This is a genomic window from Hyphomonas sp. (assembly GCF_046313975.1).
Lineage (GTDB): Bacteria > Pseudomonadota > Alphaproteobacteria > Caulobacterales > Hyphomonadaceae > Hyphomonas.
In genome coordinates, this window is the sequence record NZ_JBKBXB010000003.1 from 1 (window position 1) to 57,671 (window position 57,671).

The 57,671-nt window shown below is 63.8% G+C and carries 47 protein-coding genes (1 of these 47 running past the window's edge); 23 read left to right on the forward strand and 24 right to left on the reverse strand.

What is annotated here, in order from left to right; translation table 11 throughout:
* Positions 1–125: 125 nt before the first annotated feature.
* Positions 126–1,190 carry a mannose-1-phosphate guanylyltransferase gene (locus ACK4TE_RS01670; protein ID WP_409909733.1) on the reverse strand — a complete coding sequence of 355 codons (1,065 nt, stop codon included), beginning with the start codon at positions 1,188–1,190 and terminating at the stop codon, positions 126–128.
* A 132-nt stretch (positions 1,191–1,322) separates the two neighbouring features.
* Here ACK4TE_RS01670 and ACK4TE_RS01675 point away from each other — a divergent pair, with 132 nt between their 5' ends.
* Positions 1,323–1,982 carry a glutathione S-transferase family protein gene (locus tag ACK4TE_RS01675; protein ID WP_409909734.1) on the forward strand — a complete coding sequence of 220 codons (660 nt, stop codon included), beginning with the start codon at positions 1,323–1,325 and terminating at the stop codon, positions 1,980–1,982.
* Between the two features lie 36 nt (positions 1,983–2,018).
* The gene (locus ACK4TE_RS01680) at positions 2,019–2,585 is read left to right on the forward strand and encodes a DUF1993 family protein (protein ID WP_409909735.1); all 567 of its coding nucleotides are present in this window, start codon (positions 2,019–2,021) and stop codon (positions 2,583–2,585) included.
* Here the strand turns inward: ACK4TE_RS01680 and cysN are convergent.
* Positions 2,582–4,489: a sulfate adenylyltransferase subunit CysN gene (cysN, locus tag ACK4TE_RS01685; RefSeq protein ID WP_409909736.1), complete on the reverse strand. Its 1,908-nt coding sequence runs from the start codon at positions 4,487–4,489 to the stop codon at positions 2,582–2,584. The two genes, ACK4TE_RS01680 and cysN, sit on opposite strands and share 4 nt — an antisense overlap.
* Complete coding sequence (gene cysD, locus ACK4TE_RS01690) at positions 4,489–5,391, reverse strand: sulfate adenylyltransferase subunit CysD (protein WP_409909737.1); 903 nt, start codon at positions 5,389–5,391, stop codon at positions 4,489–4,491. The genes cysN and cysD overlap by 1 nt, the downstream gene beginning before the upstream one ends.
* 231 nt (positions 5,392–5,622) lie before the next feature.
* Here cysD and glmS point away from each other — a divergent pair, with 231 nt between their 5' ends.
* From glmS to ACK4TE_RS01710, 4 genes are read left to right on the forward strand one after another with little or no spacing between them, the layout of a single operon-like run.
* Positions 5,623–7,449: a glutamine--fructose-6-phosphate transaminase (isomerizing) gene (glmS, locus tag ACK4TE_RS01695; protein ID WP_409909738.1), complete on the forward strand. Its 1,827-nt coding sequence runs from the start codon at positions 5,623–5,625 to the stop codon at positions 7,447–7,449.
* Positions 7,450–7,495: 46 nt separating this feature from the next.
* Entirely contained in the window at positions 7,496–8,077 is a 582-nt protein-coding gene (rfbC, locus tag ACK4TE_RS01700) for a dTDP-4-dehydrorhamnose 3,5-epimerase (protein ID WP_409909739.1), read from the forward strand.
* On the forward strand, positions 8,074–8,961 hold the full coding sequence (gene rfbD / locus ACK4TE_RS01705) for a dTDP-4-dehydrorhamnose reductase (protein WP_409909740.1): 888 nt from the start codon (positions 8,074–8,076) through the stop codon (positions 8,959–8,961). Before rfbC ends, rfbD begins: the two co-directional genes overlap by 4 nt.
* Before the next feature lie 5 nt (positions 8,962–8,966).
* Positions 8,967–9,890, forward strand: a complete 924-nt coding sequence (locus ACK4TE_RS01710; protein ID WP_409909741.1) for a hypothetical protein — start codon at positions 8,967–8,969, stop codon at positions 9,888–9,890.
* Positions 9,891–9,914: 24 nt separating this feature from the next.
* Here the strand turns inward: ACK4TE_RS01710 and ACK4TE_RS01715 are convergent, their stop codons facing one another.
* From ACK4TE_RS01715 to ahcY, 4 genes are all read right to left on the reverse strand, one after another.
* Positions 9,915–13,745, reverse strand: coding sequence for a M10 family metallopeptidase C-terminal domain-containing protein (locus ACK4TE_RS01715; RefSeq protein WP_409909742.1), 3,831 nt, complete (start codon positions 13,743–13,745; stop codon positions 9,915–9,917).
* A 251-nt stretch (positions 13,746–13,996) separates the two neighbouring features.
* Entirely contained in the window at positions 13,997–15,178 is a 1,182-nt protein-coding gene (gene metK / locus ACK4TE_RS01720) for a methionine adenosyltransferase (protein ID WP_409909743.1), read from the reverse strand.
* 26 nt (positions 15,179–15,204) lie between these two features.
* Entirely contained in the window at positions 15,205–16,059 is an 855-nt protein-coding gene (gene purU / locus ACK4TE_RS01725; RefSeq protein ID WP_409909744.1) for a formyltetrahydrofolate deformylase, read from the reverse strand.
* A 15-nt stretch (positions 16,060–16,074) separates the two neighbouring features.
* A complete protein-coding gene (ahcY, locus tag ACK4TE_RS01730) occupies positions 16,075–17,484 on the reverse strand; it encodes an adenosylhomocysteinase (protein ID WP_409909745.1) in 1,410 nt (469 codons plus the stop codon).
* A 165-nt stretch (positions 17,485–17,649) separates the two neighbouring features.
* Here ahcY and rfbB point away from each other — a divergent pair, with 165 nt between their 5' ends.
* Together rfbB and rfbA are read left to right on the forward strand one after the other, a co-directional pair.
* Complete coding sequence (gene rfbB, locus ACK4TE_RS01735) at positions 17,650–18,705, forward strand: dTDP-glucose 4,6-dehydratase (RefSeq protein WP_409909746.1); 1,056 nt, start codon at positions 17,650–17,652, stop codon at positions 18,703–18,705.
* Positions 18,706–18,727: 22 nt separating this feature from the next.
* Complete coding sequence (gene rfbA / locus ACK4TE_RS01740) at positions 18,728–19,600, forward strand: glucose-1-phosphate thymidylyltransferase RfbA (RefSeq protein WP_409909747.1); 873 nt, start codon at positions 18,728–18,730, stop codon at positions 19,598–19,600.
* 18 nt (positions 19,601–19,618) lie between these two features.
* Here the strand turns inward: rfbA and ACK4TE_RS01745 are convergent, their stop codons facing one another.
* From ACK4TE_RS01745 to ACK4TE_RS01760, 4 genes are all read right to left on the reverse strand, one after another.
* On the reverse strand, positions 19,619–20,779 hold the full coding sequence (locus ACK4TE_RS01745) for a DegT/DnrJ/EryC1/StrS family aminotransferase (protein ID WP_409909748.1): 1,161 nt from the start codon (positions 20,777–20,779) through the stop codon (positions 19,619–19,621).
* A gap of 72 nt (positions 20,780–20,851) precedes the next feature.
* The gene (locus tag ACK4TE_RS01750; RefSeq protein WP_409909749.1) at positions 20,852–21,964 is read right to left on the reverse strand and encodes a glycosyltransferase; all 1,113 of its coding nucleotides are present in this window, start codon (positions 21,962–21,964) and stop codon (positions 20,852–20,854) included.
* A 7-nt stretch (positions 21,965–21,971) separates the two neighbouring features.
* A complete protein-coding gene (locus tag ACK4TE_RS01755; protein WP_409909750.1) occupies positions 21,972–23,327 on the reverse strand; it encodes a nucleotide sugar dehydrogenase in 1,356 nt (451 codons plus the stop codon).
* A 44-nt stretch (positions 23,328–23,371) separates the two neighbouring features.
* Complete coding sequence (locus tag ACK4TE_RS01760; RefSeq protein WP_409909751.1) at positions 23,372–24,358, reverse strand: Gfo/Idh/MocA family protein; 987 nt, start codon at positions 24,356–24,358, stop codon at positions 23,372–23,374.
* 139 nt (positions 24,359–24,497) lie between these two features.
* Between ACK4TE_RS01760 and ACK4TE_RS01765 the strand changes: the two genes are divergently transcribed.
* On the forward strand, positions 24,498–25,421 hold the full coding sequence (locus ACK4TE_RS01765; RefSeq protein WP_409909752.1) for a sulfotransferase: 924 nt from the start codon (positions 24,498–24,500) through the stop codon (positions 25,419–25,421).
* Here ACK4TE_RS01765 and asnB (ACK4TE_RS01770) read toward each other — a convergent pair.
* Both asnB (ACK4TE_RS01770) and ACK4TE_RS01775 read right to left on the reverse strand, forming a co-directional pair.
* Positions 25,415–27,313 (reverse strand): asparagine synthase (glutamine-hydrolyzing), encoded by a 1,899-nt coding sequence (asnB, locus tag ACK4TE_RS01770; RefSeq protein ID WP_409909753.1) that lies wholly within the window; start codon positions 27,311–27,313, stop codon positions 25,415–25,417. The two genes, ACK4TE_RS01765 and asnB (ACK4TE_RS01770), sit on opposite strands and share 7 nt — an antisense overlap.
* A gap of 4 nt (positions 27,314–27,317) precedes the next feature.
* Positions 27,318–28,688, reverse strand: a complete 1,371-nt coding sequence (locus ACK4TE_RS01775) for a glycosyltransferase (protein WP_409909754.1) — start codon at positions 28,686–28,688, stop codon at positions 27,318–27,320.
* A 123-nt stretch (positions 28,689–28,811) separates the two neighbouring features.
* On the opposite strand from ACK4TE_RS01775, the gene ACK4TE_RS01780 reads away from it, so the two are divergent.
* From ACK4TE_RS01780 to ACK4TE_RS01790, 3 genes are read left to right on the forward strand one after another with little or no spacing between them, the layout of a single operon-like run.
* The gene (locus ACK4TE_RS01780; RefSeq protein WP_409909755.1) at positions 28,812–29,768 is read left to right on the forward strand and encodes an NAD-dependent epimerase/dehydratase family protein; all 957 of its coding nucleotides are present in this window, start codon (positions 28,812–28,814) and stop codon (positions 29,766–29,768) included.
* A gap of 3 nt (positions 29,769–29,771) precedes the next feature.
* Entirely contained in the window at positions 29,772–30,704 is a 933-nt protein-coding gene (locus tag ACK4TE_RS01785) for an NAD-dependent epimerase/dehydratase family protein (protein WP_409909756.1), read from the forward strand.
* Entirely contained in the window at positions 30,701–31,756 is a 1,056-nt protein-coding gene (locus ACK4TE_RS01790; protein ID WP_409909757.1) for an NAD-dependent epimerase/dehydratase family protein, read from the forward strand. The genes ACK4TE_RS01785 and ACK4TE_RS01790 overlap by 4 nt, the downstream gene beginning before the upstream one ends.
* Before the next feature lies 1 nt (position 31,757).
* Here the strand turns inward: ACK4TE_RS01790 and ACK4TE_RS01795 are convergent, their stop codons facing one another.
* Together ACK4TE_RS01795 and ACK4TE_RS01800 are read right to left on the reverse strand one after the other, a co-directional pair.
* Positions 31,758–32,891, reverse strand: a complete 1,134-nt coding sequence (locus ACK4TE_RS01795) for a DUF2793 domain-containing protein (protein ID WP_409909758.1) — start codon at positions 32,889–32,891, stop codon at positions 31,758–31,760.
* A gap of 248 nt (positions 32,892–33,139) precedes the next feature.
* Positions 33,140–33,679, reverse strand: a complete 540-nt coding sequence (locus ACK4TE_RS01800; protein WP_409909759.1) for a hypothetical protein — start codon at positions 33,677–33,679, stop codon at positions 33,140–33,142.
* Between the two features lie 110 nt (positions 33,680–33,789).
* Between ACK4TE_RS01800 and ACK4TE_RS01805 the strand changes: the two genes are divergently transcribed.
* Complete coding sequence (locus ACK4TE_RS01805; protein ID WP_409909760.1) at positions 33,790–34,644, forward strand: class I SAM-dependent methyltransferase; 855 nt, start codon at positions 33,790–33,792, stop codon at positions 34,642–34,644.
* A gap of 9 nt (positions 34,645–34,653) precedes the next feature.
* Here ACK4TE_RS01805 and ACK4TE_RS01810 read toward each other — a convergent pair whose 3' ends face one another.
* From ACK4TE_RS01810 to ACK4TE_RS01825, 4 genes are all read right to left on the reverse strand, one after another.
* Positions 34,654–36,333 carry an ABC transporter ATP-binding protein gene (locus tag ACK4TE_RS01810; RefSeq protein ID WP_409909761.1) on the reverse strand — a complete coding sequence of 560 codons (1,680 nt, stop codon included), beginning with the start codon at positions 36,331–36,333 and terminating at the stop codon, positions 34,654–34,656.
* Entirely contained in the window at positions 36,320–37,129 is an 810-nt protein-coding gene (locus tag ACK4TE_RS01815; protein ID WP_409909762.1) for an ABC transporter permease, read from the reverse strand. The genes ACK4TE_RS01810 and ACK4TE_RS01815 overlap by 14 nt, the downstream gene beginning before the upstream one ends.
* 78 nt (positions 37,130–37,207) lie before the next feature.
* Positions 37,208–38,407, reverse strand: a complete 1,200-nt coding sequence (locus tag ACK4TE_RS01820; RefSeq protein ID WP_409909763.1) for an N-acetyl sugar amidotransferase — start codon at positions 38,405–38,407, stop codon at positions 37,208–37,210.
* 20 nt (positions 38,408–38,427) lie between these two features.
* Positions 38,428–39,726 carry a glycosyltransferase gene (locus ACK4TE_RS01825; protein ID WP_409909764.1) on the reverse strand — a complete coding sequence of 433 codons (1,299 nt, stop codon included), beginning with the start codon at positions 39,724–39,726 and terminating at the stop codon, positions 38,428–38,430.
* A gap of 129 nt (positions 39,727–39,855) precedes the next feature.
* Between ACK4TE_RS01825 and ACK4TE_RS01830 the strand changes: the two genes are divergently transcribed.
* The 9 genes from ACK4TE_RS01830 to wecB all read left to right on the forward strand — a co-directional run bounded on the left by ACK4TE_RS01830 (position 39,856) and on the right by wecB (position 51,425).
* A complete protein-coding gene (locus tag ACK4TE_RS01830) occupies positions 39,856–40,545 on the forward strand; it encodes a hypothetical protein (RefSeq protein WP_409909765.1) in 690 nt (229 codons plus the stop codon).
* A complete protein-coding gene (locus ACK4TE_RS01835; RefSeq protein WP_409909766.1) occupies positions 40,542–41,228 on the forward strand; it encodes an SGNH/GDSL hydrolase family protein in 687 nt (228 codons plus the stop codon). Before ACK4TE_RS01830 ends, ACK4TE_RS01835 begins: the two co-directional genes overlap by 4 nt.
* A complete protein-coding gene (locus ACK4TE_RS01840) occupies positions 41,225–44,263 on the forward strand; it encodes a hypothetical protein (protein WP_409909767.1) in 3,039 nt (1,012 codons plus the stop codon). Before ACK4TE_RS01835 ends, ACK4TE_RS01840 begins: the two co-directional genes overlap by 4 nt.
* Positions 44,264–44,923, forward strand: a complete 660-nt coding sequence (gene hisH, locus ACK4TE_RS01845) for an imidazole glycerol phosphate synthase subunit HisH (protein ID WP_409909768.1) — start codon at positions 44,264–44,266, stop codon at positions 44,921–44,923. It begins immediately after the preceding gene.
* A 55-nt stretch (positions 44,924–44,978) separates the two neighbouring features.
* Positions 44,979–45,728: an AglZ/HisF2 family acetamidino modification protein gene (locus ACK4TE_RS01850; protein WP_409909769.1), complete on the forward strand. Its 750-nt coding sequence runs from the start codon at positions 44,979–44,981 to the stop codon at positions 45,726–45,728.
* Positions 45,729–45,746: 18 nt separating this feature from the next.
* Entirely contained in the window at positions 45,747–47,519 is a 1,773-nt protein-coding gene (locus tag ACK4TE_RS01855) for an N-acetyl sugar amidotransferase (protein WP_409909770.1), read from the forward strand.
* A gap of 12 nt (positions 47,520–47,531) precedes the next feature.
* Positions 47,532–49,061 (forward strand): N-acetyl sugar amidotransferase, encoded by a 1,530-nt coding sequence (locus ACK4TE_RS01860; protein WP_409909771.1) that lies wholly within the window; start codon positions 47,532–47,534, stop codon positions 49,059–49,061.
* Complete coding sequence (locus ACK4TE_RS01865; protein WP_409909772.1) at positions 49,058–50,266, forward strand: glycosyltransferase; 1,209 nt, start codon at positions 49,058–49,060, stop codon at positions 50,264–50,266. Before ACK4TE_RS01860 ends, ACK4TE_RS01865 begins: the two co-directional genes overlap by 4 nt.
* 106 nt (positions 50,267–50,372) lie before the next feature.
* Complete coding sequence (wecB, locus tag ACK4TE_RS01870; protein ID WP_409909773.1) at positions 50,373–51,425, forward strand: non-hydrolyzing UDP-N-acetylglucosamine 2-epimerase; 1,053 nt, start codon at positions 50,373–50,375, stop codon at positions 51,423–51,425.
* A 42-nt stretch (positions 51,426–51,467) separates the two neighbouring features.
* On the opposite strand, the gene asnB (ACK4TE_RS01875) is transcribed toward wecB, so the two are convergent.
* The 3 genes from asnB (ACK4TE_RS01875) to ACK4TE_RS01885 form a co-directional block, all read right to left on the reverse strand.
* Entirely contained in the window at positions 51,468–53,369 is a 1,902-nt protein-coding gene (gene asnB, locus ACK4TE_RS01875; protein ID WP_409909774.1) for an asparagine synthase (glutamine-hydrolyzing), read from the reverse strand.
* Positions 53,370–53,375: 6 nt separating this feature from the next.
* A complete protein-coding gene (locus ACK4TE_RS01880; protein ID WP_409909775.1) occupies positions 53,376–53,957 on the reverse strand; it encodes an acyltransferase in 582 nt (193 codons plus the stop codon).
* 85 nt (positions 53,958–54,042) lie between these two features.
* Positions 54,043–55,062 carry a glycosyltransferase family 2 protein gene (locus tag ACK4TE_RS01885; protein ID WP_409909776.1) on the reverse strand — a complete coding sequence of 340 codons (1,020 nt, stop codon included), beginning with the start codon at positions 55,060–55,062 and terminating at the stop codon, positions 54,043–54,045.
* 222 nt (positions 55,063–55,284) lie between these two features.
* Here ACK4TE_RS01885 and panD point away from each other — a divergent pair, with 222 nt between their 5' ends.
* On the forward strand, positions 55,285–55,641 hold the full coding sequence (gene panD, locus ACK4TE_RS01890; protein ID WP_409909777.1) for an aspartate 1-decarboxylase: 357 nt from the start codon (positions 55,285–55,287) through the stop codon (positions 55,639–55,641).
* Here the strand turns inward: panD and ACK4TE_RS01895 are convergent.
* Both ACK4TE_RS01895 and ACK4TE_RS01900 read right to left on the reverse strand, forming a co-directional pair.
* Entirely contained in the window at positions 55,625–56,629 is a 1,005-nt protein-coding gene (locus tag ACK4TE_RS01895) for an LLM class flavin-dependent oxidoreductase (protein WP_409909778.1), read from the reverse strand. The genes panD and ACK4TE_RS01895 overlap by 17 nt on opposite strands.
* A gap of 62 nt (positions 56,630–56,691) precedes the next feature.
* Positions 56,692–57,671: the 3' portion of a class I SAM-dependent methyltransferase gene (locus tag ACK4TE_RS01900; RefSeq protein ID WP_409909779.1), read on the reverse strand. It continues 67 nt past the right edge of the window; the window shows 980 of its 1,047 coding nt (coding positions 68–1,047); its start codon lies off the right edge, out of view; the stop codon is at positions 56,692–56,694.

The following is a 57,671-nucleotide window of genomic DNA, read 5'->3' on the forward strand; positions in this document are numbered from 1 at the left end:
CATTGCGCGAGGCGCGCAGGGCGGCCGTGAGTTCGCTCGTCTGAGGGGCGGGGCCGGTCATCATGGGTCCGGGTCTAGCAGATTTGCCAGGGGAAGGTCAGCGCGAAAATCCGGCCCCCCCCGGCTCACAGCCAGTCTTTCCGGCCGCTGTCCTTGAGCGCCTTGACCACCGCGCCGACATCCTGGGCGCGGTCCTTGCGGGTAATCAGCAGGCGGTTGCCATCCGCGGCGACGATCAGGTCCTCGACGCCGACGAGGGCGACGAGAAGGCCCTCCGGCACATGCACGAGGCAGCCGGACGAGTCGATCTCAACCGGGGCGGGCGTGGCGGTGCGGGCGGAGACGGCGGCCACCGCCGTCCAGGTGCCGATATCGTTCCAGGCGCAGTCAAGCGGGGCGAGCACGGCGGCATGGGCGGTGTGTTCCATGACCGCATAGTCGATGGAGATCGACGGCGTGGCCGCGAAGGCGGCGGGGTCGAGGAAGATGCGGGCGCCGACGGTGCGCGCCGCCGCGAGGGCGCGGCTGGCACCATCGAGGACGCCGGGGGCGTAATGGCCAAGCTCGGTAAGCATGGTTTCGGGCCGGAACAGGAAGATGCCGGCATTCCAGCTGTAGCGGCCGGAGGCGAGATATCCGGCGGCGGTGGCGGCGTCGGGCTTTTCCTTGAAGGCGGCGACGCGTTGCAGACGACCGGCGAGCCGCTCGCCCGCCTGGATGTAACCGAAGCCTGTTTCAGGGCGGCCGGGGGCAATGCCGAAAGTGGCGATATAGCCATCGGCGGCGGCGCTGGCGGCTTCGCGCACGGCATCAATGAAGGCGTCCGGCCGGCCGATGAAATGGTCGGACGGGACGAGCAGGCCGAGGGCGGTTTCATCCATGGCAGCAAGGTGGCGCGCGGCCACAGCGGCGACCGCGGCGGTGTTGCGGCCTTCCGGCTCGAGCAGGATGGCGCCGGGGGTGACGCCGATGGCGGCCAGCTGGTCTTCGATCAGGCCGGCATAGGCGGCGTTGGAGATGATGACCGGCTGCGGATGGAAGCCCGGCTGGCCGTGGAAGCGCAGCACGGTTTCCTGGAAGACCGACTTGTCCGAAACGAGGCGGTGGAACTGCTTGGGGCAGGCCTGGTTCGAAACGGGCCACAGGCGCGTGCCGGCGCCGCCGCACATGATGACCGGATGGATTGCCATGGGCCCTGGTTAACCTTGTCGTCTGCACTGCCTGCTCGCCTGCCGGCCGGCAGGCACGGAAATTCCCCTCACAGGTTTGCAACATCCGCGCCGGGCTGCAATGTGCAGAACGCTGCGACCGCGAGACACCCCATGCCGCCTGCCCTCTATGGCCACCCCTTTTCCTCCTACACGCAGAAGGTGCTGATCGCGCTGTACGAGACAGCCACGCCGTTCGAGTTCCGGCAGATCGGACCTGAGACGCCGGAGCATGCCGCCGAATGGCAACGTCGCTGGCCGATGGGCAAGTTCCCCCTGCTGGCAGACGGCGCCCGCAACGTGGCCGAAGCGAGCCTGATCATCGAGTACCTGCAGCAGGCCTATCCGGGGCCGGTGCGGATGATCCCGGAGGACCGGGAAGCGGCGCTGGAGGTGCGGTTCATGGACCGTTGCTTCGATCTGTACGTGATGGACCCGGTGCAGCTGGCCGTCTCGAGCAAGCTGGGGCAGATTCCCATGGCACCGGAGGATGGGCGGAAGCTGGCAGGCGAGCGGCTGAGCCGGGCCTATGCCTGGCTGGATACGGCACTGGCCGGACGGACATGGGCGGCAGGGGAGGACTATACCCTGGCGGACTGCGCCGCCTCGCCCGCACTGTTCTATGCGGACTGGGTTCATCCGATCCCGGAGCATTACACGACGTTGCGGGCCTATCGCGCGCGGCTTCTGGCGCGGCCTTCGTTTGCGCGGGCCGTGGACGAGGCGCGGTCTTTCCGGCCGTTCTTCCCTCTGGGCGCACCGGACCGGGACTGAGGCCCGGTGTTCAGATCTGCACGAAAGGACTTGCCCGTGGCCGCCACACTCTACGATCTCAGCGTATCCACCTTCCTGCAGACCGCGCGCGCGCTCGGAGACTGCCTTGACCGGGCGGTGGAACACTGCCGGGCGACCGGCGCGGATCCGGAAGCGTTCGTGGACGCGCGGCTGGTGGCCGGCATGGCGCCGTTCTTCTTTCAGATCGAAGCGGTGAAGAACCATGCAGTCTGGGGCGTTCAGGCCGTTAAAACAGGCGCATTCACCGTACCGCCCCTGGCCGGGGCCGTGCCGTTCGCGGCCTTGCGCGGCATGATCACCGAGACCGTCCGCACGCTGGAGGCGCTGTCACCCGATGAGGTCAACGGCTGGTCCGGCCGCCCTCTGGAGATCGTAATCTATCAGCCCACGGATGTGGACAGGGCGGAGGCTTCGGACTGGGGGCCGCAGACGATGGCCTTCACGCCGGAAAACTTCCTTCTTTCGTATACGCTGCCGAACTTCTATTTCCACGCCGTGACAGCCTACAACATCCTGCGCATGCGCGGCGTGCCGATCGGAAAATACCATTATCAGGGCCAGCTGCGCACGCGGCCGGGCTAAATCTCGAACGTCCCGCGCAGGGCGAGGAATTTCAGGATTTCCTCAGCCGCTTCTTCCGGCGTGCGAGTCACCGTGTCGAGGCGCAGTTCCGGGTCGAGCGGGGGCTCGTAGGGGCTGTCGATACCGGTGAAATTGCGGATCTCGCCGGTGCGGGCCTTCCTGTAGAGGCCCTTCACGTCGCGCTGTTCGGCGACTTCGAGCGGCGTGTCCACGTGAATCTCGATGAACTCGCCGGGTGCCATCAGGCTGCGTGCCATCTGGCGCTCGGCCCGGAAAGGCGAAATGAACGAGACCAGCACGATCAGTCCGGCATCCGACATCAGGCGCGCGACATTCGCGACACGGCGGATGTTCTCGACGCGGTCAGCATCGGTAAAGCCGAGATCACGGTTGAGGCCGTGGCGGACATTGTCGCCATCAAGGATGAAGGTGTGCCGGCCCATGGCGTAGAGGCGCTTCTGCAGCGCGTTGGCGATGGTCGACTTGCCTGAACCCGACAGGCCTGTGAACCAGAGCACGGCGGGCTGCTGGTTCTTCTGCCCGGCCAGCGCCTCGCGCGTGATGTCGAGCGCCTGCCAGTGGATGTTGGCGGCGCGGCGCAGAGAGAAGTCGATGAGGCCGAGCGCGACGGTATCGTTGGTCTGCCGGTCGATCAGAATGAATCCGCCCGTTGACCTGTTCTCCGTATACGGATCGAAAGCGATGGGCTGCTCGAGTGCCAGCGTGGTCACGCCGATCTGGTTCAGTTCCAGCGTGCGCGCGGCCGTCTCGGCCAGCGTGTTGACATCGATGCCGTGCTTGGGTGCGTTGACTGTGGCCGTGACAGTGCGCGTGCCGGACTTCAGCAGGTAGCGGCGGCCGGGCAGCAGGGGCTGCTCGCTCATCCATAACAGCTTGACCTGGAACTGGTCAGAGACTTCCGCAGGCGCCGATGCGGCGGCGATCATATCACCGCGAGAGGTGTCGATCTCGTCGGCAAAAGTCAGCGTGACGGACTGGCCGGCGACGGCTTCGGCGAGGTCGCCGCCGTGTGTGACGATCCGCGTGACCGTGGTCTCGCGGCCCGAAGGCAGCGAACGGATGCGGTCGCCCGGTCGCACGCGGCCGGACGCGATCTGACCGGAGAAGCCGCGGAAATCGAGGTTCGGACGGTTGACCCACTGGACCGGCAGCCGCAGCGGCAGGTTTTCGGTCTCGCGTTCGATCTCGACGGTCTCGAGATAGTCGATCAGGCTGGGGCCGGTGTACCAGGGTGTCTCCGGCGAGCGGCTGGTGATGTTGGTGCCGGCCAGCGCGGAGATCGGGATCGGGGTGATGTGGAGATTGGCCGGCAGGGCTTCGGCAAAGGCACGGTAGCTGGTGATGATTTCATCGTACACGGACTTGTTGTAACCGACCAGGTCCATCTTGTTGATGGCCAGAACCAGATGCCGGATGCCCAGAAGGGTGGCGATGATGGAGTGGCGGCGCGTCTGTGTGAGGATGCCCTTGCGCGCGTCAATCATCAGGATCGCGCAGTCGGCGGTGGAGGCGCCTGTGGCCATGTTGCGGGTATATTGTTCGTGGCCGGGCGTATCGGCGACGATGAACTTGCGCTTCTCCGTCGCGAAGAAGCGGTAGGCGACATCGATGGTGATGCCCTGTTCGCGTTCGGCCGAGAGACCATCGACGAGGAGCGCGAAATCGATCGAGCCGCCCTGCGTGCCGACCTTTTTCGAGTCCGCTTCGAGGGCGGCAAGCTGGTCTTCGAAGATCATCTTCGAATCATAGAGCAGGCGGCCGATCAGGGTGGACTTGCCGTCATCGACTGAGCCGCAGGTGATGAAGCGCAGCAGCGATTTCTGCTCGTGGGATTCGAGATAGGCGCCGATGTCCTCAGCAATGAGATCGTCGTGCAGGCGCATCAGAAATAGCCCTCCTGCTTCTTCTTTTCCATCGAGGCGGCCTGGTCCTTGTCAATGGCGCGGCCCTGGCGCTCGGACGTGGTGGTGAGCAGGATTTCCTGGATCACCTCGTCCAGCGTCGTGGCGGTGCTTTCGACGGCACCGGTCAGCGGGTAGCAGCCGAGGGTGCGGAAACGGACAGACCGGGTTGTGGCCGTCCGGGCAAGTTCAGTCGGCACGCGGTCGTCATCGACCATGATCAGCGTGCCGTTCCACTCGACCACCGGGCGCGGCGCGGCGAAGTAGAGCGGCACGAGTTCGATGCCTTCGCGCCGGATGTACTGCCAGATGTCGAGCTCGGTCCAGTTGGACATCGGAAAGGCGCGCAGGGTTTCGCCCTGGCCCAGACGGGCATTGTAGAGGTTCCAGAGTTCCGGGCGCTGGCGCTTCGGGTCCCAGCGGTGGCCGGCGGTGCGCACCGACAGGACGCGCTCCTTGGCGCGCGACTTCTCCTCGTCGCGCCGGGCGCCCCCGAAAGCCGCATCGAAGCCATACTTGTCGAGCGCCTGTTTCAGGGCGACGGTTTTCATCACATCCGTATGGTAGGCCGATCCGTGGGTGAACGGGCCGACGCCTTCGCGCACGCCGTCTTGGTTGGTGTGGACGATCAGGTCGAGCCCGAGTTCGGCGGCCTTGCGGTCGCGGAAGGCGATCATCTCCCGGAACTTCCAGCCGGTATCGACGTGCAGCAGCGGGAAGGGCAGGCGCGAGGGATAGAAGGCCTTGATGGCGAGGTGCAGCATGACCGCCGAATCCTTGCCGATCGAATACAGCATCACAGGCTTTTCGCACTCGGCCGCGACCTCGCGCAGGATGTGGATGCTTTCGGCTTCGAGCCGGTCGAGATGGGTCAGGGCGGGCAAGGCGGCGGGTCCATTTGGCTGGCTGAGGTGCGTTAGCCGTCCTTACGGAACATGGGAAGGCACCGGATGAGGGGGCACGGTGTCTTTTCAGGAAAACTAAACGTTCGGGCCTGCCCCCAAAGCGCCGCGTTACATGTCATAAATGAACATAAATCGTCATTGTGCTGTCAGAGTCCCGAGGTTTATTGAAGCCTGCATTCGCCTCGGGGGCGAAGTGTCGGAGTGGACTGCATGTGCGGGATTGTTGCGATTGCCGGTAAGGCGCAGGTGGCCGGACGGCTCGTCGAAGGTCTGAAACGCCTCGAATACCGGGGCTATGACAGCGCCGGGATCGCAGTGGCCTGGGAGGAGGGCATCGAGCGGCGCCGGGCGAAGGGCAAGATCCACCGCCTGCAGGCGCGCCTGCATGACGATCCGGTGGAAGGCTTCACCGGCATCGCCCACACCCGCTGGGCCACCCATGGCGCCCCGAACGAGACCAATGCCCACCCGCACATGTCGGACGGCGTGGCCGTGGTGCACAACGGCATCATCGAGAATTACCGCGAACTGCGCGCCGCGCTGGAAGCGAAGGGACGGGTGTTCGAATCCGAGACGGATACGGAAGTGATTGCCCAGCTGGTGGCCCAGAACCGGGCTGACGGCATGGATGAGGTGACCGCCTTCGGCGAGGCGCTGAAGCATTTCACCGGCGCGTTCGCGATTGCCGCGATCTTTGCCGACAAGCCGGATCTGGTGATCGGCGCCCGCAAGGGTTCGCCGCTGGTGCTGGGCTATGGCGAGGGCGAGATGTATCTCGGCTCTGACGCCATCGCGCTGGCGCCGCTGACCCGGGAAGTGACTTATCTCGAAGAAGGCGACTGGGTGATCCTTACCCGGAACAGTTTCGACATCCGCAATGGGCGCGGAGAGCGGGTCAACCGCCCGCGCGTCACCTCGGCCGTGAATGACGCGCTGATCGAGCGCGGCGAGTATGACCACTTCATGCTGAAGGAAATCCACGAGCAGCCGGAATCTCTGGCGCGCTCGATCCTGCCCTATATCAACCAGCAGACCGGCACGATTGAGGTCAGTCAGGTGGCGGCAGACATCTTCGCCAGGGCCGACCGGGCGGTCGCGATTGCCTGCGGCACAGCCTATTATGCCGCCTTCACTTCGAAATACTGGTTCGAGCAGATCGCGAAGCTGGCCTTCGAACCGGATATCGCCTCCGAGTTCCGCTATCGCCAGCCGGTGCTGCCGCAGACCGGTTTCTCGATGTTTGTCAGCCAGTCCGGCGAGACCGCCGATACGCTGGCGGCGCTGCGATATTGCCGGCAGAACGGCAAGCCGGCGGTGGCGGTGGTGAACGTGCCGGAAAGCTCGATCGCGCGCGAGGCCGGAAACATCGTTCCGACCCATGCTGGTCCCGAAATCGGCGTCGCCTCGACCAAGGCCTTTACGGCGCAGCTGTCAGTGCTGGCGGTGCTGGCGCTGGCGGCCGCGAAGGCGCGCGGACAGCTGCTGCCGGGCGACGAGCAGAACTTCGTGAAAGGCCTGCTGGCCTTGCCGCGCAAGGTGACCGAGGCCCTGGAGGCACAGCCGCAGATCAAGGAGATCGCCAGGCACATCGCCGGCAAGCGCGACGTGCTGTTCCTGGGCCGGGGCCGCTATTATCCGCTGGCGCTGGAAGGCGCGCTGAAGCTGAAGGAAGTGTCCTACATTCACGCCGAAGGCTACGCCGCCGGCGAGCTGAAGCACGGGCCGATCGCGCTGATCGAGAAGGGGCTGCCGGTCGTGGTGGTGGCACCGTTCGACGAGCTGTTCGAGAAGACCATCTCGAACGTTGAAGAAGTGCGCGCGCGCGGCGCGGACGTGATCCTGATCTCCGACGACAAGGGCATCCAGGCGGCCGGCAAACGCGCCGACCATGTGATCCGCCTGCCGGACGGGGACGCGTTGTCGCTGCCGATCCTGGCGGCCATTCCGCTGCAGCTCTTGGCCTATCATGTGGCGGTCGTGAAGGGCACGGATGTCGACCAGCCGCGCAACCTGGCGAAGTCGGTCACGGTGGAGTAGCGCCGGGCCGCGTTGCGGGCGTGGCGCGCCGTGCTATAGGCCGGGCATGACCCTGACTGTGACGCCTGATCCGGTGCTGCCGGAAATCCTGCACCTGCGGCCACTGCGGCGCGGCGATGCCCGTGGCTGGTTCAGCGAGACCTTCAACGAGGCAGCGTTCCGCGCGGCGGGGTTACCGGTGCATTTCGTGCAGGACAATCACTCCCGCTCGGCCGAGGCGGGCACACTGAGGGGTCTGCACTACCAGGCGCCGCCGCACGCGCAGGGCAAACTGGTGCGCTGTGTGCGCGGGCGGATGCTGGATGTGATTGTGGATATCCGCGGCGGCTCGCCGCGCTTCGGGCGGCATACGGCGCTGGAGATGGGCGAAGGCGATCCGCTGCAGGTGTTCGTGCCGGAAGGTTTCGCGCATGGCTTCTGCACGCTGGAGGCGGGCACGGAGGTGATCTACAAGGTGACCGCCTATTATGCGCCGTCGCATGATTTCGGCATTGCGTTTGACGATCCGGCGCTGGGCATCGCCTGGCCGTTTGCAGCGGAGCGCCTGACGCTGTCGGAGCGGGACCGCAAGCATCCGAGGCTGGCCGACGCGCCACAGCATTTCACCTTCGCGGGGGCACCGGCATGACGATCCTCGTGATCGGCCGGCAGGGACAGCTGGCGCAGAGCCTGGCGGCGGCGGGGCGCGCGGATGTGGTCTGCGTGGGGCGGCCGGAGGCGGACCTGACGGATGCCGCCTCTCTGGCGCGGGTAGTGGAGCGGGTGCAGCCGAAGGCCGTGATCAATGCGGCGGCCTATACCTTCGTGGACAAGGCCGAGAGCGAGGCGGCGGCGTGCTATGCGGCCAACCGCGACGGGCCGGCGGAACTGGCGCGGCTGTGCGCCGCGCGCGGCATCGTGCTGATCCATATCTCGACCGACATGGTGTTCGATGGCGAGAAGGCAGGACCCTACCACCCGGACGACCTTCCCGCGCCCCTCAGCGTGTACGGACAGTCCAAGCTGGACGGCGAGCGCGCGGTGGCGCAGGCCTGCCCGCACAGCCTGATCGTGCGGGTGCAGTGGGTGTTCTCGGAACATGCGGGCAATTTCGTCCGGACAATGCTGACGCTGGCGCAGACCCGGGACGAGGTGACCGTGGTGAATGACCAGTTGGGCTATCCGACCTATTGCCCGGACCTGGCCGCAGGGCTGCTGAAGATGGCGGATTCGGCGGTGCAGCCGGGCTTTGCAAAGTGGGGCATTTATCATCTGGCGGGCACAGAGGCGACAGACCGGGCGCGCATGGCTGAGGCGATCTTTGCCGAGAGCGCCATGATGGACGGGCCCGTGGCGCGCGTGAAAGGTGTTCCGACAGCGGACTATCCGACCCCGGCAAAACGGCCGCTGAACGCGCGGCTGGAGTCGCTGAAGGCCTTCGATACGTTTGGCATCCGCATGCCGGACTGGCGCGCGGGACTGAAGCGGAGCGTGCGCGTGCTTGTGAACGAATTAGCGAAGGCAGAGGGATAGCGAAGATGGTCGTTCCGGGGCTGGCGGAAATCGAGGCACGGGTGATCGAGACGATCCGCACGAAGGGCCCGCGCATCGGCAAGGAACTGGCGATGGACCTGCCGGATGTTCCCAGCCTGGCCTTGTGGCAGGCCTGCTACAAGAGCCGGGAACTGCACATCTCGCATTTCGCGAGCTATTACCTGCGCTTTGACATCACGCGCGGCGACCAGGTACGCCTCAGCCCGTCGATCCTGCGCGATTTTCTCTCTTTCACCCTGTTCGGCCTGCCCGGCCAGCGCGACCGTATGATCGAACGGCAGGGCACGCTGTCGAACTATCACCGCGAGGTCAGCAAGCAGAAGATCGATGTGGCGCAGGACGTGATGAGCAGCCTTCTGGTGAAGATGCCGCGCGAGATCCGCGCGAACATCTGTGCCTTCATCGCCGGCGATCTTGCCTATTTCCTGGCCCACAACGAGCCGCGCGAACATGCCGGCCTGGGCGAGATGGTCCGGGGCTCGGACATCGACATCATCGTCATCTACCAGGACCTCAGCGACGAGGTGGTGAAAGGGATCGAGGAAGACATCACGGAGCTGAAAAACTATTACCTGCGCCATCCGGATTATCGCCACGAGATCGACTTCATCGTGAAGTCACGGGCGAAGATGGAGCGGCAGTTCGGCTATACCGACATACACGACAAGATCGCCAGCAAGATCGCCTATGAATCGATGTTCCTCGGCGGATCGCTGCCGCTCTACATGGCAGTGCGCGAGGCGATGAAGCGGACAGGCGTTGACGAACTGATCGAGGCCGATTTCGAGCACGCCCTGCACGACCGCAAGAACGCCATGCGCACGCTTCTGGAGTGGACTTCCGGCGAACTGGATGAGGAAACCCGATCGCTGTTCTATTTTTCGCAGGAGCGGGTCGAGTTTACCTGATGGTTCTGATCCGGCTACGGATTATCACCCCTGATCCCAATTCAGGAAATCAAGATTCCTGTGAGTGAAATCAAACGTATCGGCAAAGCCATCGTCCAAGAAGACAGGGTCTGCGAGCAGTGTTCCGGGGGCATCATGAGGCTGCAGGAGGATGCCAGGCTGCTCCATGACGGGAGTGTCCGGCTTGTCATCCATCGGCGAAAGCCGCGAAAAATCAAACGTATCTGCCCGGACTTCTGCAAGCGGAGTGTCGTCCGCAGCGGGCTCTGCCGAGGCAAGGAAAGTAAAGCTGGCAGCAGTGATCGTGCCGGCCGTGATATTCAGGAGCCGGATCTGTTGGCCGCCATAGGACACCAGCGTATCGGCGCCCGATTGGGTGATTGAAAGCTGAGCAAAGGACGTCAGTCCGGGCACGCGCATCAGCATCCGGTCGGCACCGACGCTGAAATCCGTGATGGTATCGGAGCCCCAGCCTGCCTCAAACACAAAGCTGTCATTACCACCATTGCCTGTCAGTGTATCGTTACCGGTTCCGCCATAGATGGCATCATTGAAGGCGCCGCCGATCAAAGTATCATTGCCGCCATAGCCATACAGTGTTGCGAACGTCGAAACGCCGGAAGCGTTGAATGTGTCGTTACCGTCCCGGCCAATAGCGCCCTCGGCGCCCATTGCTGCAAGGTTCCAGTTCGCAGCGCCGGTGCCATCCAGCAGTTCGTAGACCACATAGTCGTAGCCGGCGCCGGCATTCACACTGGCAAAGCTGTTTGTCAGATAAATCGTATCGTTGAAGCCCGAGCCCGTGATCGTATCAGCCCCGCCGCCCGAGAAGATGGTAGCGAACGTAGTGAGGCCGGCGGCGCTGACTGTCTCGGCGGCTGAAGAGCCGAAGAATCCTTCGGCGCCATGATTAGCCAAGACAATCGAAAGAGCCGTACCACCCTGATTGATCAGGTAATCGTAGCCCGCTCCGCCCTGCACATTCCCGCCGGCAAGATCGGCGGCATCCATGTAAATATAGTCGTTTCCGGAACCGCCAAGCAGGATGTCTGCGCCGCCATAACCATAGAGTGTGACGAAGCTGGTTACCCCGGAGGCATCAAGCACATCATTGCCATCGCGTCCGATAGCACCTTCGGCATTCATCGCCGCGAGATTGAAGTTGGCTCCGGTTCCGTCGAACACATTGTAGATCACATAGTCATAGCCTGCGCCTGCATTCACGCTGGCGGTCGCATTGTCCATGAAGATCATGTCGTTGAAAGCAGAGCCGGTTACGATGTCTGCACCACCGCCTGTATAAATCGTCGCAAAGGTCGACAGGCCGGCAGCATTAATGACTTCCGCACGTGAAGACCCGAACACTCCTTCAACCTCAAGGATGTTCATGTTGATAGTCAGTGTGCCGGTATAAAGCGAATTGGAATCATGGATCAGGTAGTCATAGCCCGCTCCGCCGCGCACGGTGCCGCTAACAATGGCTTCATGTCCGGCATAGATATAGTCAGAACCTGAACCACCCAGCAGGACATCGGCGCCCGCAAAGCCATACAGCACAATACCGACACTCGTGCCTGAACCGTCGAGATAATCTGCAAAGTTGGTCGCATAGATGCGCTCAATGCCCGCGGCGGCCATGTTGATGGTGAGGCCCGCCGTCGCGGTGCTCTGCATCCATATCGTGTCATAGCCCGGGCCACCGATGAACGTGTCGAGGTTGTCGCCGTAGAGGTTGTCGTTGCCGGCCCCGCCGTTCAGGGTGTCGGCCCCGCCTTCGCCCCAGAGATTGTCGTCGCCATCATCGCCGTTGATGATGTCATTCCCGCCCCGGCCGTAAATGGTGTCATTGCCGCCAAGACCGTTGATCGTATCAGCCTCCTCCGTTCCGATGAGAACGTCGTTGCCTTGGGTTGCGCCCGGCAGCGTGGGCGGGGGTGGCGGCGGAGGAGGAGGGGGTGGCGGCGGAGGCGGACTTGAGGCTAGAATCAGGTTTGCCTGCGTGAGCTGGCCGGTTGAGACCCCCTGCAGCAGTATGGTCTGACCGGTCGCGAAGGTCAGCAGGGTTCCGCCGCCTGAACTGGTGCGGCCATTGAAAGCTGCAAGGGCCGCAGAAGCCGAGAAGGCGGTCAGATCGAGACGGTCCTGGGCAACCGAGAAGTCAGTGATCGTGTCTGCGCCGCCATTCGGGGCGTAGACAAAGATATCCGCCCCGGCACCCAGTGTGATGGTGTTGTTGGCCGAATTGCCCGTGATGGTGTCATTGCCACTGCCGCCGACCGCATTCTCGATGATCGTGTTGAAGTGGATCGCCACGACATTGACATAATGATGCGGGGTCTGCTGAGGCCGGTCTCCGAGGGAGGAGAAGGTGCCCGGCCGCAGGTCAAGAATCTGCGGCTGGGCGAAACCGGACAGGTTGATCGTATCAATACCGGCTGTGTCATAAATCGTCATGGAAGGTGGACGGCGGAAGGTGACGCCCTGCACATAGACAAACTGCGACCAGTCGATATTCGTTCCGGGCGCACTGGAATTGAATCCGTAGGTCGTGTTGCCGGCATTCGTTCCGGCCGGGTTCGTGCCATAGAGCAGGTGCATGGCGGCAATGTCCGCCTGCTGAAGGCCCAGCACGAAGCGGTAGCTGCCATGACCGGCCTCCAGCTGGTCGAAGTACGACATGACCGTATAGGCCCAGTGATCATTCGAATACAGATTGTCCGTTCCGTATACGGCGGAGCCGTCATACGGCCCGCCATGACCAAGGCCCAGGGCGTGACCAACTTCGTGGATGTAGGTCTGCTGCATATAGTTGTCGAACCAGCCCGCCTGGGCATTCGGGTCGAGCGACTGCCAGTTGGAGCTGATGACGATGCGGCTGGAGGTGATCGCATTTCCGCTTGTGCTGGTGCGCGCATACGCAGACGGATCTGAGGTGCCCTGCGAGGCCGCCGGGTCATCGGCAACAGAGTTGACGAAGGTGATATTCGCGGTCCCGGTCGTGCGCGTGAAGGTCAGAGAGGTCACCGCCGCCCACATCTGCAGGGCCCGCTCCGCCATCTGTTGTTCGGAGGCGTTCAGATCTTCAATATTATAGGTAATGTTGGTGATCTGCCAGCGCGGCCCGAGGCCGGGATTGGATCCGTTGGCGAGATAAGCGGCGATCTGGTCGATGGTCCAGGGCTGGATCGGCGGCGCGATCTGTGTGCTGAGGGTATAGCCGCCGGTAGATGTCTGTCCGTTGCCGTTCTCCCAGCCATGCGCGTTCAGATAATATGTGCCCGAGCTTGCCGGCGTGAAACGCAGCAGCGAGTTGAGACCCCCGCCTCCGTCATCATTGAATGCGACCTGGCTGCCGCTGGCATTCATCAGTTCGAGAAAGGGGTCGCCGAGCGCAGGCGAGCCGCTGGCAGTCAGCCGGAATTCATAGGTGACACCCGCCTGGAGTTCGATCCGGTACCAGTCCTGGTCGCCGCTCACCTCGATCTGGCTGACGACCGTATCCCCGACAGCAATCGTCTGCGTCGTGCTGGTATCCCCGGCAACCTCACCCGGTATCGTGAAGGTCTGCTGCTGGGGCGAGCCATCGGGAGCCGACTCAACACCGGACGGCCAGGCCGTCTGCCAGAGGCCCGGGCCGCCGACGGAGATGGAGACCTTGAGCACATTCAGGCCGCGGCTGTGGTCCTCACCACAGGGGCAGCAGGCCAGAGGATGGGTGCGGACCGCAAACGGCTCGTCCACCGCTGGGGCTTCAACCAGGATGTAATCGCGCGTGAACGCGGAGTCGCCTTGCGCGGCGCGCCAGGCTTGCCCCCTGCCAGGGAGGCCAAGTGAAAGATGCGCGTCGAACGCCATTGATTTTGCTCCGCTATCTCCGCGCCTCGTCCCCACGCAGGTGCGGCCTGAGGTGGCAGTATCGTCCGTTTTCCGGCTTCCGCAAGCCGCCAGAATACGCTTTGGTTAACACCATGCGGCCTGAACGCTGCATGAAAGACAGCCCTGCGATATGCGCAGGGCTTCCAGATTCCTGGAGTTATCTGTTGCCGCATCAGCATAAACGCCGCCGCCCGTCTCGGGAACCGGCGCCGGCGCCGCGGCGTTTGCGCCTAGTTCACCAGCCGCTTCAGCTTGTCGGTCAGGTCAGTCCTTTCCCAGGTGAAGGTGCCATCGCTGCCGGGTATGCGGCCGAAATGTCCGTAGGCGGCGGTTGATCCGTAGATCGGGGCGCTGAGCTTCAGATGGGTGCGGATGCCCTTGGGCGACAGGTCGAACAGCTCGCGCAGCGCTGCGGCGATGCGCACTTCATCCGCCTGGCCGGTGCCGTGCGTGTCGACATAGATCGACAGGGGATGGGCCACGCCGATGGCATACGAGACCTGGATGGTGCACCGCTCGGCAAGACCGGCGGCGACGATATTCTTGGCGAGATAGCGTGTGGCATAGGCGGCCGAACGATCGACTTTGGAGGGGTCCTTGCCGGAGAAGGCACCGCCACCATGCGGGGCGGCGCCGCCATAGGTGTCGACAATGATCTTACGGCCCGTCAGGCCCGTGTCGCCATCCGGCCCGCCGATGCAGAAACTGCCGGTGGGATTCACATAGAACTTGTCTTCGGGGGGGAACCAGCCTTCGGGCAGGACCTGTTTGATCACGGGGCGGATGATTTCCCGCAGCGCGGCCTGGCTGACATCCTTCTTGTGCTGGTGGGAAACGACGACGGCATTGACGCCGACGGGGCGTGAGCCTTCGTATCGCAGCGTCACCTGGCTCTTGGCGTCGGGTTCCAGCTCCGGATGCTGGCCCGAATGGCGCAGCGCGGCAAGCTTTTCGAGGATCTGGTGGGAATAGAGCAGGGTGGCCGGCATCAGTTCCGGTGTCTCGTTGGTCGCATAACCGAACATGATGCCCTGGTCGCCGGCGCCTTCCTCCTTGAAAAGGCCCTGACCCTCTTCTACGCCCTGCGCGATCTCGGCGGACTGGCCATGCACATGGTTCTGGATGGTCAGGTTCTTCCAGTGGAAGCCTTCCTGCTCGTAGCCGATCTTCTTCACCACGGCGCGGGCCGCCGCGTTCATCTCCTCGGGCGTGACGGCCGCGCCATTGTTGGTGCGCACTTCACCGGCCAGCACGACAAGGTTCGTCGTGCACAGTGTTTCCACCGCGACTTTTGCGGTCGGATCGCGCGACAGGAACAGGTCGACGATGGCATCCGAAATCTGGTCGGCGACCTTGTCGGGATGTCCCTCGGAGACGCTCTCGCTGGTGAACTCATGGCTTCTGAGGGGCATGGGGAAAATCCTCTGGGGTCTGATGATTAGCGGGCAAAGACGACGGTCTTGCCGGAATTGAGGAAGATGCGGTGTTCAGCATGGGCCTTCACCGCGCGCAGGAGGGCAAGGCCTTCCAGGTGCCGGCCGGTCTCGATCATATCTTCCGGCGAGAAGGTATGATCGATGGCTTCCGTCGCCTGCGTGATGATCGGCCCCTCGTCGAGGTCGGGGGTGACATAGTGGGCGGTGGCGCCAATCACTTTCACGCCGCGCGCATGTGCCTGGTGATAGGGTCTGGCGCCCTTGAAGCCGGGCAGGAAGGAATGGTGGATGTTGATGATGCGCCCCGCAAGCCGGCGGCAGGCCTCTTCGCTGAGCACCTGCATGTAGCGGGCGAGAACAATGAGGCCGGAGCCTGTTTCCTCGACGATGGCAAACAGGCGGGCCTCGGCCTCGGCCCTGGTCGCAGCACTGACCGGCACGTGGAACCAGGGCAGGTTCCAGTGAGCGAAGGCCGGCTTCAGAGTGGTGTGATTGGACACGATGCCGGTCACCTCGATCGGCAGTTCGCCGCGCCGCGCCGCATATAGCAGCGTGTTAGCGCAGTGATCCGATTTCGACACCATCAGCAGTGTGCGCATCCGCTCGCCTTCCCGCGCGATCTGCCAGACGGCCTGCAGCTCTGCGCCCAGCGCGCGCATGGAGGATTCAACCCTTGCCAGCGCCCCATCACCCGGCGTGTTGAACACGAGGCGCGCAAAGAAACGCTCCGTCTGCGGATCACCGAAAGTACGCGAGGACACGATGAAGCAGTCATGCTCCTCCATCAGCCGCGCAAGGCGGGCGACGAGGCCCACCCTGTCCGGGCAGCTGAGCGTGAGGATGTGGGACCCGGCCAATGACGGCTCCCGCGATCAGTAGCGGTAATGCTCGGGCTTGAACGGCCCGGTCTTGTCGACGCCGATATAAGCGGCCTGAGCATCCGAAAGCTGTGTCAGCTTCGCGCCCAGCTTGTCGAGGTGCAGGCGGGCAACCTTTTCGTCAAGATGCTTGGGCAGGGTATAGACCTTGTTCCCGTACTGGTGCCCGCGCTGGTGCAGCTCGATCTGGGCCAGTGTCTGGTTGGTGAACGAGGCGGACATCACGAAGGACGGATGGCCGGTGGCGTTGCCGAGGTTGACGAGGCGGCCTTCTGAGAGGAGCAGGATCCGCTTGCCATCCGGGAAGGTGATCATGTCGACTTGCGGTTTGATGTTCGTCCACTGATAATTTCGCAGTGCCTCGACCTGAATCTCATTGTCAAAGTGGCCGATATTGCAGACGATGGCCATGTCCTTCATCGCCCGCATATGCTCGAGCGTCAGGATGTCCCGGTTCCCGGTGGCCGTGACGAAGATATCGAACTTCGGGGCAGCCTCTTCCAGAGTCATCACTTCATAGCCGTCCATCGCGGCCTGCAGGGCGCAGATCGGATCGATCTCCGATACCGCTACGCGCGCCCCCGAGCCGGACAGCGATGCTGCAGAGCCCTTGCCGACATCGCCGTAGCCGGCCACGAAAGCCTTCTTGCCGGCCATCATCACGTCCGTGGCGCGGCGGATAGCATCGACGAGCGACTCCTTGCAGCCATACTTGTTGTCGAACTTCGACTTGGTGACCGAGTCGTTGACATTGATCGCAGGGAAGGGCAGTTCGCCGCGCTTTTCCAGCTGGTAGAGGCGGTTGACGCCGGTTGTGGTTTCTTCGGATACACCGCGGATGCCGGCCTTGGTCTTCTTGAACCAGCCCGGCGAGGCTTTCATCCGCTTACGGATCTGCGCGAAGAAATATTTCTCTTCTTCCGATCCCGGATTGTCGAGAATCTTCGGGTTGGCCTCGGCCTTTTCGCCGACAATCAGGTACATCGTGGCGTCGCCGCCATCATCGAGGATCAGGTTCGGCCCATTGCCATCCGGCCACTGGAACATGCGGTCGGTGAAGTCCCAGTATTCTTCCAGCGTCTCGCCCTTGTAGGCAAACACAGCCGTGCCATTGGCAGCAATCGCGGCGGCGGCGTGGTCCTGTGTCGAATAGATATTGCACGACACCCAGCGCACCTGTGCACCCAGCGCTTCCAGCGTCTGGATCAGAACGGCCGTCTGGATGGTCATGTGCAGCGAGCCGCAGATGCGGGCGCCTTTCAGTGGCTGGGACGGGCCAAACTCAGCCCGCGCGGCCATCAGGCCGGGCATTTCGGTCTCGGCGATCGCGATTTCCTTGCGGCCGAATTCGGCGAGCGAAATGTCCTTGACGTAATAGTCCTGAACCTTGTCCTGAACAGCCATATCAACGATCCTTTATATGTCGCGCGCGGGGTTAACATGACTGCCCGGACATGGCAACGCGCCGCCGCCAGTTTCGGTGCGGCCGCCTGTACGCCGGGCGGTTGCGGGCCAAGCCGGGCATGGTAAGCAGGCGCAGCGGCTGAGCCGGCCCGTGTGGAGCGTGACATGAACTATCTCGTGACCGGGGGGGCAGGTTTCATCGGCTCGGCCCTGTGCCTGGAGCTGATGGCACGTCCGGACACGCGGGTTACGGTGCTCGACAAGCTGACCTATGCCGCCAATCCGGCCTCGCTGGCGGCGCTGCGCGCGCATCCGGGCTTCCGGCTGATCGAGGCGGATATTGCCGATCAGGACGGCGTGACGCGCGCCTTCCGGGAGGCGGCACCTGACACGGTGTTCCACCTGGCAGCGGAGACGCATGTCGACCGGTCCATCGATGCCGCCGCGCCTTTCATCCAGACAAATGTCGTAGGCACCCTGGTGATGCTGGAGGCGTCGCGGACCTGGTGGGGCGCGCTGGACGGCGCAGCGAAGGCGCGCTTCCGCTTCGTGCATGTCTCCACCGATGAAGTGTTCGGCTCGCTGGGGCCGGAGGGCAGGTTCTGCGAGACCACCGCCTATGACCCGTCCTCGCCCTATTCGGCGAGCAAAGCCGCCTCCGACCATCTCGTGCGGGCCTGGCATCGCACCTATGGCCTGCCGGTAGTGATTTCCAACTGCTCCAACAATTACGGGCCGCGCCAGTTCCCCGAGAAGCTGATCCCGCTGTCATTGTTGAATGCACTGCATGGCAAGCCGGTCAGCCTGTATGGCGACGGGATGAACGTGCGCGACTGGCTGCATGTGCATGACCATGCCCGCGCGCTGATCCGCATGGCCGAGGCGGCACCGGCCGGCGAGACGTATACGGTCGGCGGCGGCGAGGAGCGGACAAATCGCGACATCGCCGATGCGATCTGCCGCCTGCTCGACAAGCGCTTTCCGCAGGCCGCGCCGCACGCCCGCCTCGTGCGCTTCGTAAAGGACCGCCCGGGCCACGATTTCCGTTATGCCATCGACAGCGGCAAGATCCGGCGCGAGCTGGGCTGGGCACCCTCGGTTGATTTCGAAACGGGCCTGTCCGAAACCGTGGACTGGTATCTCGCGAACGAAAGCTGGTGGCGGCCGCTGCGCGAGAAGGTATATGCGGGCGAACGCATCGGTGAAGGCGCGCCGCAGTAACAGTTTGCAGAACAGGGCACGCATGAAGGGCATCATCCTCGCAGGTGGACGCGGCAGCCGGCTTGAGCCGGTGACACGCGGCGTGTCGAAACAGCTGCTGCCGGTCTATGACAAGCCGCTGATCTTCTATCCGCTGTCCGTGCTGATGCTGGCGGGCATCCGCGACATCCTCGTGATCGTGACGCCGGAGGCACGCGGGCAATTTGCGGCGCTGCTGGGCGATGGCCGCCAGTGGGGCATCGAGATTTCCTACGCCGTGCAGGATGAGCCGCGTGGTCTGGCCGATGCGTTCATCCTGGGGGCAGATTTTCTTGATGGCTCGCCGGCCGCACTCGCGCTGGGCGACAACATCTTCTATGGCGCGGGGCTGTCTGGCCTCGTGATGAATGCGGCGAAGATCACCAAGGGCGCCAGCGTCTTCGCCTATGCCGTGCGGGATCCCGAACGATTCGGGGTAGTTGAGCTGGACGCAAACGGCAAGGCCCTCTCCATCGAGGAGAAACCGGAAACACCTCGCAGCAACTGGGCCGTCACCGGCCTCTATTTCTATGATGCGCAGGTCGTGGACATCGCCCGTTCGGTGAGACCGTCCGCGCGCGGAGAAATCGAGATTACCGATGTCAACGCGGCCTATCTGGCGATGGGCCAGCTGAATGCCGTCTGCCTGCCGCGCGGTTTTGCCTGGCTGGATGCGGGTACGTTCGACAGCCTGCTGGACGCCTCGCATTTCGTGCAGACGGTCGAACGCCGGCAGGGCCTGAAGATCGGCTGCCTCGAAGAGGTCGCCTGGCGCCGCGGTTTCATCGATGACGAGACACTGGAGCGCCTCGCCAAAGGCTACAGCAACAGCTACCGGGAGTATCTTCTCGGCCTGTTACAGGAGCCCCGTCCGTGAGCGCGTGGCGCTGCCGGATCAGCCGTTGAAAGCGCGCACCGCATCCACGATGCGATCCTGGGTGGCAGTGTCGAGATAGGGGTGCATGGGCAGCGAGATGACGCGCTCGGCCTTTGCTTCAGTCACCGCCAGCTCGCCCGGTTTCGGCGCCCATTCGCGATAAGCCTGGTTCAGGTGCATCGGCACCGGATAATACACAGCTGTGGGGATGTCCTGTGCTTTCAGGTGTGCGGCGAGGCCGTCGCGGTTGTCATGCTCGATCGTGTATTGCGCCCAGGTGGAGATGACGCCCGGCTTGACGAACGGCACGGCCGCGACGTGCGGTTTAAGCAGCTCGTTATAGCGCGCGGCAACCTTGTTGCGCAGCACGATTTCATCCGCGAAGATGTTCAGCTTTTCGATCAGAACGGCGGCCTGGATCGTATCAAGGCGCGAGTTCATCCCGACACGGATGTTCAGGTATTTCGGATCATGCTCGAAGGTCTTGCCCTTGAGATCCGAGGCCACCGCCTTGCCGTGGACACGCAGGCTGTCGATGATCTCCGCAAGTGCGCTGTCATTGGTGACGATGCCGCCGCCGTCGCCATAGCAGCCGAGCGGCTTGGCCGGGAAGAAGCTGGTGGTGACGCAATCAGCCCAGTCGGAGGGGTGCCGGCCATTGATCGTGGTGCCAAAGCCCTGCGCGCTGTCGGCAATGAGCTTCAGCCCGTAGGTATCGGCAATCTCGCGCAGGCGCGGATAATTGGCGGCCTGGCCGAACAGGCAGACGCCGATGATGACGCGCGGCTTCAGCTTGCCTTCCTTCAGCACGCGTTCGATCTGGGCGACGAGATGGTCAGGGTTGATGTTGTAGGTGTCGGGTTCGATGTCGACGAAGACCGGCGTGGCGTTCACCCAGGGCACAACTTCGCCGGTGGCGCAGAAGGTGAAGCTCGGGCAGAACACCGCGTCGCCTTCGCCGACGCCCCAGGCCATCAGCGGCAGGGCGATAGCGTCTGTTCCATTGGCGCAGCCAAGGGCGTGCTTCGCGCCGGAAAAGGCCGCAAGGGCCGTTTCGAACTGCTTCACTTCAGGGCCCATGATATAGGCGCCGCTCTCGATGACTTTCTGCACGGCGGCATTAATCTGCGGTTCGATCCGCTTGCGCTGTGCCTGAAGGTCGATGAACGCGATGGCCATACTCTGGGTCCTCCTGGTCTCGTGGCGAGCGGTCAGTAGACCAGCCCCGCAGGACCAGCAAGACACGCCTCATTACAATTGGTTGCACAGGTCCAGGAAGCGGGCGGCGGCGTCGCGGCTGGTGCTGGGGCGGGCCATCGTGTTGCGCCCGTCGCCGCGGGTGAGGCGCATCAGCACGTCCTCAGCGGGCTCGGCAGGCACGCGCGGATCAGCCCGCCACGGGCCATCGCCACAGGCGACGATCGGACGGTCGAAGGCGAGATAGTCTGTAATCTTGCTGGGCGGGACGTGCATCTTGGCGGAGCCGACGAAGGCGAGCGCATCGGCACCGGCCATCATGGCGCGGGCCGTTTCATAGGGTACAGGCCCGAACTGGCGGATGGATACGGCCGCAGGGCTGGCGGCGATCCGGGCCTGTTCAGCGGCGGTGAGGCGGCCGGCGAAGTTCAGCACGAGATCGCGGCGCGTGGCATAGGCTGCCTCGAAAGGGGCAAGCAGGTCCCCGATAGAGGCTTCGGGGTCTGAGAAGGCAATGGATCCGGCATGAAGGATATTCAGGCCACTTCCTTCATACCGGAAAGGCTCCACCGGCTCCTCGCTGGTGAAGTGTTCGAGCACCTGCGGATCGCGCGCGCCTAAGCGGCCGGCTTCTGCAGCGACGACGGGATCCACGGCAAGAACGAGATCGGCTTGTGGCAGCAGGCCGCGGGCCAGCAGGCGCTCACCGATCTGGCGGTGAAGGCGGCGGCGTTCTGCCCGGTGCGGCGCTTCCAGCCACAGATCGCGGAAGTCGGCCGCCCAGCGGGCACCAAGCGCGCGGGCGAGGCGTCGGCCCGCGACGTGAATCGATTCCGGCGGGCTTGTGGAGAGCACCCAGTCCGGCTGCCAGCCCTCGGCTATGCCTGCATCCGCGGCGCGCTGGCACCAGCGGATGTCGGGGTCTGGCCAGAGGAGCAGGTCGCGGGCGAGGCTGCGCAGCGAGGGGCGTGAGGGGCCTGCATTACCGGACGGATCGCGGTTGGGATGCGGAACGGCCAGGCCGGGCTCGCCTTCGGGGAGGGACGGCGCGATGACTCGCACCTCGACTCCGAGGCCGCGCAGGGCGCTGGCCAGAAGATATGGACGCCGGATGCCTCCGGAGACGGCGGGCGGGTAGTGCCGCGTGAGGAGCAGCAGCCGCTTCAAGGCATCCTCAGGCCTTCACAACCCTGGCCTTGAGATCCTCCGGAATGCGCGCCGTGGCGTTGCGTGTATCGATCACGAGTTTCGAATGGCGCGCGAGCAAGGTGTAGTCCACGGCATCATGGTCGGTGGAGATCAGCACGCAGTCATAATTTCTCAGCGCAGCCTCGGTCAGAGGCACGGATTCCATGCCGGCAAATTCCGGGTGATCGCGCGTCACCGGCACCCGGGGAATGTGCGGATCGTGATAGTCGACTGTCGCCAGGCGCTCCCGCAAGAGGTGGATCAGGTGCAGCGAGGGGCTCTCGCGCATGTCGTCCACATTCTTCTTGTAGGCGAGGCCGACCACCAGGATGCGGCTGCCGGCAACGGATTTCTGCAACTTCGAGCTCATCGCTTCGGCAAGGTGCTCGATCACCTGTTTCGGCAGGCGGGTGACAACATCGCCGGCAAGTTCGATGAAGCGCGTGGTCTCGCCATGCGCCCGGGCCTTCCAGGTCAGGTAGAACGGGTCGATCGGGATGCAGTGCCCGCCGAGGCCGGGGCCCGGATAGAACGCCATGAAGCCGAACGGTTTGGTCTTCGCCGCGTCGATCACTTCCCAGACGTCGATGTCCATGCCCTGGAACACGGTCTTCAGCTCGTTGACGAGGGCTATATTGATCAGGCGGAAGATGTTCTCGGTCAGCTTCACCGCTTCGGCCGTCTTCATGTCCGAGACCGGCACGACCTTGGTGATCGCCTCATAGATCGCGACCGCCATGTCGCGTTCGGCCTGTGTGTTGGCGCCGACGACCTTGGGGATCGAGGACGTCGAGAAATCGATATTGCCGGGATCTTCACGCTCCGGTGAATAGGCAATCGCGAAGTCCACCCCGGCCCGGAGGCCCGTCTTCTCCAGGATGACCTTGACCACCTCGTCGCTGGTACCCGGATAGGTCGTCGATTCGAGGATCACCAGCTGGCCGGGACGCAAATGGCGCGCGATCATTTCTGTCGTGCTGCTGACATAGGACATGTCAGGCTCGCGGTGGGCATTCAGCGGCGTGGGCACGCACATCAGCAGCGCATCCGCCGCAGACAGGCGGGCCTCGTCGCTGGTCACCTCCAGCCGGCCAGTGGCCTGCATCGCTTTGATACGGTCATCGGGGATGTGCTGGATATAGGTCCTGCCGGCCGCAAGCAGGTCGATCTTGCCCTGATCGATGTCGAAACCCAACACCCGGAAGCCGGCCTTCAGGAAGGCTTCGGCCAGCGGCAGGCCGACATAACCAAGGCCCATGATGCCGATGGTCAGGTCGCGTGCGTGCGCGCGGCGGACATATTCTGTTGCCAGGGTGTCGGAAGGTTTCGGTGTGGTCAGCATGTCGGCAGGCTCTGGCGGTGAAGTTGGGCAGGATTGCGGCAGGTCTACGCGGGGGCCAGCTCCAGGCGCCCTTCGGCACGCAGCAGGGTTTCAACGACGCGCATGGCCTCCTGGCCATCGGTGCGGGGCGAGGCCTTGCCGGCGCAGCAGTCGAGGAAGTGGCGGCATTCCTGTTTCAGCGGCTCATCCGGCGGGAAGGCGATGGCTTCGGGCTCCGCCTTCACCGCCTCGGGCACCTTGCCCTTCCAGACGATGGAGTGGCGGTAAAGCTTCAGCTTGTCCTCGACCTTCGCGGCAGAGTCCTCGAAGACCAGCATGCCGGTTTCGCCGACGACCACAAGGCGGTGCTCCTTGAAGGGGTGCAGCCAGGCCGCAAAGACATGGGCGCGGCGGCCGCCCGAGAAGGTCATGTCGAGCCGGTACTCATCCTCGAGCCCCGGCGTGATCCAGCTGCTGCCGCCGCCCGTCACCTTTTCGGGCCGCTCGCCCATGATCGCCAGCAGCATCGACAGGTCGTGCGGCGCAAAGCTCCACAGCGCATTCTCTTCGATCCGCAGTTTCCCGAGGCTCAGGCGGTTCGAATAGGCATAGCGCACACCGCCGATTTCGCCGCCGCGCACGAGTTCGAGCAGGCGGATGAAGGCGGGGTGATATTGCAGCAGGTGGCCGACCATCAGGGTCTTGCCGGCACGATCGGCAGCGTTGCACATGGCCCGGCTGTCTTCAAGAGTAAGAGCCAGCGGCTTTTCCACGAACACATGCTTTCCGGCCGCAAAGGCCTTCAGCGCGAGGTCGGCATGCAGTTCCGCCGGGGCGGCGATCGAGACGCCGTCGATGCCCGGATCCTGCAGCACGTCGTCCACGCTGCGCACGGGCACGCCGTTCGCCTCGGCTTCGCGCTTTGCGGTGTCCGGATGGGGATCGCAGATCGCGGCGAGGGCGCCCAGCTGGGCGAAATTGCGGGCAAGATTGCGGCCCCAGTGTCCGGCGCCGATCTGCGCGACACGGGGCGTTGCGGGAGAGTCTGTCATCACGATACGCCGGGCTGCTGGATGCCGCGGTGTAAAGGACACGGACGGGGTGTCGTCAAGGGCGCCATTCCCGCCTAAGGAGAGGCCCGGTTTGCAAATCTATGCGGGCCTGTGAGTTAGATAACGGTGTTGTGACAGGATGCTGGCCGAACGCGAGCAGGATATCTTCAGGGATTATCCCGGGCGGGCGGACCCGGCGGCGGTGTTCATCGTCGCGGCGCCGCGCACGGGCAGTACGGTTTTCTATCAGGCGCTGGCGGAAGCGTTCAGCCTTCCCGTCATTTCCAACCATGCCAACAACGAGACACCGGAGCATCCGGCCGTCGGCATTCTCGAAAGCCATGAGGTCAGGCTCACAGGAGAGGCGCGCGGGGATTATGGCAGCCGATATGGCAAGACTGAGGGCACGCACGGCCTGTCAGAAGGTTCGGCGATTTTCACCCGCTGGTGCGGCGGCGGGCATCCCTCAGAGACCCGCAGTCCCGGTGTGCTCGATACGCAGGCCGGCCATATGCGGGCAACCCTCGCAAGCGTGGAGGCAGCCGCTGGCAGGCCGCTTGTGACCAAGAATGCGTGGAACTGTTTCCGCGTGGCGGATTTGGCCCGGCGATTTCCAAATGCGGGGTTCATCTGGCTGCGCCGGGACGTGCTGGCGGCGGCGGCGTCAGATCTTTCTGCGAGGCATGTGGTGCAGGGCGACGTGCGGGTGTGGAACTCGGCGACGCCTGCCGATGTGGAGGCGCTTCGCCTGCTGCCCCCTGAAGCGCAGGTTCTGGAGAATCAGTTCGCGTTTACACGGGCCATCACGGCGGCTTCAGCCGGGCTGGCGCCGGACCGGTTTGCCGAAATCTGGTATGAGGATTTCATCGCCTCGCCGGACGGCGTGATGCAGAACCTTGTGGCGGCCTTCGCGCCGCTGAAGGGGTTGCAGCCGGAGCGTCTTCCGGCCTTCCGGATGTTGAAGTCTGCCGTGCTGAGCGAGGCGGAGTGGAAGGGCCTCGCCGCGCACATGGCGGCAGAACCGGCACGCTGGCAGCCGCTCCGCCGGGCGCCGCCTCAGTAGGTCATCCCGAACATTCTGCCCCACTGCCCGAACACATGAATCCGCCAGACCGAGAAATCGAACGGGCGCGCGCCTGACAGCATCTCGGCCGTATGCTGACGAACGGCGGAGGCGTTTAACAGCTCCGGATAGAGTTTCAGGGTGGCTTCAACCCCGGCTTCGATCTGCGGTTTCAGAGGCCCGCGGAACCAGGTTTCCTCCGGTGTTGCAAAGCCAAGCTTGTCTCGCCGCTGCCGCACGCTTTCGGGCAAGAGGCCCGCCATCGCCCGGCGTAGCACCCGCTTGGTGTCGCCGCCGGTGATCTTGTGCTGGTCGCCGAGTTCGAGGCAAAATTCGATCAGGCGATGATCGAGGAAGGGCACGCGGGCCTCGATGCCATGCGCCATCGAGTTGCGGTCCTCGTAGCGCAGCAGCATCGGCAGGTTGGTTGCCCGGGTCAGGATCACGCAATAATCGCCGAGCGTGCGCGGGGCCGGCAGGCCTTCATGGGCGAGCGCGCTGCTCAGTGCGTCGCGGCCGGGTGGTGAAATCCGGTTCATCAGCGCCGTATCGAGGATCGGCAGTGGCGGCGGCGCGCCATCTTCCGGGCGCAGCAGCGGGCGAAGCGGCGCAGGCAGCCGCCCGGCAAAGGGCCAGAGCTGCCTGCGATACGATATGCCATGCCAGGCCTTGCGTTCTCTCAGGGTACGGATCAGTTCAGAGAGTTCAAGATGCCGGATGAGCCTTCGGTAGTGATAGAAGAAACAGCCATGATAGCCGCCAAGCAGCTCGTCTGCCCCCTGACCGTCGAGCATGACCTTGATGCCGGCCTCGCGTGCCGTGCGGAAGACATGATACTGCGCATGGATGCTGGTCGACCCGTAGGGTTCGTCCTGCGCGCGCAGCACGGCGTCGGTGTCTGCTGCCAGCGTGTCCGGGCTGACCGTTGTGGTGATCGAGCGCACGCCGGAGGCGGCGACCACATCGCGGATGAAGGCCGACTCGTCCACAGGCGAGCCGGGGAAGACGGCGCTGACCGCATTCAGCGGCTCGATGTCCTTAGGCCAGGATTTCGCCTGCGCGCAGACGATCGACGAGCTGTCGAGCCCGCCGGAGAGGCATGAGCCGACTTTGACATCCGAGCGCATGTGCAGGCGGATGGAATCGAGAAAGAGGTCGCGGAACCGGTCGGCCGCCTCGCCCTCGCTGAACCGCTCTCTGCCGGGCCGCGGGGGCAGCCAGTAGGTCTCCACCGGCAGCGGCTGGCCGGGGCGCCAGGACTTGAGGTCGAGCCGGACGAACCGGCCGGGGCCAAGATTTGTCGCATCGGCAAACATCGTGTCCGGCATGTGATCGGTGACGCCGGAGGAGAGAAAGTCGTGCGCGCGCTGCAGGTTGATCCGCCGGCGGAAGGTCGGCAGCGGGATCAACTGCTTGATTTCCGAGGCAAACGCGATCCCGTCATCAGAAGCGTGCATCACCAGCGGCTTGATACCGACACGGTCGCGCGCGATCAGCAGTGTCTTTTCCGTATCGTCCCAGATCGCGAAGGCGAACATGCCGACCATCCGGTCAAGCGCGGCCGGGCCCCAGTGGATGACGGCCTCGAGCAGCACCTCGCTGTCCGCCTCGGTGCGAAAGCGCACGCCGGCAGACTGAAGCTCGCGGCGCAGCTCGATGTAATTGTAGATCTCGCCATTGAAGACCAGCCAGTAGCGGCCGGTCTCGCGCGTCATCGGTTGGGCGGCGCGCGGGTCGAGGTCGATGATGCTGAGCCGGCGGTGGCCGAGGGCGACCGGACCTGCGGGACTCTCGAACACGCGCCAGCCTTCGCCGTCCGGCCCGCGATGGGCGACGGCGTCGATATGCTTGCGGGACGGCTCGAAGCCGACCGAGAGGAACAGACCGCACATCGCCTCACCTATAGTGCATCTGCCAGGCGGCGAGATAGGCATCGATCACCGGGGCGGACTCGGCCTGCCAGTTGTATCGCCTGGCCGCGTCCAGCGCGGCCGCGCGCATGCGGTCGATGTCCGCGCGGGTCAGGGCGCCCAGCGCTGCCGTGATCGCCTGCGGTGACCCGTCGCCCAGGCTGAACCCCGCGCCGGTCTCGCGCAGCAGAGCGGACATCTCGTCGAGGTCCGTTACGCCGAGGGCAAGGCCGGCCATCATGTATTCGAACAGCTTGTTGGGCAGCGCACTACGATTGTGGGCCGAATGGCCGGGAAGGGCCATCAGGCCGATGTCGAAGGGTCGCGCGGCGGCCACGAGGCGGGTCATCGGAACCGGGCCTTCGAACGTCACGCGGTCTTCGATACCGTGGCGGGCGGCGAGGGCGGCAAGCGTGTCCATGTAGCCCGGCGGCGAGGACGGACCGCGGATCGTCAGCGTATAGCCTGCCGGCCAGTGCGCGGCGCTTTCCACCAGCGCTTCGAGCCCGCGGCCGGGCGAGACGAGGCCGTGATAGAGAAGGCGCACCGGATCGCCAGCGGCGCGCATTGCGGTGGCTTCATAGGCCGGGGCATTGCGCAGCGTCAGATGCGGGACCGGAACACGGTAGGCGGCCTCGAGGTGCGCAGTGATGCCGGGTGAGACCGCACTGATGACCTTCACGTGCGGAATATAGGTGGCCTCGACATGGGCCACGACGGGGCGGACATAACGGCGCCAGTCCCGCCGTTCGGCAAATTCCTCGAGCGCCAGCTCATGACTGTCATAGACGGCGATCCCGCCCTTCCTGTCGGCCGCTTCAGCGGCAACCGGAAGCATCGGCCAGTCATTGGCGATCCACAGGGCCGGTCCCTCGAGCGTGGCGACCGCGTCGCGGATCGCCCTGGCCTCCGGTTTCATCCGCCAGAAGCGGTGCATCAGGCGTTCGCCGGGCGGCAGGGTGGCCGCGTGGAGCCGGCGGCGCAGGGCACGGGCAAGACCCGAAACGGGACGCGCTGCAACGCGGGCGCGATGACGCAGCTGTAGCAGAATTGCGCCCTGGGGCGCGCCGGCCGCCGACAGGGCTTTGCCTGCAAGGCCGAGCGGCAGCGACAGGACCCCGGCTGCACCGCGTTCCATCTGGCCTGCCAGTCCCGGACGCGGCAGCACCACCGGCGGTTCCGGCAGGGGCGCTTCGATGACCGGCCAGTCCGGATGGCCGGACCGTCCCCCTTCCAGTCCGATCGCCGTGACCCGGATGCCCCGTGCGGCAAGGCCGTCGCCCATCCGGCGTACGCGGGGATCATCGGCAATCGCGGAGGCGGAAAGAAGGTAGGCCTGGCGAAGAGGTTCGGTCATGACATCCTGCAGCCGGAAGCGGAGGCGATGCTATGCCCTGATCTTCCGGCGAAATCGAGACCTGAAACTCCGCAGTGGCCCGGATGTTGGCGCGGGGCGGTGGGCAGTCTATAGCTCCGCGCCATGACCAGACTCAAAGTCCTGATAACGGGCGCAGCGGGCCAGGTCGGCTCGCATGTCGCCGAGCTGATGCTGGCGCGTGGTGACACCGTGCTCGGCCTGGATGATTTCACCACTGGCCGCCGCGAGCATCTGCCGCCCGAATCGGCGAACTACATGTTTCGCGAAGGCTCGATTGCCGATGCGGACTTCGTGAACCGGGCGTTCGGCGAGTTCCTGCCGGATGTCGTGGTGCACACAGCCGCCTCCTACAAGGACCCCGAGGACTGGCAGTCCGACGCGCTGACCAACGTGGTCGGCAGCGTCAATGTCATCAAGGCGTCGAAGACGGCGCGGATCAGGCGCTTCATCTATTTCCAGACCGCGCTGTGCTATGGCGTGAAGCCGCAGGAGCAGCCGATCACGCTGTCGCATCCGAAGAATCCCGGCAATTCGAGTTATGCGATCTCGAAAACGGCAGCTGAAGACTATCTCGAACTGTCGGGGCTCGATTATGTCACCTTCCGCCTGGCCAATGTGATCGGTCCACGGAACGTTTCAGGCCCGCTGCCCATCTTCTTCTCGCGCCTGCGCGACGGCAAGCGGTGCTTCGTCACCGAGGCGAGGCGGGATTTCGTCTATGTCGGCGACCTTGCAAAGACCGTGATGCGCGCGGCCGATGGCATGGGGCAGGGCACCTATCATTTCAGTTCCGGCAAGGACATCGCCATCCGGGAGCTTTACGATTCTGTCGTCAGCGCCATGAAGCTGAACGACTATCCCGAGCCGGACATACGCGCGCTCGGACCGGATGATGCCGCCTCTATCCTGCTGGATCCGTCGCGGACCTTCGCAGATTTCGGCGAGATTAAATTCACGCCGCTTTCGGAGTTCATTCCCCTCGCCATTGACTATTACCGCGAGCATGGCGTGCTCGGCGAGTACACGCACCTGAAACTCAAGGACGCGGAAAGGCGCTGACCGATGCGACTGCTGATCACCGGGGGCGCCGGGTGCCTCGGCGCGGGCATCGTTGACCACCGCCTGGCCCAGGGCGACACGATCTGCGTGATCGACAATTTCGTGACCTCCGCACGTGCAGCGCTGCCGGCTGAGGTCGAGGTGCATGAAGGCTCGGTCACCGATGCGGCGCTTCTCGCGCGAGTCTTCGGTGCCTTCCGTCCGGACACGGTCATTCACGCCGCCGCCAGCTACAAGGATCCGGACAACTGGCAGGGGGACCTCGCCGTCAATGCCGGAGGTACACTGAACGTGTTGAAGGTGGCACGGGAATCGGGTGTGCGCCGCTTCGTGAACCTGCAGACCGTACTTTGCTATGGCCGGCCGGCCTCGCTGCCGGTCCGGACCGATGCCCCGCTCGCGCCGTTCACGAGCTATGGAATTTCCAAGGCCGCCGGCGAGCTTTACGTGCTGGCCAGCGGCCTCGATGCGGTGTCCCTTCGCATCGGCAATGTGACGGGGCCGCGCCTCTCCATCGGGCCGGTCCCGGCGTTTTACAGCCGCCTGAAGGAAGGCAAGCCCTGTTTCTGTTCCGATACCGTGCGCGATTTCCTCGACATGGAGGATTTCCTTGCGCTGATTGACCGGGTGATGCTTCTGGGCGCGGCGCGCGGTGTCTTCAATGCCGGCAGCGGGCAGGGCCGCAGCATCCTGGAGGTCTACAAGGCCGTTGCGTCCGCGCTCGGCATCGAGGCGCCACTGCCACCGGTCATCCCTCCGGGAGCGGATGATGTGGCAGCGATCGTGCTTGACTCAAGTGAAACGGAGCGCGCCTTCGGCTGGCGGCCGGCTGTGAGCTTCGAAGAGAGCATCCGGCGCATGGTGCGCTGGTATGACGCAAACGGCGTACGGGCGATCTACGCGCATGTGCGGGCACCGGAAGGGTTCAGCGCATGACGGGCTTCAGCGGCATGTCCCTGCTGGTCGTCGGTGGTGCCGGATTCGTAGGCAGCAATCTCGTGCGCGCGCTGCTTGCGGCCGGTGCAGGCGAGATCACGCTTGTCGATAACTTCCTGTCCTCCGACCGCTCCGCCGTTCTCGAAGATGCGCGCGTGAAGCTGATCGAGGGCTCGATCGCTGAAGACGAGGTGCTCGCGCGCCTGCCACAGGCGACGGACTATGCCTGGCACCTCGCCTGCTATCATGGCAACCAGTCATCCATCGCCGATCCGCTGGCAGATCATGCCAACAACACGATCACCAGCCTCAAACTGTTCCAGCGCCTCTCGGGCGTCAAAAGCCTGCGAAAGGTCGTTTACGCCGCCGCCGGATGCGCCGTGGCGGAAAAGACCTATGGCGAGGCGGTGGCGACCCCGGAGGACGCGCCGGTTTCGCTGTTCCAGGACAGTCCCTACTCCATCTCGAAACTCGTCGGCGAGATGTACGGCAACTATTTCTTCACGCGCGGGCAGCTGCCCTTCGTCAAGGCGCGGTTCCAGAATGTCTACGGGCCCGGCGAAATCCTCGGGGCCGGCGCCTGGCGCGGCACGCCGCATACGGTGTGGCGGAATGTGACACCCACCTTCATCTTCAAGGCGCTGCATGGAGAAGCGCTTCCGCTCGACAATGCGGGGCAGACCTCGCGCGATTTCATCTTTGTGGACGACCTTGTCCGTGGACTGATGGCCTGCGCGCTGAAGGGCGTGCCGGGCGAAGCGTACAATCTGGCCACCGGGCGCGAAGTAACGATCCTTGAGCTCGCGGACGCCATCAACCGTGCGACCGGAAACACCGCGCCGCATGACCTGCGCCCCGCGCGGGACTGGGACCGCTCGGGCCGGCGGTTCGGCGACCCGTCAAAATCCCGCCGCGAGCTGGGTTTTGAGGCCACGACGCAGATCGAGGACGGGATCGCCCGGACGGTGGCCTGGACCCGCGCCAACTTGCGCCTCATCCGCCGCTGCATGGCGGCCCATGCGGCCCGGCTTGACCTGTCCGCTTATCTCTAGGTCACAGATACTGCGCTCCGGTGGCCGTAGTGCCGCTCGCATTGCCGGGCAGGTAGGTGGCGCCGCCGCCATTGGTGAAGATCACGGCATTGGCAGTGGCCTCATAGCGTTTGCCGGTGGCGCTCCCGGTGAAGGTCATGCCGTTAGCATTGATCACGGACAGGCGCGTGGCATTGCAGAAGGCCAGCGAGAAGGCCGGTGTGCCGGTCAGTGTCACGGTGGAATTACGCAGGTTCACCTCGGAACGCAGCAGCGCATTGGCATGGCGCTCCGCATTGCCGGAGATGGCATACTGACCGATGCTTTCAATGGTCGCGCCGGCTTCCGCAAACAGGTGGCTGTTGGCCACGGCGCCAAACTCGATATTACGGAAGGTAATATGAACGCCGGTGCCGGCCGCCGCGATGGCATGGCCACTGCCGCTCGTCTCGATCTTCAGGCCACGGACGGAATACCGTCCGCTGACAGATTGCGCCGCGATCGCGTGCGCGCTGCTGACATTCAGATAGACGTTCGACGGGGTTGTCTCATCGCCCAGCAGGATCAGGGTGCCATCGCCGGTCAGCGTGCGAAAGCGCGCCGTACCTGTCCAGGTGCCGTTCGCGATCTGCACGGTCACGTCATGTCCGTTAAGGTCAAGCGAGCCGGCACGGTCGAGCGCGGCCTGCACGGTGGCGAGCGCGCTGCCGGGTGTGTTGGCGAGCCCGTCATTGGCGTCATTGCCGTCAGCCCGGACGTAATAGGTGCGTGCGGCGCTGAGGCGCTCACGCGCCACCGTGGCTGGCGCTGTCCAGGTCTCGCCGTCGAAGATGAGGCTGCGGCCCTGGTCGGTCACAAAGGCCTGCCAGCCCTCGCGCGGCTGGATTTCCTCCCATGCGCCGTCGATCACGGCGGCAAGGGCGCCATTGCTCATGGCGTTCCAAGACGGGCCGGTCTTTCCGGGTGGCAGGATATACACGCTGCCATTGGCGGCGTCTCCGGGCTCCTCCGCGAGGCTCGCGGAGATCGCCGATAACTGCACGAGCACGTCGAGGCGCCGGAGGGCCTCATTGACGGTGACGTGTTTCTGGGCCTGACCCGAAAGCAGGTAGGGCAGGCCGATGCGGGCGGTGAAGTGTTCGGATGTGTCTGTCATCCGGTGACACTCGCATGCAACTGCACCCCACCGGATTGGCGGGCGCGGATTTCCGGATTCCCGGATAGGGCTTGTCCTGTGGCCCGGTCTTGTCCAACGCGGCGATCTGTCGTCGTGCCAGCAGGCGGGCATGTTCAGCGTGCGCCGCCCTCCACCTTGCGGGAATCGTGTGCTCGCGCCCGGACAGCGGCGGGAACATAGGCATAAGCCGCAGCCTGTGCCGACTTCGGCAGGGGCTACCCGGCCCCTCAGGCGCCGGCGGCAAGCCGCGCCAGCAAGGACCGCAAGCCGGCCCAGTCCTGCCAGAGGGCAAGGCCGGCAAGCCCGGCCAGGCAAACCGCCAGCAGCAGTGTGTCGGCTTGCCGCAGCCGGCGGGCCTGTGCCGTTTCTATTTTCAGGCGGGCGGACCGGACGATCTCGGCAACCTGCCCGCCGACTTCCGGGATGGCTGTCTTCAGGGCGTTGGCGGCATCGCGGGCGGTTGCAGGCTCGATATGCCGGGCAAGGGCCTGCGGATCTATGCCGGGCGGGGGCGCGCAGCCTTCACGGCGGATCAGGATGCTGTGCGCGGGCTCGGCGGACAGCAGGTCTGCCATCGTGCCGGCAATCCCATCGCGCGCGGCATTCTCCGACCAGAGGGCAACCCGCACGACGCTCGGCCCGATCTGCGCCCTGGGCGGCGTATTGCCGAGCTGCAGCCGCACGGGCGCATGCTCGGACAGCTCCGCCGCAAGGGCCGTCGCCCAGTCGAGATCGCCCCGCGAATGAAGAATGAGTGTTGCGACCATTTCCGATCCAGTTCTGTTTTCAGGCCCAGCCTTTTAAGCTCAAAAAGACTTTAGTCGATTGCTTCTGACAGCGACTACACAGGGAGCACCTAAGCTGATAACAGCGCCGCATGGATACGAACGTTGAGTACTGGACGCGGCACACTGTAGCCACGCGCGAGTTCAAATCGCGTAAAGAATCAATGGACTTCGTAGAGTGGCGGAACGGTCTGAACATGTTCCGCGAACGCTTGATGCCTGTCGAAGGCCATGATGGAAAGCGTGTGCTGGACTATGGGTGTGGCACTGGCAACGGGCTAGTCAATCTTGTCGAGTATTCGAAACCCAAATTGCTTGTCGGCGTCGACATCAGTCCGACAGCGATTTCGCTGTGCACTGAACGCATGCGCCTGCATCCTGGTCCGACCGAAGTGAGGCTGCTACAGATCGACAATGGAGCGCCGAAACTACCATTTGGGGATGCCTCGTTTGACTATATTCATTGTGATGGCGTTATCCATCACACTCCGAATCCTGAGGAAATCCTTGCGGAGTTCGTGCGCCTCCTCTCTCACGGGGGGGAAGCCCGGATCTATGCTTATCACTACGACAGCATCTGGCTTCATTACTACGTGGCGTACCAGAAACAGATCAAGGAGGGTCTCTACCGTGGTTTATCTCCGCGCCAGGCTTTTCGTCATTGTACAGACGGTGAGGAGTGCCCCATCTCGAATTGCTACAAAGTCGAGGAGTTTGTGCAGCTCGCCGAACAGTCTGGCATGGACGGAATAAAGTTCGTGGGTGCTGGCATTGTATTCAACGAAATGCAGTGGGTGCAGAACAGGTTTGAAGCGATTGCATCTCAAGAGCTTGATCAGGAGCATCGCCAATTTCTGCGAAACCTGACCTTTGATAAGCACGGTCTGCCTTACAGCAATGGCAGGGTGGCTGGCTCGGCCGCCTTCTTCAGCTATACAAAGGCTTAAAGGGTTCTGTTAGGCGACAGCTTCGACGTTTGCCGAGTGAATCCTTACACTCTCTTCCCAGATAGCTGGCTGGTGGAACAACCCGGGATCATGTGCAAGACGTCCGTCGACACGGAGCGGAAACGCTCGTGCCAGAAGGTCGTATCTAACAGCTGTTGAAGAATCGACCATATCGAAATGTTTGAACAATGCACAACTGAAAACATATTCGCGGCCGGTAAGTAGGACTTCTTCCCAGCTGAGACAGAAGGAAGCGACATCTCCCTTTTTCAGCCTAGCGTCATAGTACGGACTGAAAGCCCGCGTTACCCCGATGCCATCAAGGGTCATGAAGAGGAGGGAGGCCCGAAACCGGAAATCGCCGTCTTCCTCTGCAATGACCGATATTTCTATAGTCAGTGGCTGCCCGCTCTTTGCTCGGTCAACAAACTTGCCACGTTCATCGAACATCCGTACACGGCATACCTTAAGCCCGCGTTCGCCGGGCCATCTTTCGACGTTAGCAGATGTTGGGCCTTTAGAGTCGTACAATAGCTCCCCAAAGACTTCCTTTCTCCAATCTTCAGTTACATATCCTGATAGCTCCGCAGCAGTGTCGATTGAACTCGGAGCCGGCACTGCTATTATCTTAGCAGGAACGAATACGGCGCCGTCGGTTTGGTTCTGGTTTAGCAGAGCGGTAGCAGCAACAAGTGTTTCCTGTTTAGTGGCGACATCTGCTTCATGCTGCTCATTGTCAGCCATTCGACCTTGGAAGCCTGTTTCGTTTTGGACTGCAGCCGTTTCGGATAAGGCTTCCCCCTTCACGGCCTCCGGTTCTTCCGGCACTTCGCCGGTCTTGTGTTCTGCCGCGTCAATGGCCTCACGCCGCGCGTCGACTTCAGCCCACAGGGCCTCGGTCTGCTTGCGCATCCTGAAGTTCAGCTCCTCGATATACGCCTCATAGGTACGCACGACGTCGAGCGCGGGTCCTTCCATCAGGATCGAGCCCTGATGCATCCAGATCACCCGGTCGCAGAAGCGCAGCACTTCCTGGGTCGAGTGCGAGACCAGCAGCAGCGTGCAGCCGGACGTCGCAAGCTTCTTCATCCTGTGGGCAGACTTGGCCGAAAAATAAGCGTCGCCCGCGCCGAGCACCTCGTCGATGATCAGGATATCCGGGCGGATGGCGGTTGCCGCTGCAAACTGCAGGCGCGCCTGCATGCCCATCGAGTAGGCCTTCACCGGCTGGTGCAGGAAATCGCCCAGCTCCACGAAGTCGATCACTTCCTGAAGGGCTTCGTCGAAGGCCTTGCCGGTGAGGCCGTTATAGTTGAGCGAGGCAACGATGTTCTCATGGCCGGTGAACTCGGCATGGAAGCCGAGGCCGAGCTGCAGCAGGGCCTGCACGCTGCCATCGATCGTCACCCGGCCTGTGGTCGGTGCGAAGTTCTGAGTGATGAGGCGCAGCATCGTCGTCTTGCCGGCACCGTTGCGGCCGATGATGCCGACGCGTTCGCCGCGCCTGATCGTGAAGGAGACATCGCGCAGCGCATGGAATTCGGGATTCTTGGGCCCGGTTTTCGGGCGCAGGAATTTCGGCAGGCCGATATTGTCCAGCACCTGCTCCTTGCGCGAGCCGTAAAGCCGGTAGACTTTCGAGACGTGCTCGAAGCTGATCGCGGTGCGCTCCCCGTCAGGCAAAGTCATAGAACACCTGCTTGCTGCGATGGAACACGGAGAAGCCGAGCGTGAAGAACACGATGGAAATCAGGATGCCCGTCAGCAAAGTGTCCGCCGGCGGCACCTGGTCCAGGATGATGATGTACTGGAAGCATGTGACGAAATAATAGAGCGGGTTGAACAGCATCAGCACCTTCATGCCGTCCGGGATCATGTCCGGCGTGTAGGCGATGGGTGTGATGATCAGCAGCATCATGGTAATGAAGTAGATCAGCTGGGCGAGGTCGCGCACCAAGAGCGCCACCAGCGACAGCATCCAGCAGATACCGACCGAGAACATCACCTGGAACAGCATCACCACCGGGATCAGCAGGAACAGCGGGCTGGGTTTACTCCAGAGAAAGTCGCTGACCAGCAGGATCATCGTGCCGCTGAGCATGCTGGCGCTGCCGACCAGAACGCTGCGCAAGGGGATCATTTCGGCGGGAAAGACCGTGTTCAGCATCACCGCCCGGTTGGACGACAGCGACAGGGTTCCGCTGGACAGTGATTGCGCGAAGGCGAGGAACGGCACGATGCCGCAAAACACATACAGGACATATTCGGTCGTGCTCAGGGCCGGTATGCGCACCTTGAAGATCACCGCATAGGTCAGCGCATACACCGACAGCATCAGCAGCGGGCCGACGATCACCCAGATGATGCCGAGGACAGAGCCTGCATAAGTCGCCTTCAGATCCACCCAGGTCGTGCGCACGAGAATGGAATGGTGCCGCAGGATTGCGCGGAAAGGGGCAAGAATGGCGAGCAACAGACGAAACATGTACGCACAGTCCCTTGCTCTGGCCCGGCGAAGCCCCCGCGCCCGGCCAATGGAGTCCGGCGCTCTGAGGTGTCAGCCTTATCCTTTCGGGCTCGCTAACACGCCACTCAGCCTGCGTGCAAGACGTGCCGGCAGGGTGCGCAGGTTGAGGCGGGCCTTCAGCGCAGAGTTGCGGGCGAGCCGGGCCTGATAGCGTTCCAGTTGCCCGGCATGGGTGGCGAAATCGAGATAGTGGCGGGGCGGGGCCTCAATCAGGGCTTCAAGTTCTTCGACTGTGAAGCCAAGTTTCTTGGCTACGAACGCAGTGTCCTCGGCGAGCTCGTTATCGGTATAGAGCGGTTTCTCCAGCTCCTTAAGGGCCGCCTCCCGCGTCATCGTGCCGGCGACAATCAGGCTGGAGAGATGGGCCTTGCGTTTGTCATAGCCGAACTTGCGCGGCAGGTAGTGCGCCTGGTACCAGCGCGTCCAGATCGACTCGTAATGCTTGCCGCCATAATAGCGCCAGCCATAGTTCTGCTCGAGATGGGCAATCGCGCTGGCCTTGTCATAGGGCATGTAGTTCAGCGGCGCGACGAATTGCAGCTTGTGCAGCATCGTCTCGTAATAGTCGCGGAAGCTGAGGATCGGGAACCGCTTCAGCTTCAACTCGCCGAACTGGCGGTGAATGTCGCGGATATGCGCGGCGTCCATGGCGTCATAGCCCCAGCCCTGGGGCAAAACGCCTTCGGTGGCGAAGTTGGTGCCGCTGATGACATAGGTGATACCATGTTCCAGCGCCTTGTGGACGAGGGCCGCGCTGAAAGCATGGTCCTGCGGGATGTCCTGGTTGGCGACGTGTGACTTCAGGAAAGCGCGCTGCAGGTCGCGCATCTCGTTCCAGTCGATCACCACCGTGTCGAGGTGAAGGCCCAGTCTGGAGATGATCTGTTCGATATTCTTGACCGCCAGTTCCGAATTCCAGCCGGCATCGACGTGCACGACGAGCGGCCGCAGCCGCCACGCGTTCAGCCGGGTGGCCAGGAACGAGGAATCGACGCCGCCGGAAAGGCCGATGATACAGTCATAGGTCTTGCCCTCGCCCTCGCGGCGGATGCGCTCGAGCAGGGCCTCCAGTTCGGCGGCGCCTTCGGCGTTTGGCTTCCAGTAAGGCTTCAGGTTGTTCTCGAAGCCGTGGCAGTTGCTGCAGACGCCCTCGGCGTCGAACGTGATGTCCGGGTCAGTCGTATCCATGACGCAGCGTGTGCACATGCGATAGGCGCGCACCTTACCGTCAGGCATCCAGGCTGTCGTGGGATGGGTCATGCGGGGCGGCATACTTCATCGAGGGTTTCGAGCAACACACCCTGTTCCTTTTCCCAGCACAAGGACTGGGCTGCCTTCAGGGCATTGGCCTTGCAGGTGTTGATCTGGTCGTCGGTCAGGCTGTCGACGGCGCGGGCGATGGCCTCAGGCGTGACTTCGCCGACGATGACGCCCGTGTCATACCGGAGTGTAAGGGCGGCCATTTCCGGCAGGTCGCTGATCATAAGGGCGAGGCCGGCCATCTGGTATTCGAAGAACTTGTTCGGCAGCACAAAGCGCCGCTGGGGCGAGCCGTCACGGTAGACGAAATAGCCGATATCGGCCCCGTTGGCCCGCGCCAGCATCTCGGCGAAGGGCACAGCTGGCTCGATGGCGACCTTGCCGGCAACGCCCAGTTCCGCCGCCAGCGCGGCCAGCTGCCCCGCTGTGTCGCCTTCAGACGGGCCGCGGATGATCAGCTTCGTGGCCGAGGTCCACAGCGCAGCGGCGCGCACTGCGAGATCAAGGTCGCGGGCGGGGTCGATCAGCCCGTGATACAGCAGCTTGCGCGCACCCGACACCGGCCGGAAGGGATAGGGCGCATAGGGCGGCACGTTCCGCATCACCTTCGCCGGGCGTTTCAGGCGCTGTTCTGCGGTCAGCCGGTCCGCGATGCCCTGCGAGACGGTGAACACCTGGTCAGCGCGGGCGAAGTAATAATCCTGCGCGGCCTTGATGAAGGGGCGCTGTTCGCGCACCCAGCGGGGGGAGTCCGGCATCACGCCCAGCATGTATTCCTGGGAGTCGATGAGGAAGGCGGCGCCGTGGTGGCGGGCGAGGTCCCAGCCGGGCGGGCAGGTGTAATAATTGTGCGCGATCACGACATCCGGCTTCAGGTCCGGGTTCTCCGATGCAATGCGCAGGATTTCACGGTGGTCCCGGTGCCAGTTCGGCAGGCCGGAAGAGATGAGCTGGGTGGCCAGGCCCTTCAGCGCGTCCGCGGGCAGATCGAGCCGCGCCAGATGCGTGCCCACCCGGCGCTGCCACTCCATCCGCCGGGCCGTCCACCGGCCGGTGGCAGACGAGTTGGCCAGCGACACGAACGTCCAGTCCGCCGGAACGGGGCGCTCGCCCTCATAGGCACAGACCACGACCCGCCAGCCGGCCTGCAGCAGGGTCTGCACCTTGCGGATGAGGCGGGGCTCATCGGTGGCCACCGAATACGAGATCAGCCAGGCTGTACGCGCGCCCCCGGCGCTGCTGCGGCGCAGCCGGGCGCGGAAAGCGGTGGGGCCTGAGGCGTGTTTCTCGGTCAAACTGGCTTCCCGCGCGGGTTCGGGCGAGGGCTAGGCGAAACGGGTGCCGGTTTCAAGTTCGCCAGCGCTCTTCAGGGGCTCGGTTGAACTGCCCCGGCGGCCCCGCTACAGGCATCGCAGGAGTAGCGTATGAAAAGACTCGATCCGGCCATGCTGCATGCCTACCTGGACGGCGATCCGGTCGCCCGGCTTGCAGCGCAGGCCAAGGTGACCCTGCCGCTCACCTCCCAGCGATGGCTTGACGAGTCAGCGCCCAAGCGTCTGATTTATAACGCGCTTTATGCCGATTGCCTGTCGCCGGGGGGACCGGCCTCACTTCTCGATGTGGGGGGGGGGCTGACCTTGCTGACACCCTTGCTAGCCTCGACACGACGTTACGGCCTGATCGATCCGCTGTTTCACGAAACAGCAGGGAGCCTCTCGGCGATCAGAGAGGCGTCGGGCGGCTTCGAGCATTTTGACAGCGATTGGCAAGCCGTTGATCCCGGCCGCTGGGACCTCATCGTGGCCAATGATCTTTTCCCGAATGTCGACCAGCGTCTGGGTATGTTCCTTGACTGGGCCTTGCCCAGGGCGCGCGAGGTCCGTTTGTCTCTGACATTCCACAACACACCGCGATGGTATGCCCTGCAAAGACCCGGGCTGGAGGAGCGTCTCACGATGCTGGCTTTCGATGGCGCACGCACGCGCGCCGCTCTGGAGCCCTTCGCCAGCAGGATTGAGGGTTGGACCCCTGACCTCTTCAATGGCAATGACGGCTCTGTCTTTCCGAACGGCCGTCAGGTCGTGATTGTGCGTCTGCAGGGAGACCTGACATGACGGCTGAAGGGCTGGTCGAGAGAGAGTTGCGTTTCGCCTTCTTCGGTGACTCGATCTGCGTCGGGCAGGGCGTGTCGCCGCACAGGACATGGGCGGTGCGGCTGGCGCAGAGGATCGAGGCGGAACTGGCCAGTGCAGGCCGCCGGGTCTGCGTGCTCAATCCGTCGATCAATGGCGACACGACCCGCAAGGCGCTCGAGCGCATGGCCTTCGACATCCAGGCCGCCGGGGTTGACGCGATCCTTGTCCAGTTCGGCCTGAACGACGCCAACCGCTGGGAAAGCGACCGGGGCCTGCCGCGTGTCAGCGAGGCGGCCTTTGCTGCCAACCTCGAGGAGATCATCGCCCGGGCCCGCGCCTTCGGGGCCGGGCCGGTGCTGCTGAACACCAACCACCCGACGACCCGCCACACGCAGCCCTTTGCGCACCACCCGGCCACTTACGAGGCCGGCAACCGCCGCTACAACGAGATCATCCGCGAGGTGGCCGCGCGCGACGGGCAGATCGTGCTGACCGATATCGAGGCAGCCTTCCGGGCGCGGCTGGCGGCAGGCGCGGCGCTCGAAAGTCTGGTGCTCGCCGATGGCCTGCACCTCAGCGAGGCCGGCCATGATCTCTATCTGGACCTGCTCACCCCGCCCGCGCTGGCCGCCGCGCGGCAGATGGGGGCGGTTTGCAGATGAACATCCTCGTCCTTCACAATGTGGAAGATCTGGGCCGCGCCCGCCGCTCGACGCTCGATTACATATTCGCGTTCGAGCGTTACCAGCCGCATCATACCTATCACTACCAGAAAATTTCCGACCCTCCGTCTGCGGAGGTTATCGCCGCGCCATGGGATGCTGTCATCCTTGAAAGCACGTCCCTCGGGATCGTCACCATCCGGCCGCGGGATCTGTATTTCAGGCTGCGGGACCGGTGGGCCTTTCTCAAGGATGAACAGATCGTCAAGGTTGCCTTCCCGCAGGACGATGCCAATTGCGGCGGCCTGATGGACGACTGGTTCGCCGACTGGGGCTTCCAGTTCGTCTTCTCGGTGCGCGCGCCGGAGCACTGGCCGGTGCTCTATCCACGAAGTGTTCAGTCGGCCCGGTTCCTGTCCTGCCTGTCGGGCTATATCGATGACAACTCGCTGGACCTGCTGCAGACACATGCGAAACCCTGGAAGGCGCGCCAGCGGCTGATCGGCCAGAGGGTGACGATGTATCCCTACCGGGGCGGGCGTCAGGGGCGGATGAAGGGCCTCATCGCCGAGGCGGTGAAGGCGGCTGCCATATCGCGCGGCCTGAAACAGGATATCTCGACCGACCCGGCCGATACTTTCTTTGGCGATGGCTGGTATGATTTCCTCGGCGACTGCAAGTTCGTGCTCGGGACCGAAGGCGGCCTCAGCCTGCATGATCCTTATGGCGAGATTGCCGACCGGATCGAAGCGTTCCTTTCGGCCCATCCGTCTGCAAGTTTCGAGGAAACCGAAGCGGCCTGCTTTCCGGGGCTCGACGGCGTGCATGTCTTTTCCGGTTTCACGCCGCGTGTGCTTGAAGCGGCGGTCTGCGAGGCAAGCCAGGTCCTTGTCGAGGGCCATTATCTCGGCGCGATCGAGCCGGAAACGCATTACATCAGCCTGAAGAGCGATCTTTCGAATCTCGACGCCGTGCTCGACAGCCTGGCGGACGAAAAGGCCGCCCGGCGCCGCATCAAGGCCTGTCAGGAAGCGCTCGTCCAGAACCCGGATTTCCGGTTCAGCACGCTGGCGGCGCGTGTGCTGTCGGCCATCGCGGACACATCGCGGCCGTCGAAGACAAAACCAGCAGGCGAGCCTTTCGATCCGGCTGCTGCGGCGCGCGGATATGTTGCGGCGCTCGCCGAGGAGGCCCGCGCCGAGGGGTTCCGCTGGCCGGACCTCGGCGCCCAGGTCGAAGGCAGGGTCGCGCGCCAGCAATTGCCGGAGTCGCTGCGGGGCAAGGCGCTCACCTCCGCCGGCCTCGCCGCCAGGATACAGGTTCTCGTTGCGGAGATTGAAGCTATCCGGGCAAAGTGTGAACCTGATAGCCCATCCCGCCGGCTGGCAGACACGCTGGCCGAGATCGCCGGCGCTCTCCATGCCTCGCTGGCAGATGAGCAGGGCCAGCCCCTTCCACCGGCCGTGCTGGCGACCTACGCATCGATTGCCGCCGCCTTTGACCGCCTTCAATTTGACGCGCAGGCCTGCGCGCAAATGTCAGCTCTCGCGCCGGCCCTGTCGGTCCTCGGTCTCTCTCCGGCGCAGGCGGGGTTTCTCGATCAGATGGCGGACCTGCCGCACGGAGGGGAGCTGGCGCGTTTTGCCATGGCGGCGAGGTCCTCTCCGCAGGCGGCAACGCTGGTCACGCGCCTTGCTCCGTTACACGGCACAAACTTCGATCACGATGAGACCGGGAGGCTCGCACAGATCGACCGCCTGATCGTTGGTGCCGGGCCGGACGGGCTGGACTTTCTCGAAGAGGCGCTGGCGCGGCGCGCGCAGGCTGCGCCTCTGTTCGCTGCGCTGGCGGCGGGCGGGGACACGGCGAGGCTGCTCTCAGCGCTGGCCGCTGGCCGGGAGGCGCTGGCCGGTCTGGCCAGCCGCCTCGCGCCCGCAGAGGGCTCGGTATTCAGCAAGGATGAGATCGCCCGGCTGAGCCGGATCGACGGCCTCGTTGCCGGTGCCGGGCCGGGGGGGCTGGACTTTCTCGAAGAGGCGCTGGCGCGGCGCGCGCAGGCTGCGCCTCTGTTCGCTGCGCTGGGTGCGGGCGGGGACACGGCGAGGCTGCTCTCAGCGCTGGCCGCTGGCCGGGAGGCGCTGGCCGGTCTGGCCAGCCGCCTCGCGCCGAAAGCGGGCGACCGGTATCAGTCGAACGAGCTCGATGCCCTCCGCCAGCTCGACACGCTGATCGTGCGCACCGCCGGGACCGGTCTGGATCAATTCTTCCGGCTGCTGGATCAAGGACATCGAGGCACCCGGCTGGTCGATGCGCTGAATGCGGGCGGCGATCGGGCGCGTCTGATACTCGCCCTGGCGGAAGGAAGCCGCGACCTCTCGGGCATCATCAGCCGGCTTGCCCCGGCATCCGGTGAATCGTTCACCGCAGAGGAAGTGGCCCGTCTGGAAGAGCTTGACACGCTGCTTGTCCGTTCGGCCGGGAAGCCGTTGGAGACGTTTGCGGCACAGATGCTGCCTCCGCCGGAATTCCTGCTGATCAGCACCCTGCGGGAGGATACGGATTTTGCCGCCGTTCTGCAGCATTTGATACACGACGCCCCTCTTAGGGCAACGATGGTTACTGTCATCCAGGCGGCTGTCCGGTATCCCGGGCTTCTGAGGCTCATGGAGGCCGGGGCCGAAATAGTAGGACGGGACGGCACATATCAGGGCTGCGAAGGCCCGGTCCGGACAGAGGCGTCACCTCAGGATCGGGGAGAAATGACAGGGGCAGGTAGGCAAGAAGGACTGGCTGTAGTAGGAACGCCCGGCAGGGGTGCTGAGCAGCTTAGGGCTGCAGTCGAAGTCCTGAAGTGGCCAGGCCCGGCTTTGGCGCTGCTCGTAACCGAGGCGTCAATACGGGCGGGCAAGGACAAGACTGCCGCAGAGGAAAACATAGATGTTCTCCGCCGGACCGGGTCTGTCCTGGCCGCAGGGGGCATCAGATCCTCCATGATCGGCATGATCGTGGGCCGGAACAGCAAGAGGTGTGACTGAGTGATTGTCATCCTGAACTACGAAATGGGTAATCTCGGTTCGATCCGGAACATGTTCAAGCGGCTTGGCCATGAGGCCCGGATCTCGAATGATCCGGCCGAAATTGCCAAGGCCGACCGGCTGATCCTGCCAGGTGTGGGGGCCTTCGATCAGGGTATGGCCAACCTGGAGCGGCTTGGACTTCGTGATGTTCTCAACGAGCGGGTCATCGGCGCCAAGGTGCCGATCCTCGGTATCTGCCTCGGCATGCAGCTGATGACGAAGTCTTCGGATGAGGGAAGCCTGAACGGCCTCGGCTGGATAGACGCCCGCACCGTGCATTTCCGCAATGGCGCCAATCCGGTGCACGCACAGGCGCGCCTGCCGCACATCGGCTGGAATTTTGTCGACCCGGGCCAGACCCATCCGCTTGTCGAAAACCTGCCGGATGATCCGCGCTTTTATTTCGTCCATACGTACCGGGTGGAGTGCGCCGATCCGGCCGACGTGCTGATCCGGTCGCACTATGCCGGCTCGGATTTCACGGCCGGTTTCGCACGCGGAAACATCGCCGGGATGCAATGCCACCCTGAAAAAAGCCACAAGTTCGGGATGCAGGTGTTCCGGAATTTTGCGGCCTGGGTGCCGTCCGAAATCAGGGCTGAACTGAAATATGCTTGATGTGACCGCGCCATCTGCGGGTTCTGCCCGTCCCGCAAGGATTCATCGTCCGCGAGTGATACCTGTCCTTCTGCTCAAGGGCGACCTCCTCTACAAGTCGGTGCAGTTCAAGGATCATAAATACGTCGGTGATCCGCGCATCGCCGTGAAGATTTTCAATGACAAGGGCTGTGACGAGCTGGTCTTGCTGGACATCACGGCCACGAACGAAGGCCGGCGTCCGAACTTCCAGCTGATCGAGGAGATCGCGAGCGAGGCCTTCATGCCGGTGGCCTATGGCGGCGGGGTTCGCACGCAGGAAGACTTCGCGCAGATCATCCGCCTCGGCGTCGAGAAAGTCGTCCTTTGCACGCGCGCGGCTGAAGACACGGATTTCATCGCCGAGGCTTCGCGCATCCACGGGGCGCAGTCGGTGGTCGTCTGCATGGATGTCAAAAAGAACTGGATGGGCAAGCCGCAAGTGATGACGCATGCCGGCACAAAGGCCGCGCCGGTGGGCATCCTGGATTTCGCCCGGAAGGTCGCAGCGGCCGGGGCGGGTGAGATCATCGTCAATTCTGTAGACCGGGACGGCACGTTCAAGGGGTATGATCTCCCGCTGATCCGGCAGGTGGCAGCCGCAGTGGATGTTCCCGTGATCGCATGTGGCGGGGCGGGCAACCTGGACCATGTGGTTGAGGCCATCCGGCAGGGCGGCGCCTCTGCAGCAGCTGCAGGCAGCATCTTCGTCTTCCAGGGGCCGCATCGCGCGGTGCTGATCACATTTCCTGAGGAAGCAAAACTCAGGGCGGCCTTTGGCCATTAGAACACGGGCGGGGCGGAGATGTCTCAGGACGACAGGTGGGAGCGGCGTCGTGGGGAGCGTGTATTTGCGCCTTCGACGGGTTACCGGGTGTGCACGCGGTGCATTATGGACACGTCGGACCCAGAGATCACGTTTGATGCGGAGGGGGTTTGCAACCACTGCCATGATTATGACCGGCGGGTTGCGGCGGAGGTTTATCCGGGAGTGAAGGGCAAGCAGCAGCTTGCGAAGGTTGTTGCCCAGATCAAGCGGGAGGGTGCGGGCAAGAAGTATGACTGCATTCTCGGCCTGTCGGGGGGTGTGGACTCGACCTATGTGGCGTATGTGACGAAGCAGCTGGGTCTTCGGCCTCTGGCGGTTCATCTGGACAATGGGTGGAACTCCGAGATTTCGGTGCGCAACATCGAGAACATCGTGACGATCCTGGGGATTGATCTTCACACGGAGGTTCTGGACTGGGAGGAGTTCCGGCGGCTTCAGGTGGCGTTCCTGCGGGCCTCGACGCCGGACTCTGAGATCCCGACGGACCACGCGATCATTGCGACGCTGTACAAGCTTGCGGCGAAGCACGGGATCCGGTGGATCATGGACGGGTCGAACATCGTGACGGAGATCATGGTTCCGGCGACGTGGAGCCATGGTCATTCGGACTGGGGGTATATCAAGCACCTGAACGACACATTCGGGGGGGCGGAGCTGAAGACGTATCCGCACTATGACTATTACGACTACATGGTGCGCTTTCCGCACCGCCAGCGGATCCAGCGGTTTCCGCTGCTGAACTACATCGACTTCAACAAGCTGGAGGCGATGGAGGTGATGAAGCGGGAGCTGAACTGGACGCCGTATGGCGGCAAGCACTATGAGTCGATCTACACGCGGTTCTATCAGGGCTACATCCTTCCGAAGAAGTTCGGGTTCGACAAGCGCCGCTCGCACCTGTCGTGCCTTGTGGCGAACGGGCGCATCACGCGCGACGAGGCGCTTCGGGAGATCCAGAAGCCGGCGCTATCGGAGGAGATGGAGCGGGAGGACCGGGCGTTCGTGACCAAGAAGCTGGGCCTGACGGAGGCCGAGTTCGAAGAGATCATGACCGCCCCGCGCAAAACCTTCTGGGACTACCCCTCCTCTGAACGCGACCTCCCGGGGACGAAGACGTACAGGAACTATATCTGGCAGGCGCGCTTCTTCGGCGGAGACTTTTTCAAGTCTGACATCAATCAGCTTGGTTATTACACGAAGTATTATATCAATCGCTACGCCTATTTCACGAAATGGTGGATCAACCGCATCCTTTACTTCGCTTGGGCCTATACGAAGCGCTATAGTTACTTCACCTGGTACTATATCAAGAGGTTTTTCTATTTCGCCTGGGCGTATACGAAGCGCTTCTTCTATTACGCGTGGGCCTATACGAAGCGGTATAGCTATTTCACCTGGTACTATATCAAGAGGTTTTTCTATTTTGCGTGGGCGTATACGAGGCGCTTCTTCTATTACGCCTGGGCCTATACGAAGCGGGTCTTCTACTATGCGTGGGCCTATACGAAACGCGCGCTTTATTATCTGGGCGTTTACGCCCGCCGCGCCATGGGTTTCGCGGTGCGTCTTGCGCGGCATGCCGCCAGCCTGATGCTCCATGTCTTCCGCCGCGGCGTAAACCTGGCGCGCCGCACAGTGGGCTTCGGACTGCGGGTTCTGAAGACCACGGCGCGCTATGGCTGGCGCGCCGTCACGCGCCCGGACCGCGTCGCGGTCCGGATCGCAGGCCTGCTCGGTCTCGCACGCTGAGGAGCGGCCCTGATGGCGTTTGACGACGACAGGTGGGAGCGGCGTCGTGGGGAGCGTGTATTTGCGCCTTCGACGGGTTACCGGGTGTGCACGCGGTGCATTATGGACACGTCGGACCCAGAGATCACGTTTGATGCGGAGGGGGTTTGCAACCACTGCCATGATTATGACCGGCGGGTTGCGGCGGAGGTTTATCCGGGAGTGAAGGGCAAGCAGCAGCTTGCGAAGGTTGTTGCCCAGATCAAGCGGGAGGGTGCGGGCAAGAAGTATGACTGCATTCTCGGCCTGTCGGGGGGTGTGGACTCGACCTATGTGGCGTATGTGACGAAGCAGCTGGGTCTTCGGCCTCTGGCGGTTCATCTGGACAATGGGTGGAACTCCGAGATTTCGGTGCGCAACATCGAGAACATCGTGACGATCCTGGGGATTGATCTTCACACGGAGGTTCTGGACTGGGAGGAGTTCCGGCGGCTTCAGGTGGCGTTCCTGCGGGCCTCGACGCCGGACTCTGAGATCCCGACGGACCACGCGATCATTGCGACGCTGTACAAGCTTGCGGCGAAGCACGGGATCCGGTGGATCATGGACGGGTCGAACATCGTGACGGAGATCATGGTTCCGGCGACGTGGAGCCATGGTCATTCGGACTGGGGGTATATCAAGCACCTGAACGACACATTCGGGGGGGCGGAGCTGAAGACGTATCCGCACTATGACTATTACGACTACATGGTGCGCTTTCCGCACCGCCAGCGGATCCAGCGGTTTCCGCTGCTGAACTACATCGACTTCAACAAGCTGGAGGCGATGGAGGTGATGAAGCGGGAGCTGAACTGGACGCCGTATGGCGGCAAGCACTATGAGTCGATCTACACGCGGTTCTATCAGGGCTACATCCTTCCGAAGAAGTTCGGGTTCGACAAGCGCCGCTCGCACCTGTCGTGCCTTGTGGCGAACGGGCGCATCACGCGCGACGAGGCGCTTCGGGAGATCCAGAAGCCGGCGCTATCGGAGGAGATGGAACGTGAGGACCGGGCGTTCGTGACCAAGAAGCTGGGCCTGACGGAGGCCGAGTTCGAAGAGATCATGACCGCCCCGCGCAAAACCTTCTGGGACTACCCCTCCTCTGAACGTGACCTCCCGGGGACGGCGCAATATCTCCGCTATTACCGGGCTGCCCGCTATCATTCGGGGGAGACGACCCGGAGTGTTCTGGCCCGCGCCGATGCGCGACTGAAACGCATGCGGACATTTCCAGGCCGGGCCTGGCAATGGCTCCGCACGGCACACATCGATCCGGCCGGCACGGTCAGATCGGCCGGCCGCTGGGGGCAACGTGCGGCCGCCAATATGGGCTCGGCGGTGCTGCGCAACGCCATGAAGCTCACGGTGCCGCTGATCCGGCCAGTAGGCAGCTGGTCCCGCCGCAACATGTCGCCGGATCAGTTCGCCAGATTCAAACGCTTTGCTCAGAAGCTTTATGCCGGCGGGCGGCTCGGGCCTGCTGCAGCTGCATCCGACATCAGGGAAACGACAGAATGACGAAAACCGTCTGTATCATCTCGCTGACACCGGTTACGGACGAGCCGCGTGTCCTGCGCCAGTCTAAGGCACTCGCAGATGCCGGCTGGTCGGTAATCGTCGCAGGGTTTCGTGGCCGGCAGGAACCGCCCGCCTTCTGGCGGTATATCGAAGTCGAGCATGTCTACGAAACCCGCCGGCTGATTGAAAATGTGAAGCTCGACTGGAAACGCCGCCTGTCGCCTTATTCCGGTCAGTATGCGGAAGATTATTACTGGAGCCATGCTGGTTACGACGGTATCTATGAACACATCGCAACCCTTGAAAACGTGCGCTGCGACCTTGCCATTGCGCATGACTATTTCACCGCGCCCATAGCCGCCCGGCTTGCCGCTCTGTCCGGTGGCCGGTTTTCGGTGGACTGCCATGAGTTCTCCTATGAGCAGTACATGCATGACCCGAAATGGATCAGGCGCGAGCGGCCCTGGGTGCATGCGATGGAGAAACGGTTCCTGCCGGCTGCTTCTGTCGTGACAACCGTTTGCGACGGCATCGCGGATGCGCTTCAGTCCACCTACAAACTGCAGAAGCGCCCGGTCGTTGTCCGCTCGACCGCCTTCTATCACGATCTTCCCTTCCGGCCGGCCGGGGAAAGGATCGAGGTACTCTATCATGGCATCGTCTCGCCGATGCGCGGCCTTGAGCAGACCATCGAGAGCGTGAAGCTCTGGAAGCCGGAATATCACTTCGTGATCCGGGGGCCGGGACCAGATGACTATATTGGGTCCCTCAGGGCGCTGGCGGACCAGCATGGTGTAACGGACCGTGTACGGATCGATCCGCCCGTGCCGTTCAACGAGATGGTGCCGCGCGCCAACGCGGCCGATATCGGCTTTTTCGTGCAGCCTGATATTTCGCGCCAGAAACGTTTCACGCTGCCAAACAAGTTTTTCGAGTATGTCCAGGCCCGGCTGGCGCTGTGTGTCGCGGACTTGCCCGAGATGGCCCGTCTTGTGAAGGAACATGGGCTCGGAACACTGGTGCCTCAGATCACGCCCGACGCCATCGCGGCACAGATCAACGACCTGACACGCGAGAAGATCAATGCCTACAAGCAAGCCTCGATGACCGCCGCAATGACGCTGAGCTGGCAGAGCGAAGCAGATGTGATGCTCCGCGCTTATGGCATCGAACCCGCGCGGCCAAAGGAAATGGCGGCGACCTGAGCAGCTCTCTGGCGGTCATTCAGTTGGGGGAGCCTGCCACTGGTTTGGCATGAATGCTTGTCGCCTCGCGCAGGCGCCTTTATCCTGAAAGTGCAAGGGCCGCCTGATGACCATCTTCCGTATCACGACAATCGTTGGAGCAAGGCCGCAGTTCGTGAAGGCAGCCGCGATGAGCCGGGCCTTCGTCCGGCAGGGCCGCTTTGCCGAACGCCTGCTTCATACTGGCCAGCACTATGACTTCGAGATGTCGGACTCCTTCTTCCAGGACCTTGAGCTTCCGGCCCCGGCCGTGAACATGGGCATCGGCAGGCTTTCACATGGCGCGATGACCGGACGCATGATCGAGGCGATTGAGGCTGATCTTCTGGCCCACCGGCCAGACGCTGTGCTGGTCTATGGCGACACGAACTCCACGCTGGCCGGAGCCCTCGCGGCGGCCAAGCTTGATGTCCCGGTCATCCACGTTGAAGCCGGCATGCGGTCAGGCCGCCGGGAGGCGCCGGAGGAGATCAACCGCATCCTGGCCGATCATGCCAGCGACCTTTTGCTCTGTGCCAGCCGCAAGGCGCTTGAAAACCTTGAAGCGGAAGGACTGGCCGGCAAGGCAAGGCTGATCGGCGATGTGATGTATGATGTCACGCTGCATGCCAGATCCAGAGCCACTTGCGACAGCACATTGGCCGAGGCGGGCCTTGAGCCGGGAAGCTACGTCCTTCTGACGCTGCACCGCGCCGAAAACACGGGTGAGGCATCGCGCCTTGAAGCGCTCCTGTCCTTTGTGCGCAAGCTGGCGGATGGCCGCCCGGTTGTCTTCCCGGTCCATCCGCGTACGGATCAAGCCGTTCGTGCTCTGGGTGTTTCGCTTCAGGGGTTCCGGCTTATGCCGCCACTCGGCTATTTCGGCTTCCATGCGCTGCTCGCGGGAGCCTCGGAAGTCATGACCGATTCCGGCGGTGTCCAGAAGGAGGCCTATTTTCATCGCGTGCCGTGCACGACCCTGCGGGATGAAACCGAATGGACGGAGACGATTGACGCCGGCTGGAACCGGCTCTGGACCCGGCCGGTCTATATCACCCCGCGCCGGGATATCGAAGAGTATGGCAGGGGCAACGCGGCAGAGCTGGCCGTCACTGAAATCCTGCGCCTGCTCTCTGCGTGAGGGTCCGGGCTCGTCAGACCGGGGGGCGGATCGCTTTGCCGGCTACCTGAAACGCTGCTGCCGTATCTCCGCCATCTGCCGCCGCCAGATTTCGAGGCTCAGGAGGCCCCAGCTCTTGCGGCTGAAGGGCTGGCCGTTGTCGAAGGCGCGGCGCACGGCCTTCGGCTTGAGATAGGGCAGGTCGCCTGCACCGGCGCTGCCGAACAGGTCGCCGACAAGTTCGCGCAGGTCGCTCCTGAACCAGCCGGCCAGCGGCACGGGAAAGCCCATCTTGTCGCGGCGGCCGGAAATCTCCGCAGGCAGAACAGTCCGGAAGGCTTCCTTCAGCATCTGTTTGGACCGCCCGCCGGAGAATTTCACATCAGCGGGTGCCGTTGCGGCAAACTCGACCAGCGGATGATCGAGAAAGGGCACGCGGGATTCAAGGCCATGTGCCATGCTCATACGGTCCTCGACATGCAGCAGAGCCGGAAGGAGGTGCTTGAAATCGAAATGTGTCATCTTGTCGAAATAGGCTTCCTTGCCGACATTGCGGCCATGGAAGGCGCACCGGAAGGCTTCAAAAACGTCTGCAGACGGAAAGTCGCCCCACTCGATTTCCTCCTTCATGTCGACCGAGCGGTTGATCAGGCGGAAGTAGCGTGCATCGAGTTCGTCAAACAGGCCCTCGGCCCAGAATGTCTTCAGCAGAGGTTTGTATTCATGCAGCATCGGCAGTTGCGGAACAATGGATTCAATTGTCACGACGAAGTTGCCGTTCTTGTAGGTGCCGTCGATCGCGGCTTTGATGCACTGCTCGAAATAGGCGATGATGTAGCGGGCATAGCCGCCAAAGATCTCGTCGCCGCCCTGTCCGCCGAGCACGACTTTCACCTTCGAGGCGGCAAGCTTTGCCGTCATGAACTGCGGGAAGGCACCCGGCCCGGCAATCGGTTCGTCGAGGTGCCGGATCACATCGAAGATGTGCGTGCGGAAATCGCCGGACGTGAGCGCGGCCTCGTGCAGGTCAAGGCCGCCCGTTTCCGCCACGATGCGGGCATACCGGCTCTCGTCAAAACCTGCCAGGCCGCGGAAGGTGCCATGGAAGGCAGCCGTGCGGCCCGCCTGCTGGCGCGCGGCCAGCAGGGCAATGAGGCTCGAGTCGATGCCGCCGGAGAGGTAGCTGCCGACCTCGGTATCTGCCCGCAGGTGCAGCCGGACCGAATCTTCCGTCAGGCCGGTCAGGCGGTCGTGAAACCAGCCGGCGCTGCGGCCGCGATCTATCGTGTACTGAACATCCCAGTAGCGCACCTCGCGTACGCGGCCGTTCTCCACGATCAGGTTGTGTGCGGCCGGCAGCTGTCGGATGCCTTTCACCAGCGTATCGCCCCCCAGCGTGAACTGGAAGGTCAGGTATTCCGCCAGCGCAGCCGGGTTGACCTCGATTTGCGGCAGGAAGGGCAGGATGGCCTTGATCTCGGAGGCGAAGTAGAGATGGCTGCCGATCTCAGCATAGTAGAAGGGCTTGATGCCGAACCGGTCGCGGCTGGCGAACAGCCGGCGGCTGGCCGGATTCCACAGGGCATACGCCCACATTCCCCTCAGATGCAGGGGCGCGTCATCCGCCCACGCCTCATGCGCTGCGAGAATGGTTTCCGTATCGCTCCGTGAACGGAAGGCCCGGGCGGCTTCCAGCTCCGCGCGCAGTTCGGGATAGTTGTAGATCTCGCCATTGTGCACGATCTGGCAGCCATCGCTGCCGGCCATCGGCTGGGCGCCGCTGTCTGAGAGGTCGATGATCGCCAGCCGCCTGTGGGCAAGGCCCGCCGTGCCCGTCGGGTCCAGCCAGACGCCCTCGCCATCCGGCCCCCGGTGCGCCAGCCGGGCCGCCATCACGGCCAGCCGCGCCTTCAGCTCCGGAACCGGGCTGCCATCCAGCGAGACGATGCCTGCAATGGCGCACATGCTGCGTCAGGCGGGCCTCAGCCGGCCAGCCTCCAGCACATAGCGCTCGCCTTCGCGCGGGCAGACGAGGTCGGCGCCCAGAACTTCGCCGGCCTTCGACACCCAGCCGATCCGTTTCGCCGGCACCCCGGCCATCAGTGCGTAGGCCGGCACATCCTTCGTCACCACCGCCCCGGCAGCGATGAAGCAGTATTCGCCCAGCTCCGTCACGCCGCCCGGCGCACCGCACACGATCGTGGCGTTCGCCCCGATGGTCGCGCCCCGGCGCACCAGGGTCTTGCCGAACTCGCTCTTGCGATTCACGAAAGCCCGCGGCGTCAGCACATTCGTGAACACGCAGGATGGTCCGCAGAACACATCGTCTTCCAGCGTCACGCCTTCATACAGCGCCACGTTGTTCTGGATCTTGCAGCCATTGCCGACCGACACTTTCGGCCCAACCATCACGTTCTGGCCCAGCGAACAGTCCGCGCCGATCCGGGTCTGCCCCAGCAGGTGCACGAAATGCCAGATCTTCGTGCGCGGGCCGATCTCGACGCCCTCATCGATGATGGCCGTCTCATGGGCCCACCAGGCCGTGTTGCTCATATCCGGTTTCCTGAGTCAGTCGGGCGCGCGGCCCACGGGTTGCCTTGGCATTACAGAGCCTCTGATCGGTGCGCAAGGCGCCCGATCATGTGTTGCGGCGGCGGGCCGGCGGCGGGAGGGCGCTGACGGCGATCCGCCGCCCCAGCATCTTCACCGGGTTCCACACCATGGCGCGTGCCAGGCTTCCCAGGCTTGCCGTCCGGCGGGCCTGCACACGCCGGCGGTCCTCCCAGACCGGGCCAAGGCCACCAAACGCCTCTGCCAGCCCTTTCATCGCATCTGCGAACCGGCCGGTCATCAGTCCACGGAGCAGAATCGCCGCTGTCAGGGCCACATGGCCGGGCAGGGTGAGGACCAGAAGGGGCGCCGGCATGCATTTCAGATACACCCACAGCCGGTTGCGTGTGCCATGACGCACGGCAAAGCCGGATACCTTGTCCGACAGCCCGCCGCCGGCATGGGCCACCACAGCGGATGGCAGGAAGACGCAGTCGCCGCCCTCCAGCCGCAGGCGGAAGCCAAGGTCCACATCCTCGCAGAAGCAGAAGAGCCTCTCGTCGAAGCCGCCGGCGGCGAGAAATGTCTCGCGGTGATAAACGGCGCTCGCCCCGCAGGGGGAAAAGCACGTGCCCTCCGGCGGCAACTCGGCGGCCGGGCGGCGGTATCCGCCACGCCAGGGAATCCCGAAGATCAGGTAATTGTCCCCGGCCCCATCGAGCTTTGTCTCATCATGCATCCACAGCTGGGTGCAGGCGAAGCTGGTCACGCCGGGGTGGCGCAGCGTGCCCGCCAGCACCTCGGCCAACCAGTCCGGCCGGGCCGCCGCGTCCGGGTTCAGCAGGGCCAGCCAGCGTCCCTTCGCCTCAGCCGCCGCCAGATTATTGCCGCGCGCAAAGCCATGGTTCTCCGCTTCCCGCATCAGCCGGAACGCGGGCAGGCCGCTCGCATCCAGCCCGTCCACCGAGCCGTCGGAGGAGGCATTGTCGAGCAGGATCACCTCAAAGCTGCGATACGTCTGCCGCTTGAGGGAGTCGAGCGCGCCCTGCACATAGGCCCCGCCATTAAAGTTGACGATCAGCACGGAAAAATCGGGCGTCTCGGTCAAGCCAGGGCTCCTTGCAGCTGCGCCCCCGTGCTTAGGGCGGCAGGTATCGCGGCGGCAAGCGGCCCGGCGTGTCTAGCTTGAGGAAAACTGGCGCAAAAGTTTACAGACCGCGCCTTTACGGCCCTCTTCTTGCAGTGCAAAAGACGCTTGCTGTCCACCGCAGCGCCCCCATATACTCGCCGTGAGCATAAGGGCTCACGCTGACACCGGAGTGTGCCTCCCTTGTTGCTGACCATGCTGAAGGCCAAGCTTCACTCGGCCACCGTCACCCAGTGCGACCTTCACTATGAAGGCTCGGTTTCGATCGATCAGGACCTGCTCGAGGCCTCCGGCATCCTGCCGCACGAAAAGGTCGACATCTGGAATGTCACCAACGGCGCCCGCATCCACACCTACGCCCTCGAAGCCCCCCGCGGCTCGAAGACGGTCGGCGTCAACGGCGCCGCCGCCCGGCATTTCGCCGTGGGCGATACGGTGATCATCGCCGCCTTCTGCGGAATCGACGCCGCTGAAGCCCGCCAGCACGCTCCCACCGTCGTGCTGCTCGGGCCGGGCAACGAGATCAAACGGCCGTCCTGACGGGGGCCTTCCCCATCACCTCCGCAATGATCGCGAACGAGCGGCGCCGCTTGTCCTGGTCGTACATGTCGGAAACGATCATGAGTTCGTCCGCCTGCGTGCGTGCCAGCAGTTTCTCGATGCCGCGCTTCACCGTCTCGCGCGAGCCGATGATCGCGACGTCCAGCATTGCCGCCGCGCGCGCCTTCTCCGCCGGTGTCCAGTAGGTATCGATATCGTCGATCGGCGGCTGCATCAGCCGGCGCTCGCCGCGCACCAGGTTGGCGAACGACATCTGCTGCGAAGTCGCCAGATATTTCGCCTCCTCGTCCGTCTCCGCCGCGATGATGTTCACGCCGATCAGGGCATAGGGTTTCGCCATCTTCGCGTTCGGCTTGAAGCGGTGCCGGTAGATCTCCAGCGCCTCGTCCAGCGCCTGCGGCGCGAAGTGCGAGGCAAAGCCATAGGGCAGGCCAAGCTCGGCCGCCAGCTGCGCCCCGAACAGGCTGGAGCCCAGGATCCACAGCGGCACATTCGAATTCGACCCCGGCACCGCCTCGATCCGCTGACCCTCCTTCACCGGCCCGAGCCACAGCTGCAGTTCCACCACATCCTGCGGAAACCGCTCGGCCTCTTCCGGATGCACCCGCAGCGCCCGTAGCGTCAACTGATCCGTACCCGGAGCACGCCCGAGGCCCAGGTCGATCCGCCCCGGATACAGCGCCTCCAGCGTGCCGAACTGTTCGGCGATGATGTAAGGAGCATGGTTCGGCAGCATGATGCCGCCCGCACCCACGCGGATCGTCTTCGTGCCCGCCGCAATGTGGCTGATGACCAGCGAGGTCGCCGCCGTGGTCACCGCGGCCATGTTATGATGCTCGGCCACCCAGAACCGCTTGTAGCCCAGCGCTTCGGCATGCTGAGCCAGCCGCCGCGCCTCGTTCAGCGCATCGGCGCGCGTGAAGCCTTCCCGCACGCGGCCGAGTTCGAGGATCGAGATTTCCGTCAAGGCGGGCTCCTCAGCATCTGGGCTCCTTCAGATAAGCCGGCCCGCCGTGCGAACCAAGGGGGCTAGAACCCCGCCGGTTTGGCCAGTCCTTTCGGCGACAGGCAGATGGCCTTGAAGCGCACCCCCATCTCGCTGGGGTCGATCAGCCGGTTGGCTGCCGTATACACCGCTTCGGCCTGGTCCGGGTTGGCCTTGATCAGCTGGCCCAGCCGGGCCTGCGCGCCCAGGCCCAGAAGGAACATGCCCTGCGGCGTGGGGCCTGCCACATCCAGGCCGGCCGCCGCCGCCAGCCGCGCGAAGCGGCCGAAATCGACATCCACGGTCAGGTCGCACAGGCCGGGTGTCTCCAAAGGCGAAACCTGCCGCCCGTCGCGGTAGGCGCGCAGCGTATCGCCCGGCGCGCGGTCATCGGGGCCATAGTCGATAAACAGTGTACGGAAGGCTTCACGCCGCGAGGCGAGGTCGGCGATGATCAGGTCGAGGCCGCTCTGCACTTCCACCGCTTCCCCGGCCAGCGCGGCGCCCTGCGGCGGGCGCGGCTCATCTGCGGCAAGGCCAAAGGCCAGATGGCCGTCCCCGTTCAGCCCGACCACGCATTCCCGCCACTGGCCATCCGCCTTGCGGAACTGGCGGGCGGGCAGGCAGTCGAGATATTCGTTCGCCACCAGCAGCATCGGCCCGCCGGGCACGCCGGCAAGGCTGGGCGCAAAGCCGGGCCGGTATTGCGCGAACAGCTCTGCCAGCCCTTCGCGCAGCACCGGGCTCGGCTCCACGAACGTCAGCTGCATCGCCTCCAGGAAGCCGGCCCCGCCGGTAGTGGCGGCAATCCGCAGCGCGTCCAGCATCAGCTGCCCGCGGCCGGGCCCGATTTCCACCAGCCGGAAAGCCGGCGGGCTGCCCAGCGCGCGCCATTCATGCACCAGCCACAGGCCGATCAGCTCGCCGAACACCTGGCTCGTCTCCGGGGCCGTGATGAAGTCCCGCCCGACGCCGGGCCGGGTCGTGTAATAGCCGTCCTGCGGGTCGTGCAGGACGAGTTGCA

What these genes read in the sequence shown, in the direction of transcription:
- ACK4TE_RS01780 (WP_409909755.1), top strand. Translation starts at nt 28,812, where the DNA reads ATGACCAGACTCAAAGTCCTGATAACGGGCGCAGCGGGCCAGGTCGGC.
- ACK4TE_RS01760 (WP_409909751.1), bottom strand. Translation starts at nt 24,358, where the DNA reads ATGACAGACTCTCCCGCAACGCCCCGTGTCGCGCAGATCGGCGCCGGA.
- asnB (WP_409909753.1), bottom strand. Translation starts at nt 27,313, where the DNA reads ATGTGCGGTCTGTTCCTCTCGGTCGGCTTCGAGCCGTCCCGCAAGCAT.
- rfbC (WP_409909739.1), top strand. Translation starts at nt 7,496, where the DNA reads ATGACCCTGACTGTGACGCCTGATCCGGTGCTGCCGGAAATCCTGCAC.
- ACK4TE_RS01860 (WP_409909771.1), top strand. Translation starts at nt 47,532, where the DNA reads ATGGCGTTTGACGACGACAGGTGGGAGCGGCGTCGTGGGGAGCGTGTA.
- ahcY (WP_409909745.1), bottom strand. Translation starts at nt 17,484, where the DNA reads ATGGCTGTTCAGGACAAGGTTCAGGACTATTACGTCAAGGACATTTCG.
- ACK4TE_RS01670 (WP_409909733.1), bottom strand. Translation starts at nt 1,190, where the DNA reads ATGGCAATCCATCCGGTCATCATGTGCGGCGGCGCCGGCACGCGCCTG.
- rfbA (WP_409909747.1), top strand. Translation starts at nt 18,728, where the DNA reads ATGAAGGGCATCATCCTCGCAGGTGGACGCGGCAGCCGGCTTGAGCCG.
- glmS (WP_409909738.1), top strand. Translation starts at nt 5,623, where the DNA reads ATGTGCGGGATTGTTGCGATTGCCGGTAAGGCGCAGGTGGCCGGACGG.
- ACK4TE_RS01765 (WP_409909752.1), top strand. Translation starts at nt 24,498, where the DNA reads ATGCTGGCCGAACGCGAGCAGGATATCTTCAGGGATTATCCCGGGCGG.
- ACK4TE_RS01745 (WP_409909748.1), bottom strand. Translation starts at nt 20,779, where the DNA reads ATGGCCATCGCGTTCATCGACCTTCAGGCACAGCGCAAGCGGATCGAA.
- ACK4TE_RS01880 (WP_409909775.1), bottom strand. Translation starts at nt 53,957, where the DNA reads ATGAGCAACACGGCCTGGTGGGCCCATGAGACGGCCATCATCGATGAG.
- ACK4TE_RS01715 (WP_409909742.1), bottom strand. Translation starts at nt 13,745, where the DNA reads ATGGCGTTCGACGCGCATCTTTCACTTGGCCTCCCTGGCAGGGGGCAA.
- metK (WP_409909743.1), bottom strand. Translation starts at nt 15,178, where the DNA reads ATGCCCCTCAGAAGCCATGAGTTCACCAGCGAGAGCGTCTCCGAGGGA.
- ACK4TE_RS01840 (WP_409909767.1), top strand. Translation starts at nt 41,225, where the DNA reads ATGAACATCCTCGTCCTTCACAATGTGGAAGATCTGGGCCGCGCCCGC.
- rfbB (WP_409909746.1), top strand. Translation starts at nt 17,650, where the DNA reads ATGAACTATCTCGTGACCGGGGGGGCAGGTTTCATCGGCTCGGCCCTG.
- ACK4TE_RS01830 (WP_409909765.1), top strand. Translation starts at nt 39,856, where the DNA reads ATGAAAAGACTCGATCCGGCCATGCTGCATGCCTACCTGGACGGCGAT.
- ACK4TE_RS01785 (WP_409909756.1), top strand. Translation starts at nt 29,772, where the DNA reads ATGCGACTGCTGATCACCGGGGGCGCCGGGTGCCTCGGCGCGGGCATC.
- ACK4TE_RS01865 (WP_409909772.1), top strand. Translation starts at nt 49,058, where the DNA reads ATGACGAAAACCGTCTGTATCATCTCGCTGACACCGGTTACGGACGAG.
- rfbD (WP_409909740.1), top strand. Translation starts at nt 8,074, where the DNA reads ATGACGATCCTCGTGATCGGCCGGCAGGGACAGCTGGCGCAGAGCCTG.
- wecB (WP_409909773.1), top strand. Translation starts at nt 50,373, where the DNA reads ATGACCATCTTCCGTATCACGACAATCGTTGGAGCAAGGCCGCAGTTC.
- ACK4TE_RS01775 (WP_409909754.1), bottom strand. Translation starts at nt 28,688, where the DNA reads ATGACCGAACCTCTTCGCCAGGCCTACCTTCTTTCCGCCTCCGCGATT.
- ACK4TE_RS01810 (WP_409909761.1), bottom strand. Translation starts at nt 36,333, where the DNA reads ATGACTTTGCCTGACGGGGAGCGCACCGCGATCAGCTTCGAGCACGTC.
- cysN (WP_409909736.1), bottom strand. Translation starts at nt 4,489, where the DNA reads ATGCGCCTGCACGACGATCTCATTGCTGAGGACATCGGCGCCTATCTC.
- ACK4TE_RS01855 (WP_409909770.1), top strand. Translation starts at nt 45,747, where the DNA reads ATGTCTCAGGACGACAGGTGGGAGCGGCGTCGTGGGGAGCGTGTATTT.
- ACK4TE_RS01790 (WP_409909757.1), top strand. Translation starts at nt 30,701, where the DNA reads ATGACGGGCTTCAGCGGCATGTCCCTGCTGGTCGTCGGTGGTGCCGGA.
- asnB (WP_409909774.1), bottom strand. Translation starts at nt 53,369, where the DNA reads ATGTGCGCCATTGCAGGCATCGTCTCGCTGGATGGCAGCCCGGTTCCG.
- ACK4TE_RS01815 (WP_409909762.1), bottom strand. Translation starts at nt 37,129, where the DNA reads ATGTTTCGTCTGTTGCTCGCCATTCTTGCCCCTTTCCGCGCAATCCTG.
- ACK4TE_RS01675 (WP_409909734.1), top strand. Translation starts at nt 1,323, where the DNA reads ATGCCGCCTGCCCTCTATGGCCACCCCTTTTCCTCCTACACGCAGAAG.
- ACK4TE_RS01820 (WP_409909763.1), bottom strand. Translation starts at nt 38,407, where the DNA reads ATGCCTGACGGTAAGGTGCGCGCCTATCGCATGTGCACACGCTGCGTC.
- ACK4TE_RS01755 (WP_409909750.1), bottom strand. Translation starts at nt 23,327, where the DNA reads ATGCTGACCACACCGAAACCTTCCGACACCCTGGCAACAGAATATGTC.
- ACK4TE_RS01795 (WP_409909758.1), bottom strand. Translation starts at nt 32,891, where the DNA reads ATGACAGACACATCCGAACACTTCACCGCCCGCATCGGCCTGCCCTAC.
- ACK4TE_RS01805 (WP_409909760.1), top strand. Translation starts at nt 33,790, where the DNA reads ATGGATACGAACGTTGAGTACTGGACGCGGCACACTGTAGCCACGCGC.
- ACK4TE_RS01710 (WP_409909741.1), top strand. Translation starts at nt 8,967, where the DNA reads ATGGTCGTTCCGGGGCTGGCGGAAATCGAGGCACGGGTGATCGAGACG.
- ACK4TE_RS01800 (WP_409909759.1), bottom strand. Translation starts at nt 33,679, where the DNA reads ATGGTCGCAACACTCATTCTTCATTCGCGGGGCGATCTCGACTGGGCG.
- ACK4TE_RS01835 (WP_409909766.1), top strand. Translation starts at nt 40,542, where the DNA reads ATGACGGCTGAAGGGCTGGTCGAGAGAGAGTTGCGTTTCGCCTTCTTC.